We start from the raw sequence: 41,814 nt of genomic DNA on the forward strand, positions 1-41,814 counted from the left end.
GATCTCCTTGCAGGGAAGATCCTCTGGTCTGTGGCAGCAGGAGTGATGTTTGACGACTATGAGGCAATGCTGGCGCCGGGCACCCACCATATCAGCGCTATCCCCAGCACGCCGGCAGCCGTGGGGGAAGGCATCTACACATGTGAGAAAAAGCATTCTCTCACAGAGGAGGAATATGCCCTTTTCCATTCTCTTTTATCGGCCATCGGAATTGTGGCGGAGGTGGAGACGCAGAAAGTCAATATCGCCAACACCATAAGCGGATGCGGCCCTGCTTTTGCCAGCATGTTTATCGAAGCGCTGGGAGATGCAGGAGTTATGTACGGGCTTACCAGGCCCCAGGCCTATGAGCTGGCTGCAGGCATGATCGCAGGGACCGGGAAACTGATGCTCCATCAGGGCAAACATCCGGGTCAGATGAAGGACGATGTGTGCTCCCCGGGCGGCACCACTATCCGGGGTGTGGCAGCTCTTGAGAAGGCGGGCTTCCGCACAGCGATCATCCAGGCTGTGGAGGCCGCTATGAAGACTTATGAATAGAAGAGGATAGGAAGATTTCCCGGAAGCAAAATGCCTGTTATGGCTGCGTATCTGCCAGTTTTCGGAGCGCTTTTTTGTCGAGAAGAGTGACGCTTCCCCTTGAGAGAGCCACATAGCCCTCCTGGGAGAAATATTTCAGCATCCGGGTCACCACCTCCCGGGCGCTGCCCATGAGCTTTGCAATCTGCTCGTGGGTCATGGATAGGGTGTCTGTGCCAAGGGAGGCGGACTCGTCCAGCAGAAAGATGGCAAGGCGTCTGTCAAAGCTCATGAACAGGATCTGCTGCATGGCCCACATGACATCGGAGAACCGTTCGGCGGCCGCTCTGTTGGCAAAGGCTTCCACATAGATGTTGTCGTGCATCAGCAGGGAGATGACAGAGGAGCTGACCTGGAGCACCTGGCTGTCCTTCACTGCGTCAATATACACGTCAAAAGTGATGGAGGAGAGAACGCAGGAGGCGGACAGGATGCACAGCTCGCCGGGATAGATCCGGTAAAGCGTGACCTCCCGGCCGTCCTCGGACATGATGTACACCCGCAGGGACCCTGTTTTTACAAGGAGAAGTCCCAGACATTTGTAGTCTGCCCGGTGGATGGAGGCTCCCTTCCTATAGGAAACGGACGTGGTGCTCTGCAGGAGCAGAGATTTCTCCGAGGGGGAGAGCCGTGGAAAAAAGGGGAGCGCATTTTCAAGGAATGTCTGGTCTTCTTGTACTGTCATATGTGTGATACCTCCTGTGAGTTTGTGTTGGTATCATTTTAGTACATTGACGGGAAAAGAACAAGTTTCGTTTACAGTTACTGATGTCAGGCTTGATTTTCATTTTACGAAAGAGGTTTGTTATGGTTGAAAAAGGAGTTGTGAATGCGAGATTCCAGATCCCGCATCTGAAACATATTGAGTATATCCTGGCTGCGAAAATGCGGTGCCGGAGGCTGTATATCGGGATCACCAACCCGGACCCCTCCTGTGTCCGGGAGTCGGTCAACGACGAGATACGCTCCACGCCAGCGGCTAATCCGCTGACCTATCTGGAGCGCTATGAGATGATTCGGGGAGTCATGGAGGAGTTCAACGTGCCCCTGACTGCCTACGAGATCGTCCCGTTTCCCATCCACCGCCCCGAGTACATCACCCAGTACACGCCCTCCGACGGAGTCTACTATCTGGGCATCTGCGACGGCTGGGACGAGGAAAAGCTGAAGATCCTGAAGGGGCTCGACCTGAAGACGGAGGTCCTCTGGCGGCGCAGCAAGGAGGAGTGTGGCGTTACCGGCACCTGGATCCGGAGCTGTATCGCCACGGGCCAGGAGTGGGAGCATCTGGTCCCCCGGTCCGTATATCAATATATCAAAGAACACGGTATCGAGGACCGCATCCGCCGTATGTTCAACGAAGACCGATGATCAATTCGGGACGTAATACTTTTCAAAAGTATTACGTCCCGAATTGCGTTTTTTTATTAGTCTGCAAAATGAATTTTTATGGAAAATTATTAAAAAAGGATAAATATTTATCTTTGTATGTTGACTTTATATAGGCATATCTCTAAAATATCCGTTAGACAACTAACGAAAAGTGAGGTGTTGATATTTGGATGGCAGAAACATGCCTCTTCAGATGCTTATGATGAGGAGTGCGCATTTGCTGAAATACCAGACGATTTCTCTTCTGGAACGATTTGACATGAACATGGGCCAGGCGGCGATCCTGTTTATCCTGAGCCGGTACGGCAATCTGACCCAGCGTCAGCTCTCGGGACGGGCCGGCATCACGCCGCCTTCTATGAATGTGGCCCTCCGGAAGATGGAGGAGAAGGGGCTGGTCAAAAAGGAACCTGATCCGAACGACCAGAGAAAGACCCGTATCCATCTGACGGACACAGGAAGGAGCCGCATAGAAGACCTGAAGCAGCTCTTCCGCAAGACCGAGGAGATCATGCTCCAGGACTTCCGGGAGGAGGAGAAGCTTCTCCTCCGTCGGTTCCTCATGCAGATCGAGGAGAACGTCATGGAATCAAAAGAATTGAAGGATATGGACTTGAGTGAGGTCCTGCGCCGGTTACATCCGGAAAAGAATTTTTAGCCCAGAGCAGAAAAGGAGTGACAAATATTTATGGGAAAGCTAATAAAATTTCTGAAGCCCCACGCAGGCGCCGTGCTGGCTATCCTGTGTGTGCTGATCGTGCAGGCCTGGTGTGACCTGTCCCTTCCGACCTACACGTCGGATATCGTAAATGTGGGGATCCAGCAGGGAGGCGTGGATGAGAGCGTGCCGGAGCAGATTGCCTCGGATGAGTTTGAGCGTCTGCTTCTTTTTATTCCCTCCGACGACCAGGAGACCGTGAGAGAGGCCTACCAGGAGGCAGATGGGAAGGACTATGACTATAGCGGCACAGTCCTTGAACTTAAAGAAAGTATAAAAGACAGCACAGAGGAGCTGGAAGACCTGTCAGATATCATGGGAAAACCCATGCTGCTGGCTTCCGGATTCGAGAACGGCAGCGACGCCTCCAGGGCCATGGAGGAGACCATGCGCCAGCAGATGGAAGCCCAGATGCAGCAGGCGCAGCAGCAGATGGCGCCTCAGGCCACCCGGGATCAGGCCGGCGGCGCGGATGCCGGGACAATGCCGATGCCATGGCCGGTGCGGATCTGTCGGATATGACCATATTTGATATGCTGGGAATGATGGACGACAGTGCAAGGGACCAGGTGATCGCCCAGATGGATGAGGGCATGGACAGCATGCCCGACACCATGGTGGAGCAGGCGGCCACTCTGTACATCCAGTCTGCCTATGAAGAGCTGGGCATGGATATGGACGCCATGCAGACGAATTATATCCTTGTCACAGGAGGAAAAATGCTGGCGCTGGCAGCCCTCGGTATGCTGGCCAGCATCACGGTAGGCCTTATGGCATCCCGCGTGGCGGCCAGTGTGGGCCGGGAAGCCAGAGGAAAAGTATTCCAGAAAGTGGTGGGATTTTCCAATGGGGAATTCGATAAATTTTCTACAGCCTCTCTCATTACCAGGAGTACCAACGATATCCAGCAGATCCAGATGCTGATAGTTATGATCCTCAGAATGGTGCTGTACGCCCCCATCATGGCAGTGGGAGGAATTTGGAAAGTGCTGCATACAAATGTGTCCATGACCTGGATCATTGCTCTTGGAGTGGCGCTGATCCTCATGGTAGTGATCGTGCTCTTCCTTGTCGTTATGCCGAAATTCAAGATCGTTCAGAAAATGGTGGACCGTCTGAACCTTGTGTCCAGAGAGATCCTGACAGGCCTGCAGGTTATCCGGGCTTTCGGCACCGAGAAATACGAGGAGGAACGGTTTGACAAGGCCAACAAGGACCTGACCAGGCTGAACTTGTTTGTCAACCGGGCCATGACCTTTATGATGCCTGTCATGATGCTTGTGATGAACGGTATCTCCGTGCTGATCGTCTGGACAGGTGCCCACAGCGTCAATGATGGTGCCATGCAGGTTGGAGACATGATGGCCTTTATCCAGTACACGATGCAGATCATCATGGCCTTCCTTATGATCTGTATGATCTCTGTCATGCTGCCAAGAGCGGCTGTCTCTGCAGAGCGTGTAGATGAAGTGCTGCGCAGCTCCACAGCGATCAATGACCCGGAACAGCCGGAGAAGCTGGAAGACTGCAGAGGCGAGATCTGCTTTGATCACGTTTCCTTCCGGTACCCGGGAGCAGAGGAGGATGTGCTCCAGGATCTGAACTTTACCGCAAAGCCGGGTCAGACCACAGCGATCATAGGAAGCACAGGAAGCGGAAAATCCACCCTGGTGAACCTGATCCCCAGGTTCTATGACGTGACGGAGGGCAAGATCACCCTGGACGGCCATGACATCCGCAGTCTTACCCAGCATGACCTCCGGGCCCAGCTCGGCTACGTGCCCCAGAAGGGCGTGCTGTTCTCCGGCGATATAGCCTCCAACATCCTCTACGGCAATCCGGAAGGATCCAGGGAGGAAATGGAAGAGGCGGCTCAGATTGCCCAGGCTACAGTATTTATTGACAATAAGAAAAAGAGATATGAAAGTCCCATCTCCCAGGGCGGATCCAATGTGTCCGGCGGACAGAAGCAGAGGCTTTCCATTGCGAGAGCCATCGCAAAACATCCCAGAGTCTTCATTTTTGACGACAGCTTCTCCGCGCTGGACTACAAGACCGACGCGGCTGTCCGGGCGGCCCTTGCCAGGAAAACAAAAGATGCGGCGGTCATTATCGTAGCGCAGAGGATCAGCACGATCCTCCATGCGGAGCAGATCATTGTCCTGGATGACGGAAAGATCGCGGGCATAGGAACACACAGGGAGCTTCTGAAAAACTGTGAGGCGTACTACCAGATCGCGTCCTCCCAGCTTTCGGAGGAAGAACTGGAACGAGACATGAAGGAGGCGGTCTAATATGGCAGAGACAAGACAGACAAAAAGACACGGACATATGGGCGGCGGAAGACACATGATGCCGGGAGAGAAGGCAAAAGACTTTAAAGGCACTATGAAGAAGCTGATGGCGTATATGGGAAGCTACAAGATCGCGATCCTCTTTGTCATGCTCTTTGCGGTGGGAGGAACAGCCTTCAACATTATCGGACCAAAGATCCTGGGAAATGCCACTACAGAGATCTTCAACGGCCTTGTGAGCCGCGTGTCCGGCGGAGACGGCATTGATTTTGGAAAGGTGGGACGGATCCTTTTAAGCGCGCTGTCTCTCTATGTAGTCAGCGCAGCGCTCTCCTTCATACAGGGGTACATTATGACAGGGATCTCCCAGAAAATGACGTACCGGCTTCGAAAAGAGATTTCCGAGAAGATAAACCGCATGCCTGTGAAATATTTTGACACAATGACCCACGGCGAGATCCTCTCCCGCATCACCAACGATGTGGACACACTGGGACAGAGCCTGAACCAGAGCGCCACCCAGGTGATCACCTCTGTGACCACCATCATAGGCGTCCTTGTGATGATGCTCAGCATCAGCCCTCTGATGACGGTCATTGCCCTTTTGATCCTTCCTCTGTCCATGTGCCTGATCTCTGTGATCGTGAAGCATTCACAGCGGTACTTCAAAGATCAGCAGGAGTATCTGGGCCATATCAACGGCCAGGTGGAGGAAGTGTACAGCGGACACAATATTGTCAAGGCATTTAATAAAGAAGAGGACATTATCAAGACATTCAATGATACAAATGCAGTCCTCTACCAGTCAGCCTGGAAATCCCAGTTTTTCTCCGGCATGATGATGCCCATCATGCAGTTCGTGGGCAACCTGGGGTATGTGGCAGTGTCCATCCTGGGCGGATATCTGGTGATCAGAAATGCTATCCAGGTAGGAGATATCCAGTCCTTTATCCAGTATGTGCGCCAGTTTACACAGCCCATCCAGCAGGTGGCTCAGGTGGCCAACATGCTCCAGTCCACAGCGGCAGCCTCAGAGCGGGTCTTTGAGTTCCTGGATGAAGAGGAAGAAGAGCAGACCGTGGCGGATCCAGTGTCCACAGACAATCTGGAGGGGCGGGTGGAATTTGACCATGTCCACTTCGGCTACAACCCGGATCACATTATCATCAATGACTTCAACGCAAAGGTAGAGCCGGGACAGAAGATCGCCATCGTGGGACCCACTGGCGCCGGGAAGACAACTATGGTGAAGCTGCTTATGCGCTTCTATGATGTGAACAGCGGATCCATCAAGATAGACGGACACGACCTCCGGGAGTTCAACCGGGCGGATCTTCGCAGTATGTTTGGCATGGTGCTCCAGGATACCTGGCTTTTCAACGGCTCCATCGAGGAGAACATCCGTTACGGCAAACTGGACGCTACCCACGAGGAGGTGGTGGAAGCGGCGAAAGCAGCCTATGTGCACCGTTTTGTGCAGACACTTCCGGGAGGTTATGACATGGTGCTCAACGAGGAGGCGAGCAATGTGTCCCAGGGACAGAAGCAGCTCCTCACCATTGCCAGAGCCATCCTGGCTGATCCGAAGATCCTCATCCTGGATGAGGCCACGAGTTCGGTGGATACCAGGACAGAAGTGCGAATCCAGAAAGCCATGGACAATCTCATGCAGGGAAGAACCAGCTTTATCATAGCTCACAGACTGTCTACGATCCGGGACGCTGACCTGATCCTTGTTATGAAAGACGGGGATATTATTGAGCAGGGAAGTCATGAAGAACTCCTTGCCAAGAACGGTTTCTATGCGGAGCTGTACAATTCACAGTTTGAAAAAAGTGCCTAATCGACACAAAATGACGCATTTCGCGGAACCTACTTGTGCGACATAAAGCCTTATGTTAATATTTCTTATGTCGACAGCACATCTAAACGCATCTGCAGATGTCACATCTGGAAAAGAACTGAAAAAAGGACACAGCCGGCGCTGCCATATCCTGGCAGAAGCCGGCTGTGTCCTTTTTTAATATCAAAGAAGATTCTCATATAAAAAGTGAGAAAATGACGGTGATGATGCCGCAGATTCCGATGGCAAGCCCGCTCATGGCTCCTTCCGTCTCCCCTATCTCCAGAGCCTTTGATGTACCCACTGCGTGGCTGCAGGCCCCGATGGCAAGCCCTGCTTCCAGGGGATCCTTCACCCGGAAGAGACGGACAAAGAAGGGTGCCAGTATGCTTCCCAGTGTGCCGGTGATGAGAACGGCCACCACTGTAACAGGGACCACGCCAGAGAACCGCTCTGTGATGCTGACGGCAATGGGGGTGGTAACTGACTTGGACAGCAGTGACAGCGTGATCTTCTCGTCCAGGTGGAAGAGTGTGCACATCAGGTAAATGCTTCCCATGGAAGCCAGGGAGCCGCAGGTGCAGCCTACCAGGATAGGGAGCCAGTGCTTCTTCAGCAACTTGATCCTTGTGTAAATGGACACAGCCAGGCAGGCTGTGGCCGGCGCCAGAAACATGTTGATGATCTGCCCGCCCTCATTGTAGGCCTCATAGGGTATGTCAAAGAGAAGGAGAACACCGATGATCAGCACGATGGCTACAAGCAGCGGGCTGCAGGCAGTCAGCTTTGTCTTCTTCTGCAATTTTTCTCCGGCCCAGAAGGCCAGGATGCTTAAGGAAATGCCAAAAAACGGGGAGGAAAATATTTCTTTCATGATCCTTTCCTCCTGTTCATCAGCCGCATGGTCAGCCGGATGCTCCAGGCTGTCACAGCGAACGTGATAAAGGTGGACGCCACGCAGATGACAAGGATGGGCAGCAGGCTGCTCTTTAACAGATCCAGATAGTTGATGATACTGACTCCGGCAGGCACAAAGAAAAAGGCCATGTTGGACAGGAGAAAATCTGATTTTTCCTGTATATGCTCAATCTTTAAGATACCAAAGAGCAGACAGACAAAAAGGAGGATCATTCCGATGATGCTGGCAGGAAAAGAAAAAGGAAGAGCCGCCTCAATGACCAGGCCCAGCCAGCAGATCAGAAAAATGATCCCCACCTGTTTGATAATTTTCATAGAATCCCTTCTTTCGTAGTTGATCAGTTTTTTCATTATACAGGAAAGCTGCGCAGGCCGCAAGGGCGGAGAAAAAGAGATATTTTGTGGCAGATATTTTTGCGGATCTTTTGGGCATGACGGGCAGAATATGGTACAATAACCACATCGCGGCCCTTACAGATGGCCGCCAAGACAGGAAGGAGGAACGTACAGTATGCGTTTTTTTCATATATCCGATCTTCATATTGGGAAACACCTGCATTATTATGATCTGAAAGAAGACCAGAGATACATCCTCTCACGGATCGCTGACGCGGCGGAAGAACAGAGGCCGGATGCCATTGTCATTGCCGGGGACATCTATGACCGGTCTGTTCCCTCTGCTGAGGCAGTCTCCCTCTTTGACTGGTTCCTCACCAGACTGGCGGACATCCGGCCAGCCATCCCGGTGCTGGCCATTGCCGGGAACCATGACTCGGCGGAGCGCCTGGACTATGCCAGTGCCATCCTTGGAAGGCAGCACATCCACGTGGCCGGCATGCCTCCTGCCAGGGAGGAAGAACGGATGAAAAAGGTGACGCTGCAGGATGCCTACGGAGAAGTGTGCTTCTACCTTCTCCCCTTCGTAAAGCCCGGTTATGTGCGCCCTGCCTTTCCCCAGGGCCGGGCGCCGGAGGACTACGACGGGGCGGTCCGGGGACTTGTGGAGAGGGAGCAGATCGACACTTCGGTGAGAAATGTCATTGTCACCCACCAGTTCTATACAGCGGCAGGGGTTCCTCCTCTGGCTGCCGGGTCGGAGAGTGTCCGTGTGGGAGGATTGGACAATGTGGATATCTCGGCTCTGGCGGACTTTGACTACTGCGCCCTGGGGCATATCCACAGAAGGCAGCAGGTGGGGGAAGGGCCTGCCTGGTACTGCGGGACGCCTCTGAAATACTCTGTGTCTGAGAGTAGAGATCATAAGACGCTGACCATAGTGGAGCTGAAAGAGAAGGGCACGCCCCCTGTGCGCACAGAGATCCCACTCGAGCCCCTGCATGAGGTGCGGGAGATTAAGGGGACGCTTGAGGAGGTCCTTGCCGGCGCCGGGGAGGAGATCCGTCAGGACTATGTGAGCGTCACGCTGACAGATGAGAAGGCTCTCTATGAGCCGGCAGACCAGCTGGAGCGCATTTTTCCAAGGCTGCTCCAGGTGCGGCTGGAAAGTCTCCGGGCCCGGCTGAATGGGGAGGAAGGGACACAGGAGCCGGATTTAGACCTTGCGGATCCTCTGGAAGTGTTTGGACAGTTCTTTGAGGAGATGCAGGGCCGCCCTATGGACAGGGAGGAAGAATCGATTATGAGAGAGATGTTTAAGGAGGGGATAGAATGATTCCACAGCGGCTGGTTATGTCAGCCTTCGGTTCCTATGCGGGGAGAGAAGAGATTGACTTTTCACAGGCAGGGCCAGGTATCTTTCTTGTGACCGGGGACACGGGAGCTGGGAAGACCACCATTTTTGATGCCATCACCTACGCGCTCTACGACCAGACAAGCGGAGGGCGAAGGGATGGACGGATGATGCGCAGCCAGTATGCGGCGGAGGACACCCCCACTTTTGTGGAATTTTTCTTTCAGTACAAGGGGCAGGACTATAGGATCATGCGGAGTCCGGAATACGAGAGGGCAAGCAAAAGAAGGGGGAAAGATGGAGAGAGAAAACGGACTCTGGAGCGGTCAGCGGTCACCCTTTTTCTGCCTGACGGCACGGAATATCCGGGGAAAAAGGCGGAGACCAACCGGAAGATCGTGGAGATCATCGGCCTGGACGCGGGACAGTTCACCCAGACGGTTATGATCGCCCAGGGAGAGTTCCTGAAACTTCTGTCTGCCCGCTCCGATGAGAGGAAGGAGATTTTCTCCAGGATCTTTCAGACAGATCTTTACGCCCGGATGCAGCAAAGGCTCCGTGAGGAGGCCGGCGCTCTCGGGGGACAGATGAAGGATATGGAGAGGCAGGAGGATCAGGAGATGGCCCGCCTCTTCTGCCCGGAAGAAGAGAGCCTGCTTGGCAGGCTGGAGAGCGCGGCCCTGCCGGAGGAGAGACTGGAGGCGGTCCGGCTGATCCTGCAATACGGGAAATCCCGGGAGGAGGCTGCCAAGAGGCAGATCGGGGAACTTGACAAGGAGCTGGAGAAGGTGAACCGGGATCTGGCGGTGGCTCAGGAGCTGAACAAACGGTTTGACTATCTGGAGGAAGCAAGAAAAGGGCGCGCCGCTCTTTTGGAAAATGCCTCTGCCGTGGAGGAGCGGCAGCGTCGGCTGGAGCGCAGCCGGGAGGCCCGCCTGGTCTGCGAGACTTTCAAAAAGCGGGAAGAGGCAGGCCGGCAGAAAGCACTGCTGGAAAAAGAGATCCGGGAGACGGCGGAGAAGATCCGCCAGGCAGGCCAGCAGAAAAAAGAGCTGGTAAAGAGCCAGGAGACAGCCCTTTTGGAAGAGCAGCGCTGCCGGAAGGAGTACCAGGTCCTGACCGGGCAGATCACTCAGGTGACAGACCAGGCGGCCCGGCTTGCCGGAAGCCGCGCTGCACTCCAGAAGTGGGAGAGCCAGGAAGAAGCGGCAAAAGACAGAAAGAAGAGTCTGGAGGAGCTGAGGAAAAGGCTGCCGCTCCTTCGGAAGGAGGAGACAAAAAGGGATATCTGCGCACAGGCTTTTGAGAAGAGCAGGAGGGACTACCAGCAGGCTGCCGACGCCTACCTGGCCTGCAACGACGCCTTCCTTCAGGCCCAGGCAGGCATTCTGGCAAAGGACCTGCGGGAGGGTGCTCCCTGCCCTGTGTGCGGCTCTTTCAACCATCCTGCCCCCGCTCCTCTGCCGGACCGTGCACCGGATCAGGCGGAGGTGAAGGCGGCCAGAAAGCGAAGGGACGAGGCGGAAAAGGAGAAAGACAGAAGACAGCAGCTACTTCTGGAGGCGGGACAGCGCTGCGCCGCCTGCCTGCAGGGGCTCCTCACAGAAGGGAAAAATGTGGTGGGAGAGGCGTTTTCATTTGAGAGAGAGGGGCCGGAGCCCATCCTGGACAGAGAAGAAACCATAAGAGAGAGGGAGCTGCAGGAATGCCGGAGAAAAAAGGAGGAGGCCAGGGAGCAGGTCAGACAGTGGGAGGAGCTGGAAAAGAAGAGGCAGTCCCTCACTGAAGAGCAGGCCGCCTGCTACGCCCGACAGGAGGAGCAGCAAAAGAAAGCGGCCCTTTCCGGTGACAGGCTGCGCCTGCTGGACCAGGCGGTCAGCCAGGCGGAAGGAGAAAAGAAAGCCCGACAGGCACAGAAGGAACAGGCGGAAGCACAGGAGGAAGCGCTTGCCCTGGAGGCGCAGAAGGCTCTGGCAGTCTCTTCCTTTGAGACGGAAGACCAGTGCCGGGGCAGTCTTCTTGCGGAGGAAGAAAAGGAAGAGCTGGAGAAAAGTCAGGAGGCGTACCGGCAGAAATGCATAGAGGCCGATGCCCGGGTCAAGACCCTGGAAGAACAGCTGGAGGGGAAACAGCCTGTGGAGACCCAGGGACTGACAGAGCAAAAAGCTGGCCTGGATGAGAGAAGGCAGGCCGCAGAGCAGGAGCAGAGAAGATGGTACAGCAAAAATGAGAACAACAAGGATGTGCGGGAGCATCTGAAAAAAATCTACGAAAAGAACAGAAAGCTCAAAGAGCGCTGCGCAAGGCTGCGCCTCCTGGACCAGACCGCAGGGGGCTCCCTCCCCGGACGGCCCAAGATCGATTTCGAATCGTATGTACAGCGCCGCTATTTCCAGCAGATCATTACCTTTGCCAACCGGAGGCTGGAAGCCATGACAGGCGGGAACTTTATCCTGCGGTGCCGTTCCATGGAGCAGCTTGGCAACCGTGGCAGCGTGGGGCTGGATCTGGACGTGTACAGTCTGGACACAGGGAAGATCCGGGATGTGCGCACCCTCTCCGGAGGGGAGTCGTTTATGGCCGCGCTGGCCATGGCGCTTGGCATGGCGGACGTCATATCACGCAGCGCCGGGGGCATCCAGATGAAGGCCATGTTCGTGGACGAGGGCTTTGGCTCTCTGGATGATTATTCCAGGGAGCAGGCTATAGGCGTGCTCAGTGAGCTGGCAGGATCAGACCGGATGATCGGCATTATCTCCCACGTGACAGAGCTGAAAGAGAGCATTGACAGGCAGCTTGTAGTCACCAAGACAAAAAAGGGCAGTCATGTGCGCTGGAAGCACTAAAATCTTTTGCTTATCCTCTCTGTGTGAAGTATAATAAAGACAGAAGATAAAGAAAGGAGCTGATCCATATGACAGATCATACCATCATAACCATTGGACGTCAGTTTGGAAGCGGCGGCCACGAGATCGGAAACAAGCTTGCCCAGCGGCTGGACATTCCTCTCTACGATAAAAATCTGATCCATATGGCGGCCCAGGAGATCGGCATCAGCAACGAGGCTGCGGAAAATATCAACGAGACATCTCTTGGAAAATTCCTGTCCTCCTATGTGACGAGTCTGGGAGACTACACCGCTTTTATGAGCGGGGAGAGTGTAGAACCTCTCAGTGACCAGATGTACCGGGTGCAGACAGAGCTTGTCAAGAAGCTGGCGGCCCGCAGTTCCTGTGTGATCGTGGGGAGATGTGCGGACTACATTCTGGGAGATTACAGCAACTGCATTCACGTGTTTATCCATGCCTTCAAGGAGGATCGGGTCCGCCGGATTTCCCGGATCTATAAGCTGAACGAAAAGCAGGCCTGGGATAAGATCAAACGGACGGACCGGGAGAGAAGGATGTACTATGAGACCCACGCCGGAAGGCCCTGGGGAAGCATTGAGTCCCACCAGATCCTCTTTAACGCCAGCCTTCTGGGAGTGGATGGGATCGTGGATGCGCTGGAGGCGATCTATCGGTCCAGGCAGAAGTAACACATAAAACGACAAAAGGAGACAGAACATCATGCTTTTTATTGAATATCCAAAATGCAGCACCTGCAAGCGGGCAAAGAAATATCTGGAGGACAGAGGGATCGCGTTCCAGGACCGGCACATTGTGGAGGAAAATCCCACGGAGGAGGAACTGACAAAGTGGATCGGGATGAGCGGCCTGCCAGTGAAAAAATTTTTCAACACAAGCGGCATGAAGTACAAGGAGATGAGACTTAAGGATCGGCTTCCGGATATGAGCCAGGAGGAACAGATCCGTCTTCTGGCCAGTGACGGCATGCTGGTAAAGCGGCCCCTTCTCATAGACGGGGACCGGATCCTTGTGGGATTTAAGGAAAAAGACTGGACATTTTAGGAGAGGATATCCCATGAAAAGTATACTGCTTGTGGAGGACGACAAAAGCCTGAACCAGGGCATTGCACTGAAACTGAAAAAAGAAGGATACCGCGTTTCTTCTGCCTTCTCCCTGGGGGAGGCAGAAGAACTTTTTGACTCTGCGGCATGGGACCTTATCATCTGCTCCCTGGACTATATGCGCGCCTCTGTCCCTGCAGAAGACAGGGCGTACCGTGTCCTGCTCAGGCTGAAGGACACCCAAGAGAAGGGGGATGGGATCGAGACTGTGGACGCCCAGGGAGGAGAAGGCCTGCGAGATGGGAGAGGACTTTGGCGTTGACCGGGACAATGTAGTTGTCAACACCACCTATCTTCTTGCCAACTATACGGACCCGGGCCTTTACACCGGGATCGGGGCCATCATCCTGGTGGTGGTCGCGGCCGGCGTCCTCTGTATCTACAGCATCTACTATGTGTCCATGGTGCCCAAAATACAGGAGTACGGGCGGCTCAGGGCCATGGGAGCCACCAGGAGGCAGGTGCGGCAGGTCGTGTTCCGGGAAGGGCTGGCAGTGGCCTTTGCAGCCCTTCCCACCGGTCTTCTTCTTGGCAGTATCCTGGCCAGGCCGGTGCTGCTCACTATCTATAAAATGGCGGACAATGTCGAGACCGCCTACACGGAGCCGGGCATGCACCAGCTCTGCGTCGAGCTGCTGGAAAAGGGACAGGTCCCCATCCTTCGCTGGTGGATTTACCTGCTGACCATCCTGGCGGTCCTTGCCACCGTCTGGCTGTCCCTCGTAAAGCCCATGCGCCTGGCAGCCAGGGTTTCCCCTGTGGAGGCCATGCGCTATCAGGGCGGCAGCAGCCGGAAAAAGGACAGGAGGGGATATGAGAGCCTGAATATCTCCAGGCTCACAAGGACCAACCTGGGGAGAAACAAGAGGCGGACCGTTCTCACAGTCCTCACCCTGGGCTCCATCGGCATTCTTTTTATGGCTGTGGCTACAGTCCTCTCCTGCGCATCGCCGAAGGAGATTGCCCGGCAGGAGTTTGAGGGGGATTACCAGATCTACGTGGACAGCTGGGAGGGGGACAAGATGAACCCGGACCGGGCCTGGGCAAGCATTATGCAGGACAATCCTCTTTCTTCTGCTTTTATAGAGGAGGTGCGCTCTGTCCCGGGCGTGGAGGGGGTGAAGGTCCGCTCCTGGCTGCAGGGCAGCCTCTCGGATCTGGACCCGGAGAGGCAGATCACAACGGCCAATCTGGAGGGCTATGAGGACTCTTATAAAGAAGTCATTCTGTCCGGCATTACAGAGGGGACAGCAGATTGGGATGAGCTGAAAAAGGGGGAGAAGATCATCATGAACCAGCGCCTTCAGCACTGGTTCCCGGATCTGACGGCAGGCAGTCAGGTGAAGCTCCTTCTTGAGACAGAGCAGGGACCGGTGGAGAGAACCTTTGAGATCGCTGCGGTGGGAGCATATCCATCGGGGATCTGCGGAGGTAACTTCCTTCTGCCTGCAGAGTCTCTTGCCCGGTTCTCTTCGGCCAACCTGAGCCAGACTTTGGTCATCACGGTGGACAAAGAACAGAAAGAAGAGGCTTTCCAGGCGTTGGATGCTATGGCACAGATCAGCCCCTACCTGGCCACAGACACCTACGACACCCATCTTCAGACATGGGAGAGCGGCATGGGCATCATCGCCCTCCTCGGATATGCCTTCCTCATCGTCCTGGGAGCTATCGGTATCATGAACCTTGTGAACACCATGATCAACAGCATCTACACAAGGAAGAAGGAGCTGGGCATGATGCAGGCCATCGGTCTGTCAGAAAGGCAGCTCCTCGGCATGATGCAGATGGAGGGCCTGTTCTACACGGCGGGGACCCTGGCGGTGGCGCTGGGTATCGGCAGCCTTGCGGGCTACGGCGTTTTCCGGTACATGAAGGCGGAAAATATCATGAATGTGACCAGCTATCATTACCCGGCTCTTCCGGCTGTGCTCCTGGCTCTGGTTGTGGCGCTCACCCAGGTACTCCTCACCTGTGCTGTCTCCCGCAGCTTCCGGAAGATGAGCCTGATAGACCGCATACGATACTCAGAATAAAAGAAGAGAGAAGAGGGAGCTTTTGGGCTGCGGCTGGACTTTGCGGGCCTCTTCTGCTAAAATGGACTGCATATGCAGGAGTCGAGAGGATCCTGCGGGCCTATTGCGAGGAGGATGGTAGTTATGTATGAAGTGATGAGTGCTGACGAGGCGATCCGCCTGATCCGGGACGGGGACTGTATATGCGTCAATTCATTTGTGGGGATAGAGAACCCGGTAGAGCTCCACGAGGCGCTGTACAGAAGATACCAGAGGATGCAGTCCCCCAGCCATCTGACGATGATATCCAGCGCAGGCTTTGGCGTCTGGGACGAAAACAGGAATGCGGAGGGGTACATACGGGAGGGCGCGGTGGACCGCCTGATCTGCGGACATTTCGGAGCTATGTTAAGCACAAAGAAGCTGGTGCTTGAGGACCGCTTTGAGGCATATAACCTGCCCCTTGGATGTATTTCCCACGCCATCCGCGCGCAGGCGGGGGGACTGCCGGGGGCGCTCTCCAAGGTGGGGCTCGACATTTTTGTAGACCCGAGAAAGGAAGGACCTGGTATCAACCGGCTCTCGATCGACGACTCTCTTGTGAAATACGTGGAGGTGGACGGGGAGGAGTTCCTCTACTACAAGCTGCCGAAGATCACGGTGGCTCTCATAAAGGGCACTGCCGCGGACAGGAAGGGAAATATTTCCTTTGACGATATGTTCATGTCCGGCGACGCCCTGTCCATCTGTCAGGCGGTGAAGGCAAACCACGGCAGGGTGATCGTCCAGGTGGACCGGCTGGTGGACACACCCTCAAGGCCGAGAAATGCCATTATCCCGGGCTGCCTGGTTGACGCCATCGTGGTAGTGGAGCCGGAGGAGAGGAACGAGGCTTACACTGCGCTGACAGGAAGCTTTGAGATTCCCTATGCGCAGTGGAGCGCGTGGAATGAGAAGATAGATACAGTATCCGCAAAGACGCGGGGCAACAGCGCAGCCGGCAATATCATCGGCAGAAGGGCGGCCAAGGAGCTGCGGGTGGACGATATCGTCAATATCGGGATCGGGATCCCGGAGATGGTGTCCAGACACGCCCGAAAAAACGGCATGCTGGATATGGTGACTCTTACAGTTGAGTCCGGAGGCATCGGAGGCTTTCCTGTCTCGGGGGAGGCGTTCGGAGCCATGATAGGGGCGGCCTCCGTGTACGACATGGCAAACCAGTTCGATCTGTACGACAACGGAGGGCTGGACATATGCTTTATGGGAGCCCTGGAGGTGGACCGCCAGGGGAATGTCAATGCCCACCGTGGACCGGGCGCCTTTGCGGGAATCGGCGGATTTGCCAACATCACAGCCAAAACGCCCACGGTGGTGTTCTGCCTGACCTTTGATACCAAAGGGCTGGAGGTCTCTCAGAAAAAGGGGACCGTGACCATTGAAAGAGAGGGGACTGTCCCCAAATTCGTGGAAAAGGTGAAGAGTGTCAGCTTCTCGGCGGAACGGGCCATTGCAAACGGACAGAAGGTCCTGTACGTGACGGAGAGATGCGTGTTCCGGCTGACGCCCAAGGGGCTGAAGCTTATTGAGACCTACCCGGGGGTAGACGTGCAGAGAGATATCCTGGACCGCCTTCCTTTTGAGGTGGAACTCTGAGTGTATCCTCCGGACAGGAGCGGGCGCTTCACAAAAGAAAGGTTGATATTGACAGAACGAAGTGCCGGATAGTATCCTGAAATCAGAATACTTTATTCAGTGAGGAGGAAAAATTATGAGATATCAAATTCAGGGTGAGACGCTTCCGGTAGTTATCTGTGAACTGGAAGGCGGCGAGACGATGATCACGGAGGGCGGCGGCATGGCATGGATGTCTCCCAATATGAAGATGGAGACGTCCACCAATGGCGGCGTAGGAAAAGCTTTTGGCCGGATGTTTTCCGGAGAGGCAATGTTCCAGAATAACTATACGGCTGTAGGAGGAGCTGGAATGATCGCTTTTGCGTCCAGTTTTCCCGGGTCTATCCGTGCTTTCGAGATCAGTCCGGGCAATGAGATGGTCTTCCAGAAGAGTGCGTTCCTGGCAGGCGAGGCGGGAGTGGATGTGTCCATTTTCTTTAACAAGAAGGTGGGTGCCGGATTATTCGGCGGAGAGGGCTTTATCATGCAGAAATTCAGCGGGAACGGTACGGTCTTTGCGGAATTCGACGGACATGTGGTGGAGTACGAGCTCCAGGCAGGACAGCAGATCGTGGTTGATACGGGACATCTGGCCGGCATGACGGCCAGCTGCAAGATGGAGATCAGGACTGTCCCGGGTGTGAAAAATATGATCTTTGGAGGAGAGGGCTTCTTCAATACAGTCGTCACCGGACCGGGCAGGATCTGGCTTCAGACCATGCCGATCAGCAATGTGGCGGCAGTGCTCCGCAATTACATAACAACGGCCAAATAGGAAAAACGCAGGATTTTTATAGGCAGAAATGCTAAGAGCAAACAGACAATAATCTGAATATTGGGCAGTTTTCACAGCAGTAGTCAGGAGAGATTGCATTTTCTGGAGAGTGTGATATAATATTGACGACTTAAAACAGGAACGGCATAAAGAAAAAATATTGTAAGCAATAAGATCTAGGAGGAATTGAAATGGCTACAAAAAAAACAGCAGAAACAAAAGTTGATGAAAAGAAAGCAGTAAAGAAGACATCAACCAATGTTGGAACTGCTGCGACAGCTGCTGCAAAAGAGACTGTAAAAGAAGCGACAGAGAAAACATCTTCCGCACCGGTAAAGACCGCCGCTGTAAAGAAAGCCGATGAGCCGAAGACGGCAGAGAAGAAGACCGCACAGAAGAAAGCCCCGGCAAAGAAGCCTGCAGCTAAAAAAGAGATCAAGGTAAAGACCTATGTTCAGTACATGGGCAGGGAAGTGGAAGAAAAAGACATGATCGCCGCTGTTAAAAAGAGCTGGACAAAAGCATTTGGGAAAAAAGTGGCAGACATCAAGTCTATCGACCTCTATGTAAAGCCTGAAGAAGGCGCAGTTTACTATGTGGTGAACGGAACAGATACAGGTTCGGTTGCTTACTAAGAACATAACGAAGGAAGTCGGGGAGAAAACTCCGGCTTCTTTTTGACAATATGACAGGAATGTTGCGGATAAAAGTCAGAATATTTTAATACAATAAGAAAATTAAAAGAAAATAAAAAATATTACGAACTATATATTGACAAATTGAAGGGGTGGTGTTAATATTAAGTTACAAAATAATAAACGAGATAAAAAATAGAATATAAAAAGTTTTTATAGGTTTATTATTTTAACTTTGAAAGACAGATGATTTCTATAAGTTTAAAGAGACTAAATCATTAACTTATTACAGTGGATAATAAGAATTGATATCTCAGAGAAGATTTATAGACAGAAGCTGAATTTCAAAGTCAATAGTTTAAGAAAAGGAGGTACGGACCGCCAAAAAATTAAACTATCTATACTGATCATAATTAAGGAAATCCAAAAAGGCTGATATTTGAAAGCCAGAGTACTGAGAAAAGATTTTATTTCAGGATATGAAAATATCAGAGAAAAGGATTTTAGTATCAGGAAAATTATAGCAGACAGATAAAGGTCATACGATGAAATTAAAGAAGATCAGTATAAAAAAGAAATCATTTTTTACTACATGTGTAGAGAAAGGAAGAAAGATGATTGAACCAGGAAAGTAGGGACGGGTGTCAGTTTCGTATAAAATTGATGCCCGTCTCTACTGTTTACGTTGCGCTATATTGTGCGTAGGGTCTGCCGCACCGGAATGGAAAAATATGTACTTAACAGGCAAAGAAAAAGATGATATAATACTTCTGGATAATTAATAAAGGGACAAAGGAGAAAGTTATGGACGAATTAATGTCGATGATGTATCAACTGGCCGATGGGGAGACGGCGCAGGTCGTACAGAGCATACAGGAGACCATGCAGGTAAGCATAGTTCCGGCTGTTGTTGCTGCTGTTCTGGGACTTGTCATCTGTTTCTTTGGATTAAAGCTGATCCGTATACTGGCGGCCATAACAGGTGTCTGCCTTGGAGCTGGAGCGGGCCTGGCCCTGTCTTTTGCATTTGGACTGCAGGAAGCAGCAGTTCTGGCAGCAGCGGTCGTGGGGGCTGTATTGTTTGCCTGCCTTGGAGCAATCCTTCGGAGAGTGGGAGGGTTCCTTTTCATATGGGTTCTCACAGCAGGTGCGCTGGAATGGATCCTGATGCCGGGCACACTATCCTTCCATCTTATATGCTTGGGCGTGGGACTGGTACTTGCAGTGATCGCGGCTATACTGATGGATCCCATCATCATTGTATTTTCTTCCATTGGAGGCGGCATTATGTCCGGTGTGGCGGTGTCGGCCCTCACTGGACTTGACCTGAATATCCTCATTACATACGGGGCATGTGCAGCTCTCGCCATACTGGGAATGGTTGTTCAGTTTATGATGAAGTCCAGAGAAGTTGGAAAGAAGGAAAAGCGTTTTTCTGAAGCCGTGAAAGAGGAAAAGTCAGTGGAGACGGAAGTTGAGAAGGCCAGGATGCTGCTTGACGATGATCTCACAGATCTTGATGCCGGGGAAGAGACAGAAAATAACACGGAAGAAAAATAACGAGTCGTATTTATAGGACACCTCATCTGCTATGGTATACCCATAGGAAGAGAGGTGTTCTTTTATGTACAGAATAAGTCGGATTTTATTGATGACAGCAGGTTTTGTTTTGGCGGCAGGGGCATCACTGATATTTGGTTTCGGAAATTCGGGAATACATGGATCCGTGTATATGGCGGCCTGCCTCCTTGGACTGGCGATGATCTACTGCTCAAGCAGAGGACTGTCAGAGCAGCAGTAAATGGCCGTCTGGTTCCAGTAAGGAGCGGTGCATTGGTTTTTTTCCTTCTTTGTGCTATAATAAAATCATGTTAAAGGGACATATTAAAGTGCAAAGGAGGCTTACTGATGAAACTTGATATGCATTGTCATGTGAGAGAAGGTTCACTTGACAGTAAAGTAAGCTTGGATGACTATATTACAAAGCTGAAAGAGAATGGCTTTGACGGGATGCTTATCACAGACCACGACACATACAAAGGGTACAGGCACTGGAAATATGAGCTGAAGGGAAAAGTGCACGAGGACTTTGTTGTGCTGAAAGGGATTGAGTACGATACCTGTGATGCGGGACATATTATCTGTATCATGCCTGAGGGAGTGAAGATGCGTCTTTTGGAGCTGAAGGGGATGCCTGTGCAGATGCTGATTGATTTTGTGCACCGGCACGGCGGTATACTGGGACCGGCTCATCCCTGCGGGGAGAAGTATCTGAGTTTTACAAACACGAAGAAATATTATAAATCTCCTGAGACGATCAAGCGGTTTGACTTTATCGAGGTGTTCAATTCCTGCGAGTCGGAGGAGTCCAACACCAGGGCGGCCAGGCTGGCACAGAAATACCAGAAAGTGGGGATTGGAGGCAGTGATTCACACAAGATTGAATGTGTGGGAAAAGGATACACGATCCTGCCCCAGATGGTGACATGTGAGACGGAGCTGATTACTTTGATAAGGGAGAAGGCCAATATAGAGGCGGGAGGCACTCTGTACGGTAAGACCACAAAGGAGAAGCTTGGGAAAATGAATAAGATCCTGCCCTATTCATTCTGGTTTTACAATAAGGGGGGAGCCCTCCTGAAAAAGTGGAAGAGAACGCAGAAGGGCAGGATCGAGAATCCGGTAGATCCCATTGATCCTATCGAAATCCCCTATCTGGACGGGATGAACAAAAAGTAGGGAACGTATCTGCGGGAGAATGAAAGGCCGAGAAGGGACAGGCTGTGTAAAGCCTGTCCCTGAACTGTGTTCCGGCCAGGCCGGACTTCAGAAAAGAGAAATGACAAAGGAGAAGAGAGAAGATGTATGTTTTATGGTGCAGACTTTTTCAGAAGGTGATGAAATTTTTTATGGATATTGTCCCTTTCTGGCGCAAGCCAAAGATGATCACAGGGAGAGACAGCCTGAAAAAACTCCCCGGCATGCTGCGGCACAAGGGGATTAAAAATGTGATGCTGGTGACAGACCCCGGGATCGCGGCGCTGGGTCTCCATCACCAGCTCCTGGAGTGGATCCGGGAGGAAGGGATCGAGTGCGTGGTGTACGACAAGACAACAGCCAACCCCACGATCGCCAATGTGGAGGAGGCTCTGGAGCTCTACAGGGAGCACAGCTGCCATGCACTGATTGCTTTCGGGGGAGGGTCTCCTATGGACTGTGCCAAAGGAGTGGGCGCCAGAGTGGCTCGGCCCCGCAAGAAGATATCCTCTATGCGGGGGGAGCTGAAGATATTAAAACCCATCCCTCTGCTCATAGCTGTGCCCACGACAGCGGGAACAGGAAGTGAGACGACGCTGGCGGCAGTGCTGACAGACGAGAAGACCCACGAGAAATACGCACTCAACGATTTTGTGCTGATCCCCAAATATGCGGTCCTTGACCCGGTGCTGACCAGAGGGCTGCCGCCCTTTATCACAGCCACTACTGGAATGGATGCGCTGACGCATGCGGTGGAGGCATACATAGGAAAGAGCAATACGGCCCAGACCATAGAGGACAGTGTGACGGCTGTGAAACTGATCTTTAAGAATCTGGAGCGGGCTTACCGTGAGGGAACGGACATGGAGGCAAGAGAGAATATGCAGAAAGCCTCCTTCCTGGCAGGTGCCGCATTTACAAGGGCTTACGTGGGATATGTCCATGCCATTGCCCACAGCCTTGGAGGGGAGTACGGGATTCCCCACGGACTGGCAAACGCAGTGATCCTGCCCTATGTGTTGGAGGCCTACGGAAGTGCGGTACACATGTCTTTGGCCGAGCTGGCTGACATTGTGAAGATCGGACAGGATCTGGAGAGCGATCAGGAGAAGGCCAATGCGTTCATTGCCGAGATCAGGGCCATGAATAGGCGGATGGGCATTCCTGACAAGCTGGAGGGTATCAAAGAGGATGACATTGACATGCTGGCCAAGAGGGCGGCAAAGGAGGCTAATCCTTTGTATCCGGTTCCACGGATCATGAAGAAAGCCCAGCTGAAAGAAATATATTATCAGATACGCGCTTAGGAGGAGAGAGAAGATGGCAGAGTACAGGGAAATGATGCAGAAGCAGAGAGAATATTTCCGCACCGGAGAGACAAAAAACGTGGCTTTCCGGATCAGGCAGCTTGAGCGGATGGAAAAGTGGATCATCCAGAATGAGGAGGACATCATGGAGGCTTTGAAGCAGGACCTCCATAAGTCCCCCTTTGAGGCCTACGCCACAGAGATAGGGATTGTCAAGGAGGAGATCCGGTACACCCTGAAACATCTCAGGAGCTGGGCAAAGCCAAAGCGGGTGCCAACCCCCATCACACAGTTCCCCTCCAGATCCTTCATCTACCCGGAGCCCTACGGGGTGGTGCTGATCATGTCGCCCTGGAATTATCCCTTCCAGCTGACGATTGCTCCTTTAGTGGGAGCCATCTGCGCCGGTAACTGTGCGGTGGTGAAACCTTCCGCCTACTCCGCCGCCACTTCGGCCCTCATAGGCCGGATGATCCGGGAGCTGTTTCCGGCGAAGTATGTCCATGTGATCGAGGGAGGAAGAAAAGAAAACGAAGCCCTCTTGAATGAGAAGTTTGACTATATTTTCTTTACGGGAAGCGTGAATGTAGGGCGCTATGTGATGGAGAAAGCGTCCGCCTACCTGACGCCTGTCAGCCTGGAGCTGGGCGGAAAGAGCCCCTGCATTGTAGACGAGACAGCGGACATTGCTCTGGCAGCGAAGCGGATCGTCTGGGGAAAATTCCTGAACAGCGGTCAGACCTGCGTGGCGCCGGATTACCTTTTTGTCCACAAAAATGTAAAAGAGAAACTTCTGAAGCAGATGGCAAAGCAGATACGGAAAATGTATGGAAATGACCCCTGCAGAAATGAAGAATATCCGAAAATGATCAACCAAAAGCACTTTGACAGGGTGCTCGGCCTGATCCATGATACCCATGTGGTGTGCGGCGGGGGAAGCAGGCAGGACACCCTCCAGATCGAGCCCACCATCCTGGACCAGATCACCTGGGAGCATCCGGCTATGCAGGAGGAAATCTTTGGCCCGGTACTACCGGTCCTGACCTTTTATGACCTGAAGGAAGCGGTGGAGCAGGTGAACGCAAGGCCAAGACCTCTGGCCCTCTACCTGTTTACAAAGAAAAAGGAGAGGGAGGCTTACGTGCTGAAGCATGTCTCCTACGGCGGCGGCTGCATCAATGACACGGTGGTGCATCTGGCCACCTCCTATATGCCTTTTGGGGGTGTGGGAGACAGCGGTATGGGCGGATATCACGGGAAGGCAAGCTTTGATACGTTTACCCACCAGAAGAGTATCATGAAGAAGTCCTGCCTTATCGATATACCTGTCAGATATGCTCCCTTTAAGAAAAAACTGGACCTCCTCAAGAAGATCCAGTAAAAGATGCTGAAAATGGGGATTACAGCAGCAGACCGATGTGGTAGACGAGAAAGCTCATCACCCAGGCCACGGCAAACTGAAAGCACACGAAGCAGGCGGTAAGACGCCTGCTTTCTGTTTCCCTGCGGATGGTGGCGATGGTGGCTGTGCAGGGTATGTAGAGCAGGCAGAAGACCATCAGGGCATAGGCGTTTGTCGCGCCAAATCCCATGCTCCCCAGCGTGGCTGCCATGGCGGTCATACCGTGGGATGTGGTAATGTTCTGAATGCCAAAAAGTACGCTGCAGCTTGAGACGACCACCTCTTTTGCGGCGATCCCGGCGATGAGTGCCACCACGATCTGCCAGTAGCCAAGTCCCAGAGGCGTAAATACCGGGACGATGGCTTTTCCGATCCAGGCGCCAAAGCTTGCGCCTATGTCTGTCACGTAGCCTGTGGGACCGAAATTGAGCAGCACCCACATGATGACAGATGCCACGAAGATGACAGTCCCTGCCTTTGTCAGGTAGTCTTTGATCTTCTCCCACACATAGATGGCAATGGTACGGGCGTTGGGAGATTTGTACTCCGGAAGCTCGATGAGAAGGGTCTGCTCTGCCTTGCTGCCGTCAAATTTTGAGATGACAAAAGCACAGACGATCGCCACCAGGATGCCCAGCAGGTACATAGAATAGCACACCAGCATGGCGTTCTTTCCAAAGAACATGGAAGAGAACAGCACGTAGATGGGAAGCCTGGCACTGCAGGACATAAAGGGAGTAATGAGGATCGTCTTCAGCCGGTCTTTGCGGTGCTCCAAAGCTCTCGAGGCCATGACTGCGGGAACGGAGCATCCAAACCCCAGAAGCAGGGGGATGAAGGCTCTGCCTGAAAGGCCCAGGTGGCCCATGATATCATCCATGACAAAGGCCACGCGGGACATGTAGCCGCTGTCCTCCAGAATGGCCAGAGCCAGGAACAGGATAAAGATGTTGGGAAGGAATGTCAGTATACCGCCCACGCCTGAGATGATTCCGTCCACGATCAGGGATGTGACCATGGGCCCTGTGCCTGCGGCGGCAAGGCCGTTTGACACAAGGGAGGAGAAAGCATCCAGCCCAATCTCAAAATAGCCCTTCAGGAAATCGCCCACGGTGAAAGTAAGGAAAAATACAAGGGCCATGATGGCCAGAAAAATGGGAAGTCCCAGCCATCTGCTTGTGAGATACCTGTCGATGCGGTCTGTACGTGCCTCGTTTTTAGACTTGTTGACAAGAACTTCCTGGATGATCTCCTCGATAAAATTGTATTTCTGGTTAATAATATCCTTCTCGTAGTCCCGGTCAATGAGATCGGACAGATCCAGAGGATACTGGTCGCTGACATTTTTGTCCTTTTCCAGGTATTTGATGGCATGCCATCTCTTGTTGCTCATATCCGGATAGGATCTGTTCAGACGGTCCATGACCTGGTCGATCTTGTCCTCTATGTAATCTTCATAAACCATGGCATATTCCTGATGATGGTCATGCTTGTGGGCAGAGTGCTCTCCGTGATGATGGTGGATAAAGGGACTCTGCTTTGCCTGGTCCTTGTGATGGGCCACTGCGTGGAGCAGGATGGACAGCCCGGATTTTTTCCTGGCGGAGACAGGGATGGCCGGAATGCCCAGCATCTCCGGAAGACGGTGCAGGTCGATCTCCATGCCCCGCTCCTCCACGATATCCATCATGTTCAGCGCCAGCACAACGGGTTTTCCCAGCTCAATGAGCTGGAGAGTCAGGTACAGGTTTCTCTCCAGACAGGAGGCGTCCACCACATCCACGATGACATCCACCTCGTCGCTTAAGATACATTCCCTGGACACGGTCTCTTCCATTGTATAGGAAGTGAGACTGTAGATGCCGGGCAGATCGATGAGGCGAAAATCCTGCCCTTCGTAGGAGGCCCGTCCTTCTTTCTTTTCCACCGTGACCCCGGGCCAGTTGGCCACTTTCAGGTTGGCGCCTGTGAAGGCGTTGAAAAGAGTGGTCTTTCCGCAGTTAGGGTTGCCGATAAAGGCTACATTAATCGTTTCTGCCATCTTCCGGCACCTCCTTCACATCGATATTGTCAGCAATCTGCCGCCCCAGTGCAAAGCGGGTGCCACGGAATCTGGCCGTCAGCGCGCCCTTCTTGTCGTTGTTTAAAATGGTGATCAGAGCGCCTTCCGTGAGACCCAGGGCCTCCAGACGGCGCTCCAGCTTCTTCTCGGTATGTAGTTTGCACACCTGGTATGTATGGTTATTTTTCCCCTGTTTCAGTATCATTTGTAAGTCTCCTTTAATTGAGAAAAATTATCTTCTAGGGTACAATTATAGCATTATTTGACGGGACTGACAACGTAGAGTATAATTTTCCTGTCAGCCTCCCCGAAAGGGAGGGGAGACTTTTCATGAGAATAGCAGTGTGGAAAGGCCATGCTTTGCGAAAGGAGATTTCTATGAAGATATATGAATTGCTGCTTTATTTTTTTATATACAGTTTCCTGGGGTGGTGTACGGAGGTGGCTTTTGCCACAGTCAAGGAGAGGAGATTTGTCAACAGGGGTTTTCTCAATGGCCCCCTGTGTCCCATATACGGAGTGGGCGTGTCCTCTGTAGTCACGCTGCTGGCAGGCTTTCAGGATAATCTTTTGCTTCTGTATCTGTCCTCCCTTGTACTTGTGACGGTGATCGAGGGTGTGACCGGATATATCATGGACAGGATCTTTCACCATCAGTGGTGGGATTACACAGGCCTTCCGCTTAATATCGGCGGGTATGTGTGTCTGCCCTTTTCCATTGCCTGGGGAGCAGCCTGTGTGGTGATCGTAAAAGGGATCCATCCGCTTATTGCAAAGCTGGTCAATGTCATTCCCGTTCCGGCTGGGATCACTCTGATCTGTGCTCTTCTGGCCGGGCTGGCCGCAGACCTGGCTGTGACCTCGGCAAGTATACTGAAGCTGAACCGGCGGCTGGATATGCTGGAGAAGATCGGCCTGGAGCTTCATGAGCTTTCGGATAAAATGGGAACAAATATCCACGAAAATGTCATGGATGCCATGGAAAAAGCGGAAATGCTGGGCGATGCTGCTCAGGAGAAGAAAGAGCAGCTGGATGCTCTCTCCGGGGAGGCTAAGGAGAGGCTGGATGTCCTGTCGGAAGAGGCGAAAGAGCGTGCTGAACAGCTTAGGGTGCATTATGATGAACTGAAGCAGCGCTACGCAGAATTGACAGGAGCTACCCTGCAGTCCAGCCGGCGTTTTGTGAAGGCGTTCCCGAGGATGGAGTCCAGAAAGCACAAAGAGCTCCTGGATGATATGAAGCGGAGATTGGAAGAGTTGAGTCGCAGAAAATAAGCGGGCGATCCCGGGTCTTGCAAAGGCCCGGGCGCCCGCTTTGTTATTTTTCTATTTATATATGCCGGTGTGCTCAGATGTGAAAGAGTGCCTTCAGACCGCACAGGATCATGGCGCCATGGTCAAAAGCCAGCCCTTCACTGTTTCTGGCAATGCAGGAATCCTCGTCAAATACCGTGGGACAAAAGAGAGAGGAAGAAAGAACCGTGTCTCCATCTTCAAGACGAAGTTCATACAGCAGATCTTTCTGGCAGTCTTCACCTTTCCGGTTCAGTGTGACGGTGAACCAGCGGGTCTCGCTGGCGTCATCCCCGGCTTCTGTGGGGATCTGGCCTGTATCCAGAACGGCAAGGTGCGCGCAGCTCATGACCCAGGTGCGGGGATCTCGTCCCGGTTTTGAAAAGGTGTAGAGCTGGCGCAGAGGGATGCCTTTCACATGTGTTTCCTCCATAAGCTCCCTGGCAGCCGCCTGCATGACCGTTTCGCCGGGACTTACAAAGCCGCCGGGCAGAGCATAGCAGCCAAGGCAAGGATGCCCCCCTCTTTTCACCATAAGAAGTTTAAGCGTGCCATCAGTCAGAAAATGTTCTGATGCGGGCGGAATTTTACCGTCTGCGCCACAGGAAGAAGCAAGTCCCGGGGCAGCGAAGATAAGCATGTCCACTGTCACGGAGGGCCGGGGATAGTTGCCGGGCTGGTACCGTGACAGGAATTCTTCCTCTGTCAGACCGTTTTTGTCTCGAAACTTTTCTGGCATAAAGTACCTCCTGTCAGGACTGGAGCTGCCGGTAGGCAATCAGTTTGTCCAGATTATTCAGAAACAGAGCGTTCTGGCTGGTGATCTTTTTCTTTTCCAGCGCAGATTTGCACTGTTCCAGATAGCTGTCATACATGGAGTAGAGCAGAGGATAGGGAAGATCCCTGTTCTGACTCCACTGGAACAGAAGCCAGTTCATGGCGTGGGCAAACCAGTAGCGCCGCGGTATTTCCCCGTCTTTTAATACAAGAATGTGGGGATGAGCTTCCTCGGCCATGGCGGCCAGTCTTTCGGCGTCCGGCTCCTGCCTGCTGAATTTTCTGGGCTTCAGAAGGACAGCGCTTTCACTGACCAGGCCGTTCAGTTTGTTGGCAGCCTCCCAGTAGGGGGCAAAATTCGGTGAGAGAGGACCGGTGCGCTTCATTTCCCGTTCCCTTTCCCGCTCAGCCCTGGTTTCTCTGCGGATAGGATTGCGTATCCTTCTGTCGTAGACCCTGCGGCTGTCCGGATCGCTTAGGATCCGGTAGGCGGTCAGTACATTCTGAATATAGGATGTAGTGTCAAAACTACTGTTTATATTTTCGTCCGGATGCATTTTTTTCACTAAAAAATTCTTGGCGTCTGCAATCTCTTTCTCATCTGCATCCATGGAAACGCCAAGAAGATCATAGTAAGTACAATCTTTCATATACATCTCCCCTTACAAATTCTGTTTATAAACTCCCACTTATTATAATACTTCAGCAGAACCGGGAAATCAACCGGAAATCCATCGGACAACTGTATTGGAATTTATCAGATATCTGCTTCAGAGAGGATATTGCATGATGTGTCCCTTTGCGGTATTCTTATGTCCGGAAGGAGTGAAATGGATCATGAAACGTGTGGAAAAGAAGAATTTGTCCCGGATCACTGACTGGTGCCAGGCGGTGATGGAGTCCCGTGCTCCCCGGGGAGGACTGTATATAGATGCCACCATGGGAAATGGCAACGATACGCTTTTTCTCTGTCAGATGGCAGGAAATGAAGGGCAGGTGCTTGCCTTTGATATTCAGAAAGAAGCCCTGGAGACGACAAGGGAACTGCTGGAAAAACATGGAGTACACAGCCGGGCCAGACTGATCCTGGACGGCCATCAGCATATGGAACGGTATGCCGGGCCGGAGAGTGCGGATGTGATCTGCTTTAATTTCGGCTATCTTCCGGGAGGAGATCACCGCATTGCAACCAGCCCCTCGACCAGTGTGGAAGCTGTGGAGCAGGGCCTGCGTATTCTGAAAAAAGGCGGGATGATGAGCCTTTGTATCTATAGCGGGGGCGACACAGGTTTTGAAGAAAAAGAGGCGCTTCTTGCTTTTCTTGGAACTCTGCCGCCCCGCAGATATACCGTTATTGTGAACGCTTATTATAACAGAGGAAATCATCCTCCTGTCCCGGTGTTTATCTTCAAGGAGTAGTTACCCGGGAGCCCGGGGAAGCCCTGTACGTCAGAAAGTGATGTGAGGGGTATTGACATGTCGGAAGACACTCCTCGAAATAAAAAGATTTTATAAGATAGTGTAAGAAAAAATCCCCGCCCGGAGATTTTTACATAATGAAGCATATAAAGATTAACATATGTCTCCTGGAAAGTCAATTGTGTAAGGTGACATTTTTGGTAATATAAAATGCAGATTGTTCCTGAATATGACAGCAGAGACTTGTTGTACAGGAGAAAGAGTGGTAAACTGGCCATAAATACGCAGCCTGGCTGTGGGAGGGCGGGACTGCCGGTTAAAGGTTATGCAGAAGGGAAAGGAAGAGACGGATATGAGAAGGCCAAAGAGAAAGATGACAGATATGGGTGAGATTACCCGGATGATCGATGAATGCATGGTGTGCCGGATCGGCATGGGAAGCCAGGGGAAAATTTATGTAGTGCCCATGAACTTTGGATACAGCTGCCAGGAAGAGAAGCTTACATTCTATCTCCACAGTGCAAAGGTTGGTCGAAAGATCGAAGCGCTTAAGGAGGAACCGGAGGTGTGCGTAGAGCTGGACTGCCGCCACGGACTGATGGAAGCGGAGGAACCCTGCAGTCACAGCTATTACTACGCCAGTCTGATCGGCACCGGAAAGGTGCAGGTTTTAAAAACCTTCGAGGAAAAGCTGGATGGCTTGAAGAAAGTGATGCGCCACCAGACCGGAAAAGACTTTGATAATTTTGATGAAAAATGGGTCAATGCCGTGGAGGTACTGAAGGTGGAACTGGAAGAGTACACCTGCAAATACCACGACGGGACAAATTAAGAAGCGAAGAATGAAAAAGAGACAGAGGCATCCCTGCGGGGGTGCCTTTTTGGCATCTGCCCGGTGGGAGATAAAAATAAAAAGATTGTGAATTCTATTAACTTTTTGGCGGTTTTATTGAAACGCCGGGAGAAATGTGCTAAGTAATCTTTGGAAAAACAACAGTGTTACGGCAGGGGAACGGCTGTCAGCGGAGGAGATCGGAGGCGTCTATGTTCGGATATATCGGATGTGCAAAAGAGCAGCTGAGTGAAGAGGAACAGAAGAGATATCAGAGTATCTACTGCGGGCTGTGCAGAAATCTGAAGGAGAGGTACGGGCAGGTGGAGAGACTGTGCCTCTCCTACGATATGGCTTTTCTGATCCTGCTTCTGTCATCCCTCTATGAACCGGAGGAAAAGAGTGGCAGATTCCGCTGCAGTGTCCATCCTCTCAGCGGGAAGGAGGAGACTGGGAACAGGTTTACAGACTACGCGGCAGATATGACCATCATTCTGTCCTACTATAAATGCCGGGATGACTGGAAGGATGAGGGAAAGCATCTGCAGCGGTGGTATGCGGGAATGCTGGAGAAAAAATGCGGGGAGCTGAAAAAACAATATCCCAGGCAGTGGAAGGATGTGGCGGAAGGGACCGCCGGACTGGAGGAAGTGGAGAAAAAAGCAGCCCGGGATTTTGACAGGGCCATCAACTGCTCAGGGAAAATGCTGTCAGAACTGTTTGTCTGTGAGGAAGATTTCTGGAGCGACAGTCTGCGTACACTTGCATATGAGATCGGCAGATTTATCTATCTGATGGATGCGGCCATGGACTATGAGAAAGACGGGAAGAAGGGCAGCTACAATCCTTTGTTTTACATGGGTAAGAAGCCGGAAGAGATGAAGGAGATCATGGAAATACCGCTGGGAAATGCCATGCGGATCTTCGAGAAGCTGCCTCTTGTGCAGGATGTTTCCCTGATGCGGCATATCCTGTACGGAGGTGTGTGGCAGCAGTATTACGCAAAGTTTCCAGGAAAGGAGCAGAAAAGATAATGGTGGACGATCCATACAAGGTGCTGGGCGTATCCCGGGACGCGACAAAAGAGGAGATTAAAAAGGCATACAGGGCCAGAGCCAAGGAGTACCACCCGGATCTGCACCCCGACGATCCCCAGGCTGCAGAGAAAATGAATGAGATAAATGAAGCCTATGATATGCTGAATAATCCGGAAAAATATAAGAAGAGAGCCCGGGAGGAACAGACGCAGGGAGCCGGAGCGTCCCCAGCCCCGCCCGGGAGACAGCAGCGATATCCGGCAGGCCATTGATTTTATCAATATGGGTCAGTACCAGTATGCCAGCAACACTTTAAACAGCATCCTGAGTATGTACAGGGATGCCAGATGGTTCTATCTGAGCGCCCTTGCCAATTACGGTCTGAACAACCGGGTGCTGGCGGTGGAGCAGATCCAGAAAGCCATAGAGAAAGATCCGTCAGAACCTCTCTACAGGCGTACGCTTGACATTATGCGCCAGTCGGGTACGGAGTACAGGCAGAACAGTGAAGAATTTCAGAATTACGCGGAGAGTATGGGCAGGTTCTGCCAGGGAATGTGTCTGGCTCAGCTGTTCTGCATGTTCTGCAGGTGCTGACGGGACAGGATAAGATAGATGTATTATTTCTGTATGCGTACAGGTTGAAAGGAGATAGATAATATGGGAAAAGTAATCGGGATTGATCTGGGGACCACCAACAGTTGTGTGTCTGTCGTGGAAAATGGGGAGCCTGTCATCATTCCGGGAGCCTCCGGCAGTATGACCACTCCCAGCGTGGTGGCTTTCACCAAAAAGGGAGAGAGACTGGTGGGGGAGGCTGCCAGACGCCAGGCGGCCACCAATCCGGAGAGGACCATCAGTTCCGTGAAACGGCATATGGGCACAGAGTGGAGCACCCGTATTGACGGGACAGACTATAAGGCGCAGACCATCAGCGCCATGGTACTGATGCAGCTTAAGAAAGACGCGGAGGATTTCCTGGGGACGCCGGTGACAGAGGCGGTCATCACAGTGCCTGCCTACTTTAACAACATCCAGCGGCAGGCCACCAAGGATGCAGGGCGGATTGCGGGCCTTAACGTAAAGCGTATTATCAACGAGCCCACAAGCGCAGCCCTGTCTTACGGGCTGAACCACGGGGAACCCCAGAAGGTTATGGTGTACGATCTGGGCGGAGGCACCTTTGATGTTTCCATCATCGAGATTGGGGAGGGAGTCATTGAAGTTCTGGCCACCGCAGGGGACAATCACCTGGGCGGGGATGATTTTGACGAGCGGATCACCCAGTGGCTGGTACGCCGTTTTAAAGAGGAAAATGGAGCGGATCTCACCCGGGACTTTGCTGCCATGCAGCGGGTGAGGGAGGCGGCCGAGCAGGCCAAGAAGGAGCTGTCCGCATCTGAGAACGCCCATGTCATGCTGCCTTATCTGACTCAGCACAGGGGAGAGATGCTGCATATGGATCTGACCCTTACAAGAGGGCAGTTCCAGGATCTCATAGGGGATCTCATTGAGCGCACCGCCCAGCCGGTGCACAGTGCCCTCAGCGACGCGGGCATCGACCCTGCGGAGCTTGGACGAGTGCTTCTTGTGGGAGGCTCTACCAGGATCCCGGCTGTCCAGGAGAAAGTGCGGGCGCTGACAGGTAAGGAGCCCTCCAGAAATATCAATCCGGACGAATGTGTGGCCAAGGGAGCGGCTATTCTTGGAAGTACGCTGGAAGGCAACAGCCTTGTGGCGGCAGGTACGGACAAGAACCTGCTCCTTCTGGATGTGACGCCGCTGAGTCTGTCCATTGAGACGGTGGGAGGAGTGGCCACCCGCCTCATTGAGCGCAACAGTACCCTTCCTACCCGGTATTCCAGGATTTTCTCCACAGCAGCCCCCTACCAGCGGTCTGTGGATATCCACGTGCTCCAGGGCGAACGCCCCATGGCCAGGGACAACAAGACCATCGGAAAATTTAAGCTGAAAGGCATCAAGGCAGCGCCGGCAGGGGTTCCCCAGATCGAGGTTACCTTTGATATAGACGCCAACGGCATTCTGAAGGTTTCTGCCCGGGATCTGGACACAGGAAAGCAGCAGTCCATCACCATTACTTCTAATGACAGTATGTCTGAGGATGAGATCCAGCAGGCCATCCGGGACGCGCAGGTTTACGCCGGACAGGACCAGACAAGGAAAGACGCGGTGGAGGTGCTGGGAGACGCCCAGCGTCTGATGGCAGAGACAGAGCAGAAGCTGAAGGAGAAGAAAAAAGAGCTGGACAGAGGGACAAAGAAGCAGGTGAAGGCGGATGTGAACAGGCTGAACAAACTGACCATGAAGTGCCGCCTGGACAAAGTGACAGAAACGCAGCTTGCGGAGATCAAGGAGGCCATGCGCCAGCTTGAGGAGAGTGCCCGGAGCCTGTAGAAAGAGCGATGGAAAAACTGTAGATGGCATAAATCGCATAATAAGGATGTAAAAAGAATACTCCGGAGAGTCAGTTGTATTTCAGCACTCTTTGGAGTATTATTTTTTTAAGTAATAAGATGAACGGGCAGGCGTTTTCTGAAAGATAAATTTTGAAATTTTTCGCAAATTAATGCTTTAACTTGCGAAAGTAATGTGCTATACTAAGGGAAGCACGACGCGAAAGCGTGAAAAAGGAGGAAAAGTCATGATCTGGTCGAAGGAAGAGACCCTGTCAAGGAGCGAAATAGAAGCGATTCAGCTTAAGAAACTGAAGGAGACCGTGCGATATATCTATGAGAAGGTTGCTCCGTACCGTCAGAAGATGGATGAGGCAGGGGTGAAGCCGGAGGACATTCAGTCGCTGGAGGATCTGACAAAGCTGCCCTTTACCTATAAAGCGGATTTCAGAGATAATTATCCCATGGGCCTGTTTGCCGTGGACAGAAAGGATCTGGTGCGGTTTCACGCCAGTTCGGGAACCACGGGAAAGCCTACAGTGGTGGGCTATACAAGGAACGACCTGGAGATGTGGCTGAACAATGTGGCCCGGGTTGCCTGCATGGGCGGCGCCACGGCTGACGATGTGGCCCAGATCTCTTTCGGGTACGGCACATTTACCGGGGCCCTTGGCCTTCACGGAGGCCTGGAGAAGATCGGCGCTTCCGTGATCCCCATGTCGTCGGGAAATACGAAGAAGCAGATCATGTTCCTTAAGGATATGGGGGTGACCCTTCTGGTGGCGACGCCCTCCTACGCTCTTCATCTGGGAGAGGAGATCCGGGCAAAGGGAATGGATCCGGAGAAGGATTTAAACGTACATATCGGCCTTTTTGGCGGCGAGGGCATGACAGAGCCCATGCGGGAGGAGATGCACAAAGTGTGGGGCGAGGGCTTCCTCTGCACCCAGAACTACGGCATGAGCGAGCTGTGCGGGCCAGGCGTGGCAGGAGAGTGCCAGGAACTTGCGGGCATGCATATCAATGAGGACTGGTTTATACCGGAGATCATTGACCCGGAGACGGAGGAAGTACTTCCGCCCGGCGAGAAGGGGGAACTGGTCATTACCTGTCTTGGAAAAGAAGCCCTTCCCCTTGTGCGCTACCGCACCGGGGACATCACAAGGCTGATGTATGAGCCCTGCAGGTGCGGCAGAACGACCGTGCGGATGGAGAATATCTCGGGGCGTGCCGACGACATGCTTGTCATCCGGGGCGTCAATGTGTTCCCCACCCAGATCGAGGAAGTGCTGCTGCAGATCCCGGAGATCGGTCCTCACTACGAGATCCTTGTGGAGAGGAAGAACCGGCTGGATGTTATGACCATCACAGTGGAACTGGTAGACGACAGGCTGCTTGACAGCTACTCCCAGCTCAGCGAGCTGGAGATGAAGATAAGGAAGGGACTGAAGTCCCAGCTCGGCCTTGCCACCCAGATCAGACTGGTGGCGCCCTACTCTCTGAAACGGTTTGAGGGGAAGGCAAAGAGAGTGACAGATTTAAGAAAGGATGGACTGTAAAATGTCAGAGTCAGAGAAAGTAATCATGCTCGGCAACGAGGCCATCGCCAGAGGAGCATACGAGGCAGGAGTGAAAGTATCCGCCGCTTATCCCGGTACGCCGAGCACAGAGATCAGTGAGTATCTTGTGCAGTACAAAGACGATCTGTACTGCGAGTGGTCGCCCAATGAGAAGGTGGCCACGGAAGTGGCGATCGGTGCTTCCATAGCGGGGACGAGAGCCATGTCCTGCATGAAGCACGTAGGATTTAACGTGGCGGCAGACCCGGCCTACACTGTCTCCTACATGGGTGTGAACGGGGGACTTGTCATTGTGGTGGCAGATGATCCGGGACTTTACAGCTCCCAGAATGAGCAGGATACAAGGATGGTGGCAAGAGCTGCCCACCTTCCGGTTCTGGAGCCCTCGGACAGCATGGAGGCCAAAGAGTTCATGAAGCTGGCCTTTGAGCTGAGCGAGCAGTATGACCGGCCTTTTGTGTACAGGACCACCACCCGGCTGGCGCATTCCCAGGGACTGGTGGAGCTTGGCAGCCGGAAGGAAGTGCCGGATAAGCCCTACGAGCGGGATCCGGCCAAGAACGTCATGATGCCTGGCAACGCCAAGGGACGCCATGTGGTCATTGAGAAGCGGATGGAGGAGCTGGCTGAGGCAGCCAACACACTTTCCATCAACACGGTGGAGATGAAAGATACAAAGATCGGCGTCATCACAAGCGGTATTCCCTACCAGTATGTAAAAGAAGTACTGCCGGAGGCGTCCGTGCTGAAACTTGGCATGGTCAATCCGCTGCCGAAGAAGCTGATCCAGGATTTCGCGTCAAAGGTTGAGACGCTCTATATTGTGGAGGAGCTGGATCCTGTGATCGAGGAGCAGGTGAAGTCCTGGGGCATTAAAGCCATCGGCAAGGAGATCTTTACCGTGCAGGGCGAGTACAGCGCCAATATGCTGCGGGAAGCCATTCTCCATGAGGAGCTTCAGATCGAAAAACCGGCCCAGGTGCCGGGCCGTCCGCCTATTCTCTGCCCGGGATGTCCGCACCGCAGTGTCTACTATGTGCTGAACAAGCTGAAGATCCACGGAGCAGGCGACATCGGATGCTATACGCTGGGGGCGGTGGCGCCGCTGAGCGTGGTGGACACCACCGTCTGTATGGGCGCCAGCATTTCCACTCTTCACGGAATGGAAAAGGCGAAGGGCAAAGATTATATTAAAAACTGGGTAGCCGTCATTGGCGACTCCACATTTTTACATACAGGTGTCAATTCCCTGATGAACATGATGTACAATAAAGCGACAGGAACCGTGATCATCCTGGATAATTCCACCACGGGAATGACCGGACACCAGGATCACGCGGCCACAGGAAAGACGCTCCAGGGCGATCCCACCTACGCCATTGATATCCCGGGACTGTGCCGGGCGCTGGGCGTGAAACACGTGCAGGAGATCAATGCGCTGGATATCGATACGCTGGAGAATGCCATCAAGGAAGAGGTGGCAAGAGACGAGGTGTCTGTCATTATCACAAAGACGCCCTGCGTGCTTCTGTCCAAGGCGAAGAAGCCTCTCTACGTGGCTCATGCGGACAAATGTAAGAAGTGCGGCATGTGCATGAAACCGGGATGTCCGGCCATGACGAGAAATGCAGATGGAACCATCCATATTGACGATACCATGTGCACCGGATGCGGACTGTGTGAGTCACTGTGCAAATTCGATGCCATTGAACTGGTGAAGGAGGGCGACAGATAATGGCTGTGAAAAATATTATGATCGTCGGCGTGGGCGGGCAGGGAACACTGCTCACCAGCCGCGTGCTGGGAGGGCTTGCCATTGCCGGAGGCTATGATGTGAAGCTGTCGGAGGTACACGGCATGGCCCAGAGGGGCGGAAGCGTGGTTACCTTTGTGCGCTACGGAGACAAGGTGGCGGAGCCCATCGTGGAGGAAGGACAGGCGGACGTCATCATTGCCTTTGAGAGGCTGGAGGCCCTGCGGTATGCCCACTTCCTCAAAAAGGACGGCGTCCTTGTGGTCAACGACTGGCGCATTGATCCCATGCCTGTGGTGATCGGCAATGCGTCCTACCCGGAGAGCATTCTGGAGGATCTCGGAAAGGACCACAAAGTGTATGCGGTCAACGCCACGGAGGAGTCCAGAAAGCTGGGCAATCCGAAGGTGTTCAATCTGATCGTGCTGGGCGTGGCCGCGCAGCACATGGATTTCAGCAAAGAGGACTGGTACAGCGTCATTGAGAAGACTGTGCCGCCAAAGACAATAGAGATCAATAAGAAAGCATTTGACACAGGATATCACCTTACTGCAAGATGATATAGAAACAGGAACCAGAAAAAAGGAGGTGTCGCATGATCAAGCAGCTATCAGTTTTCGTGGAGAATAAGCCGGGCAGCCTGATGGAAGTTACGTCAAAACTTACAGAAGCGCATATCAACATCCGGGCCGTCGCGTCTTTTGATACTCCGGAGTTTGGTATCCTTCGTCTCGTAGTCGATAAGCCAGCAGAGGCGAAGGGTTATCTTACTGAGAAGGGATTTGTCGTACGGGTTACCGATGTCATCGGCGTGGAGCTTGAGGACAAAAAAGGCAATCTCAATCAGATGTTGGCAATACTCGCGCAGAACGGTATAAATGTGCGCTACATTTATTCATTTGTCATCCGCGAAGGACGCGCTCCGGTTCTGGTTTTCAGCACCGACGATTATGAGAAAGCAGCTTCCATTCTTAAGGATGCAGATGTGAAGATGGTAGATGAGTCAGACCTGTAGGCCTGGCTGTACCGGAAGAATTAAGAATAGGAGTATAGAAAAAATGGCAGGAGTATCATTAGAAAATTGGCAGGAAAGGATCAGAGATCCGAAGATCGAATGTATGAGCAGGGATGAGATGAGCGCCCTGCAGAGCGAGAAACTTGTAAAACAGGTAAAGAGAGTGTATGAGAACGTACCTTTCTACCGGAAGAAAATGCAGCAGAAGGGTGTGGAGCCCGGCGATATTAGAGGAATTGAGGATATCGGAAAGCTGCCTTTCACCACAAAGGAGGACCTGCGGGACAATTATCCCTTTGGTCTTCTGGCAGTGCCTCAGGAGAAGATCGCCCGGGTGCAGGGTACATCCGGCACAACAGGCAAGCTGACCCTGGCCTCCTACACAAAGTATGACGTGGAGGTGTGGGGCGAGTGCGTGGCCAGAGCCCTGACCATGGCCGGCATCACCAGTGAGGACCGCATTCATATCTGTTACGGGTACGGGCTGTTCACGGGAGGACTGGGGCTGGATTACGGCGCCATGCAGCTTGGAGCCATGGCAATTCCTATGTCCGCAGGCAATACCCAGAGACAGATGATGTGCATGGAGGATTTCGGCGCAACTGCTTTCGCGTGCACACCTTCCTACGCCCTTTACCTGGCGGAGTCCATCCAGGAGGCGGGACTTGTGGATCACATGCAGCTCAAAGCAGGTATCCACGGCGCAGAGCCCTGGACGGAGGAGATGAGAAAGAAGATTGAGAATATCCTCCATATCAACTGCTTTGATATTTACGGTCTCTGTGAGATCACAGGACCCGGCGTGGCCCTGGACTGTATCCATCACGAGGGACTTCACGTATATGAGGACCATTTCTATCCTGAGCTGATCAACCCTGCAACTTATGAGCCCTGCGCGGACGGCGAGACAGGCGAGCTGGTGTTCACAACTCTCTCCAAAGAGGGAATGCCGCTGATCCGCTACCGCACAAAGGACCTTACAAGCATTAACCACGGAAAGTGCAAATGTGGAAGAACGCTGGCAAGGATCAACAAGTTCACAGGCCGTACCGACGATATGAAAGTCATCCGCGGCGTCAACGTATTCCCAACCCAGGTAGAGTCAGCCCTTCTGTCCATGGGCGGCGGCGTGGCTCCGCACTATCTGATGATCGTGGACAGGGAGAACAACATGGATGTGCTCACGGTCATGGTGGAAGTGGACGAGAGATATTTCTCCGACGAGATCCGCAAGCTGGACGAACTGAAGAACAAAGTGGCAGCCGTGCTGAAGCAGGCCCTTGGCGTATCTGTCCGGGTGAAGTTGGTGGAGCCCAGGACGATCCAGAGAAGCGAAGGCAAAGCAAAACGCGTCATCGACAACAGGCAGATGTAAAAAGGAGGGGAATATCATGGGAATTAGTAATACAGTACAGCAGTTATCCGTATTTCTGGAGAACAGGGAAGGACGTCTGGACGAGGTGCTGGCAGCGCTGGCAGGGGGCGGCGTAAACATTGTGGCCCTCAGCCTGGCAGACACGTCCGAATATGGTATGCTCCGCATGATCGTCTCTGACCCCCACAAGGGAAGAATGGTCCTTAAGGAGGCGGGGATCACAGCCATGTTGACGGATGTGGTGGCTCTTCGTGTGCCCCACGCCACAGGCTCTCTCTCAAAGGCCATGCATCAGCTTGTGGAGGGCGAGGTCAACATTGAGTACATGTACGCCTTTGCCAACGGAAGCGACGCCGCGGCAGTGCTCAAGAGCGATGAGCCGGGAAGAGTGATCGATATCCTGAAGGGAAGCGGCTTTGACGTGTACACTGCTGACGAGGCATACCGGGCAAATGTATAAAAACTGTATAGTTGTGAAAAAATAAACAATTGCACGAAATGTCAAATAAAAAACAATTATTGACAGAAAATTCCGGGGCGTTTATAATAGAGCCAGATTTAATGAGACAGGTGTTACGATCTGGACGAGGCTCTGGATGAACGGACAGGGAGAGACTGGTTTCAAGGGAAGAAGACGGTCTCTCCCTTTTTATTTTCATTTGTCTCATCAATAAAAAAGTCTGGCAAAGGAGGAAAAGGAGAAATGGAACGGAAAACACCGCTCTACGAGGCACATGTGGAGGCGGGCGGGAAGATCGTGCCCTTTGGGGGCTATCTTCTCCCGGTACAGTACAAAGAGGGCGTGATCAAAGAGCACATGGCAGTGCGCACCCGGGCGGGGCTTTTTGATGTGTCCCACATGGGGGAGATCCTCTGCCAGGGTAAGGACGCCCTGGCCAACCTGCAGATGATGCTGACCAACAATTTTGACGATCTGACAGACGGTCAGGCCAGATACAGCCCCATGTGCAATGAGCAGGGGGGCACGGTGGACGATCTGATCGTGTACAAAAAGGCCGATGAGGACTATTTTATCGTGGTCAACGCGGCCAACAGGGACAAGGACTACCAGTGGATGCTGGACCATCAGTTCGGCGAGGTGACATTTACCGATGTGTCGGACCAGTATGCCCAGCTGGCCCTCCAGGGGCCGAAGGCCATGGAGATCCTGAGGAAGGTCACAGCAGAGGAAAATATCCCGAAGAAGTACTATCACGCCGTGTTTGACACGGAGGCGGCGGGGATTCACTGCGTTATCTCAAAGACCGGATACACCGGCGAGGACGGAGTGGAACTTTATCTGGACAGCAAAAGGGCGGAGGAGATGTGGGATGCTCTCCTTGCGGCCGGGGAGGAGGAGGGACTGATCCCCTGCGGCCTGGGAGCAAGAGACACTCTCCGGATGGAGGCGGCCATGCCTCTCTACGGACATGAGATGGACGACCAGGTGACACCCCTTGAGGCAGGTCTGGGATTTGCGGTGAAGATGGGAAAAGAGGACTTCATCGGAAAGAGGGCCCTTGAGGAGAAGGGGGGACCGGCAAGAAAGCGCATCGGACTGAGAGTGACCGGCCGGGGCATCATAAGAGAGCATCAGGACGTATACCTGGGTGACCGGCTCATCGGCCGCACCACCTCCGGCACCCACTGCCCCTATCTTGGCTGCCCGGTGGCCATGGCCCTGGTGGATGCGGACTGCACAGAGCCGGGGACAAAGGTGGAGGCGGACGTGAGAGGACGTCGGGTGGAAGCCGAGATCGTGTCCCTTCCGTTTTACAAGAGGAGCAAATAGAAAACAGAGAGTGAAAGGAGAAGATCATGGAATTAAGAGAAGGACTGCTGTATTCAAGATCACACGAGTGGGTAAAAGAGGAGGGCGAGGAGGTCCTCATAGGACTGACAGACTACGCCCAGTCTGAGCTGGGTGACCTTGTGTTCGTCAATCTCCCGGAGGAGGGAGACGAGGTGACCACAGGCGAGAGCTTTGCGGACGTGGAGTCTGTCAAGGCTGTGTCGGATGTGTACTCCCCGGTGACCGGCGTGGTGAGCGCGGTGAACGAGGAGCTCCTGGACGCGCCCGAGTCCATCAACGAGGCGCCCTACGACGCCTGGTTTGTCAGAGTTAAAGACATCTCTGACCGGGAGGAGCTGCTGACAGCGGCGGAGTATGAGGCGTTTGTGGAGAGTGAGAAGGACGCGTAAGAGCAGAGGAGGAAAGCAGAAGGAGAGAAGGTAGTGTCAAATAAGTTATGAAAAAGCGAAGCCTAAAAAATAGGCTCCGATT

The 41,814-nt window shown here is 53.0% G+C and carries 40 protein-coding genes and 1 pseudogene; 34 read left to right on the plus strand and 7 right to left on the minus strand.

The window, feature by feature from the left end:
• Window positions 1-540, plus strand: a 540-nt coding sequence (locus tag Q5911_RS10815) for a pyrroline-5-carboxylate reductase dimerization domain-containing protein (protein ID WP_303182706.1), incomplete at its 5' end; no start/stop codon positions are given.
• A gap of 37 nt (window positions 541-577) precedes the next feature.
• Here the strand turns inward: Q5911_RS10815 and Q5911_RS10820 are convergent.
• Complete coding sequence (locus tag Q5911_RS10820; protein WP_303182707.1) at window positions 578-1,264, minus strand: Crp/Fnr family transcriptional regulator; 687 nt, start codon at window positions 1,262-1,264, stop codon at window positions 578-580.
• Window positions 1,265-1,386: 122 nt separating this feature from the next.
• Here Q5911_RS10820 and Q5911_RS10825 point away from each other — a divergent pair, with 122 nt between their 5' ends.
• The 4 genes and pseudogenes from Q5911_RS10825 (at window position 1,387) to Q5911_RS10845 (ending at window position 6,826) form a co-directional block, all read left to right on the plus strand.
• Complete coding sequence (locus Q5911_RS10825; protein ID WP_303182708.1) at window positions 1,387-1,950, plus strand: nicotinate-nucleotide adenylyltransferase; 564 nt, start codon at window positions 1,387-1,389, stop codon at window positions 1,948-1,950.
• A 238-nt stretch (window positions 1,951-2,188) separates the two neighbouring features.
• Window positions 2,189-2,629 carry a MarR family winged helix-turn-helix transcriptional regulator gene (locus Q5911_RS10830; RefSeq protein ID WP_157888390.1) on the plus strand — a complete coding sequence of 147 codons (441 nt, stop codon included), beginning with the start codon at window positions 2,189-2,191 and terminating at the stop codon, window positions 2,627-2,629.
• A 30-nt stretch (window positions 2,630-2,659) separates the two neighbouring features.
• Window positions 2,660-4,983 (plus strand): annotated as a pseudogene (locus tag Q5911_RS10840) (ABC transporter ATP-binding protein).
• A gap of 1 nt (window position 4,984) precedes the next feature.
• Entirely contained in the window at window positions 4,985-6,826 is a 1,842-nt protein-coding gene (locus Q5911_RS10845; protein ID WP_303182711.1) for an ABC transporter ATP-binding protein, read from the plus strand.
• A 196-nt stretch (window positions 6,827-7,022) separates the two neighbouring features.
• Here the strand turns inward: Q5911_RS10845 and Q5911_RS10850 are convergent, their stop codons facing one another.
• A complete protein-coding gene (locus Q5911_RS10850) occupies window positions 7,023-7,700 on the minus strand; it encodes an LrgB family protein (protein ID WP_226394572.1) in 678 nt (225 codons plus the stop codon).
• Window positions 7,697-8,059: a CidA/LrgA family protein gene (locus Q5911_RS10855; RefSeq protein WP_076776714.1), complete on the minus strand. Its 363-nt coding sequence runs from the start codon at window positions 8,057-8,059 to the stop codon at window positions 7,697-7,699. The genes Q5911_RS10850 and Q5911_RS10855 overlap by 4 nt, the downstream gene beginning before the upstream one ends.
• Before the next feature lie 196 nt (window positions 8,060-8,255).
• Here Q5911_RS10855 and Q5911_RS10860 point away from each other — a divergent pair, with 196 nt between their 5' ends.
• The 14 genes from Q5911_RS10860 to Q5911_RS10925 all read left to right on the plus strand — a co-directional run bounded on the left by Q5911_RS10860 (window position 8,256) and on the right by Q5911_RS10925 (window position 23,952).
• Complete coding sequence (locus tag Q5911_RS10860) at window positions 8,256-9,416, plus strand: exonuclease SbcCD subunit D (RefSeq protein WP_303182712.1); 1,161 nt, start codon at window positions 8,256-8,258, stop codon at window positions 9,414-9,416.
• Window positions 9,413-12,280 (plus strand): AAA family ATPase, encoded by a 2,868-nt coding sequence (locus Q5911_RS10865; protein ID WP_303182714.1) that lies wholly within the window; start codon window positions 9,413-9,415, stop codon window positions 12,278-12,280. Before Q5911_RS10860 ends, Q5911_RS10865 begins: the two co-directional genes overlap by 4 nt.
• Before the next feature lie 68 nt (window positions 12,281-12,348).
• Entirely contained in the window at window positions 12,349-12,972 is a 624-nt protein-coding gene (locus Q5911_RS10870; protein ID WP_076776719.1) for a cytidylate kinase-like family protein, read from the plus strand.
• Window positions 12,973-13,003: 31 nt separating this feature from the next.
• Window positions 13,004-13,345 carry an arsenate reductase family protein gene (locus Q5911_RS10875; protein WP_303182716.1) on the plus strand — a complete coding sequence of 114 codons (342 nt, stop codon included), beginning with the start codon at window positions 13,004-13,006 and terminating at the stop codon, window positions 13,343-13,345.
• A gap of 13 nt (window positions 13,346-13,358) precedes the next feature.
• On the plus strand, window positions 13,359-13,667 hold the full coding sequence (locus Q5911_RS14850) for a hypothetical protein (RefSeq protein ID WP_331592422.1): 309 nt from the start codon (window positions 13,359-13,361) through the stop codon (window positions 13,665-13,667).
• Window positions 13,600-15,441 carry an ABC transporter permease gene (locus Q5911_RS10885; protein ID WP_303182718.1) on the plus strand — a complete coding sequence of 614 codons (1,842 nt, stop codon included), beginning with the start codon at window positions 13,600-13,602 and terminating at the stop codon, window positions 15,439-15,441. Before Q5911_RS14850 ends, Q5911_RS10885 begins: the two co-directional genes overlap by 68 nt.
• A 123-nt stretch (window positions 15,442-15,564) precedes the next feature.
• A complete protein-coding gene (locus Q5911_RS10890) occupies window positions 15,565-17,076 on the plus strand; it encodes a CoA-transferase (protein WP_226394580.1) in 1,512 nt (503 codons plus the stop codon).
• 115 nt (window positions 17,077-17,191) lie between these two features.
• Window positions 17,192-17,872 carry a TIGR00266 family protein gene (locus Q5911_RS10895; protein ID WP_076776733.1) on the plus strand — a complete coding sequence of 227 codons (681 nt, stop codon included), beginning with the start codon at window positions 17,192-17,194 and terminating at the stop codon, window positions 17,870-17,872.
• 191 nt (window positions 17,873-18,063) lie between these two features.
• Window positions 18,064-18,507, plus strand: coding sequence for a DUF6465 family protein (locus Q5911_RS10900; RefSeq protein ID WP_076776735.1), 444 nt, complete (start codon window positions 18,064-18,066; stop codon window positions 18,505-18,507).
• Between the two features lie 804 nt (window positions 18,508-19,311).
• Window positions 19,312-20,067, plus strand: coding sequence for a hypothetical protein (locus Q5911_RS10905; protein WP_303182721.1), 756 nt, complete (start codon window positions 19,312-19,314; stop codon window positions 20,065-20,067).
• Window positions 20,068-20,131: 64 nt separating this feature from the next.
• Window positions 20,132-20,308, plus strand: coding sequence for a hypothetical protein (locus Q5911_RS10910; RefSeq protein WP_303182723.1), 177 nt, complete (start codon window positions 20,132-20,134; stop codon window positions 20,306-20,308).
• A gap of 107 nt (window positions 20,309-20,415) precedes the next feature.
• Window positions 20,416-21,246, plus strand: coding sequence for a PHP domain-containing protein (locus Q5911_RS10915; protein ID WP_076776739.1), 831 nt, complete (start codon window positions 20,416-20,418; stop codon window positions 21,244-21,246).
• A 122-nt stretch (window positions 21,247-21,368) separates the two neighbouring features.
• Window positions 21,369-22,571: an iron-containing alcohol dehydrogenase gene (locus tag Q5911_RS10920; RefSeq protein WP_303182725.1), complete on the plus strand. Its 1,203-nt coding sequence runs from the start codon at window positions 21,369-21,371 to the stop codon at window positions 22,569-22,571.
• A 13-nt stretch (window positions 22,572-22,584) separates the two neighbouring features.
• Window positions 22,585-23,952: an aldehyde dehydrogenase gene (locus Q5911_RS10925; RefSeq protein WP_076776744.1), complete on the plus strand. Its 1,368-nt coding sequence runs from the start codon at window positions 22,585-22,587 to the stop codon at window positions 23,950-23,952.
• Window positions 23,953-23,971: 19 nt separating this feature from the next.
• Here the strand turns inward: Q5911_RS10925 and feoB are convergent, their stop codons facing one another.
• Window positions 23,972-26,014 carry a ferrous iron transport protein B gene (gene feoB, locus Q5911_RS10930; protein WP_303182727.1) on the minus strand — a complete coding sequence of 681 codons (2,043 nt, stop codon included), beginning with the start codon at window positions 26,012-26,014 and terminating at the stop codon, window positions 23,972-23,974.
• Window positions 25,998-26,240 (minus strand): FeoA family protein, encoded by a 243-nt coding sequence (locus Q5911_RS10935; RefSeq protein WP_303182729.1) that lies wholly within the window; start codon window positions 26,238-26,240, stop codon window positions 25,998-26,000. The genes feoB and Q5911_RS10935 overlap by 17 nt, the downstream gene beginning before the upstream one ends.
• 173 nt (window positions 26,241-26,413) lie before the next feature.
• Between Q5911_RS10935 and Q5911_RS10940 the strand changes: the two genes are divergently transcribed.
• Window positions 26,414-27,310, plus strand: coding sequence for a putative ABC transporter permease (locus Q5911_RS10940; protein ID WP_303182731.1), 897 nt, complete (start codon window positions 26,414-26,416; stop codon window positions 27,308-27,310).
• A gap of 73 nt (window positions 27,311-27,383) precedes the next feature.
• On the opposite strand, the gene Q5911_RS10945 is transcribed toward Q5911_RS10940, so the two are convergent.
• Together Q5911_RS10945 and Q5911_RS10950 are read right to left on the minus strand one after the other, a co-directional pair.
• Window positions 27,384-28,067, minus strand: a complete 684-nt coding sequence (locus Q5911_RS10945; protein ID WP_303182733.1) for an NUDIX hydrolase — start codon at window positions 28,065-28,067, stop codon at window positions 27,384-27,386.
• Window positions 28,068-28,080: 13 nt separating this feature from the next.
• A complete protein-coding gene (locus Q5911_RS10950) occupies window positions 28,081-28,755 on the minus strand; it encodes a J domain-containing protein (protein ID WP_303182735.1) in 675 nt (224 codons plus the stop codon).
• A 187-nt stretch (window positions 28,756-28,942) separates the two neighbouring features.
• On the opposite strand from Q5911_RS10950, the gene Q5911_RS10955 reads away from it, so the two are divergent.
• From Q5911_RS10955 to gcvH, 14 genes are all read left to right on the plus strand, one after another.
• Window positions 28,943-29,524, plus strand: coding sequence for a tRNA (mnm(5)s(2)U34)-methyltransferase (locus Q5911_RS10955; protein ID WP_303182736.1), 582 nt, complete (start codon window positions 28,943-28,945; stop codon window positions 29,522-29,524).
• Window positions 29,525-29,876: 352 nt separating this feature from the next.
• On the plus strand, window positions 29,877-30,356 hold the full coding sequence (locus tag Q5911_RS10960) for a pyridoxamine 5'-phosphate oxidase family protein (RefSeq protein WP_226394590.1): 480 nt from the start codon (window positions 29,877-29,879) through the stop codon (window positions 30,354-30,356).
• 212 nt (window positions 30,357-30,568) lie between these two features.
• Entirely contained in the window at window positions 30,569-31,390 is an 822-nt protein-coding gene (locus Q5911_RS10965; protein ID WP_303182739.1) for a DUF5685 family protein, read from the plus strand.
• The gene (locus Q5911_RS10970; RefSeq protein ID WP_303182742.1) at window positions 31,390-31,665 is read left to right on the plus strand and encodes a DnaJ domain-containing protein; all 276 of its coding nucleotides are present in this window, start codon (window positions 31,390-31,392) and stop codon (window positions 31,663-31,665) included. The genes Q5911_RS10965 and Q5911_RS10970 overlap by 1 nt, the downstream gene beginning before the upstream one ends.
• 10 nt (window positions 31,666-31,675) lie before the next feature.
• A complete protein-coding gene (locus Q5911_RS10975) occupies window positions 31,676-31,990 on the plus strand; it encodes a hypothetical protein (RefSeq protein WP_303182744.1) in 315 nt (104 codons plus the stop codon).
• 63 nt (window positions 31,991-32,053) lie between these two features.
• Window positions 32,054-33,808 (plus strand): molecular chaperone DnaK, encoded by a 1,755-nt coding sequence (gene dnaK, locus Q5911_RS10980; RefSeq protein WP_303182746.1) that lies wholly within the window; start codon window positions 32,054-32,056, stop codon window positions 33,806-33,808.
• Between the two features lie 247 nt (window positions 33,809-34,055).
• On the plus strand, window positions 34,056-35,366 hold the full coding sequence (locus tag Q5911_RS10985) for a phenylacetate--CoA ligase family protein (protein WP_303182747.1): 1,311 nt from the start codon (window positions 34,056-34,058) through the stop codon (window positions 35,364-35,366).
• A gap of 1 nt (window position 35,367) precedes the next feature.
• A complete protein-coding gene (gene iorA / locus Q5911_RS10990) occupies window positions 35,368-37,122 on the plus strand; it encodes an indolepyruvate ferredoxin oxidoreductase subunit alpha (protein ID WP_303182748.1) in 1,755 nt (584 codons plus the stop codon).
• Window positions 37,122-37,700, plus strand: a complete 579-nt coding sequence (locus tag Q5911_RS10995; RefSeq protein ID WP_303182750.1) for an indolepyruvate oxidoreductase subunit beta — start codon at window positions 37,122-37,124, stop codon at window positions 37,698-37,700. Before iorA ends, Q5911_RS10995 begins: the two co-directional genes overlap by 1 nt.
• Before the next feature lie 35 nt (window positions 37,701-37,735).
• Window positions 37,736-38,155 (plus strand): ACT domain-containing protein, encoded by a 420-nt coding sequence (locus tag Q5911_RS11000; RefSeq protein WP_076776770.1) that lies wholly within the window; start codon window positions 37,736-37,738, stop codon window positions 38,153-38,155.
• 43 nt (window positions 38,156-38,198) lie between these two features.
• On the plus strand, window positions 38,199-39,530 hold the full coding sequence (locus Q5911_RS11005; RefSeq protein WP_226394597.1) for a phenylacetate--CoA ligase family protein: 1,332 nt from the start codon (window positions 38,199-38,201) through the stop codon (window positions 39,528-39,530).
• A gap of 16 nt (window positions 39,531-39,546) precedes the next feature.
• Complete coding sequence (locus tag Q5911_RS11010) at window positions 39,547-39,990, plus strand: amino acid-binding protein (protein WP_076776775.1); 444 nt, start codon at window positions 39,547-39,549, stop codon at window positions 39,988-39,990.
• Window positions 39,991-40,233: 243 nt separating this feature from the next.
• The gene (gene gcvT / locus Q5911_RS11015; protein WP_281725391.1) at window positions 40,234-41,322 is read left to right on the plus strand and encodes a glycine cleavage system aminomethyltransferase GcvT; all 1,089 of its coding nucleotides are present in this window, start codon (window positions 40,234-40,236) and stop codon (window positions 41,320-41,322) included.
• Window positions 41,323-41,348: 26 nt separating this feature from the next.
• Window positions 41,349-41,732 (plus strand): glycine cleavage system protein GcvH, encoded by a 384-nt coding sequence (gene gcvH, locus Q5911_RS11020; protein WP_281725390.1) that lies wholly within the window; start codon window positions 41,349-41,351, stop codon window positions 41,730-41,732.
• The last annotated feature ends 82 nt before the right edge of the window (window positions 41,733-41,814 follow it).

Source organism: Lachnoclostridium phocaeense, assembly GCF_959599685.1.
In the GTDB taxonomy this organism is placed as follows: Bacteria; Bacillota; Clostridia; order Lachnospirales; family Lachnospiraceae; genus Claveliimonas; species Claveliimonas monacensis.

What these genes read in the sequence shown, in the direction of transcription:
- Q5911_RS10820 (WP_303182707.1), bottom strand. Translation starts at nt 1,264, where the DNA reads ATGACAGTACAAGAAGACCAGACATTCCTTGAAAATGCGCTCCCCTTT.
- Q5911_RS10825 (WP_303182708.1), top strand. Translation starts at nt 1,387, where the DNA reads ATGGTTGAAAAAGGAGTTGTGAATGCGAGATTCCAGATCCCGCATCTG.
- Q5911_RS10845 (WP_303182711.1), top strand. Translation starts at nt 4,985, where the DNA reads ATGGCAGAGACAAGACAGACAAAAAGACACGGACATATGGGCGGCGGA.
- Q5911_RS10850 (WP_226394572.1), bottom strand. Translation starts at nt 7,700, where the DNA reads ATGAAAGAAATATTTTCCTCCCCGTTTTTTGGCATTTCCTTAAGCATC.
- Q5911_RS10855 (WP_076776714.1), bottom strand. Translation starts at nt 8,059, where the DNA reads ATGAAAATTATCAAACAGGTGGGGATCATTTTTCTGATCTGCTGGCTG.
- Q5911_RS10860 (WP_303182712.1), top strand. Translation starts at nt 8,256, where the DNA reads ATGCGTTTTTTTCATATATCCGATCTTCATATTGGGAAACACCTGCAT.
- Q5911_RS10865 (WP_303182714.1), top strand. Translation starts at nt 9,413, where the DNA reads ATGATTCCACAGCGGCTGGTTATGTCAGCCTTCGGTTCCTATGCGGGG.
- Q5911_RS10870 (WP_076776719.1), top strand. Translation starts at nt 12,349, where the DNA reads ATGACAGATCATACCATCATAACCATTGGACGTCAGTTTGGAAGCGGC.
- Q5911_RS10875 (WP_303182716.1), top strand. Translation starts at nt 13,004, where the DNA reads ATGCTTTTTATTGAATATCCAAAATGCAGCACCTGCAAGCGGGCAAAG.
- Q5911_RS14850 (WP_331592422.1), top strand. Translation starts at nt 13,359, where the DNA reads ATGAAAAGTATACTGCTTGTGGAGGACGACAAAAGCCTGAACCAGGGC.
- Q5911_RS10885 (WP_303182718.1), top strand. Translation starts at nt 13,600, where the DNA reads ATGGGATCGAGACTGTGGACGCCCAGGGAGGAGAAGGCCTGCGAGATG.
- Q5911_RS10890 (WP_226394580.1), top strand. Translation starts at nt 15,565, where the DNA reads ATGTATGAAGTGATGAGTGCTGACGAGGCGATCCGCCTGATCCGGGAC.
- Q5911_RS10895 (WP_076776733.1), top strand. Translation starts at nt 17,192, where the DNA reads ATGAGATATCAAATTCAGGGTGAGACGCTTCCGGTAGTTATCTGTGAA.
- Q5911_RS10900 (WP_076776735.1), top strand. Translation starts at nt 18,064, where the DNA reads ATGGCTACAAAAAAAACAGCAGAAACAAAAGTTGATGAAAAGAAAGCA.
- Q5911_RS10905 (WP_303182721.1), top strand. Translation starts at nt 19,312, where the DNA reads ATGGACGAATTAATGTCGATGATGTATCAACTGGCCGATGGGGAGACG.
- Q5911_RS10910 (WP_303182723.1), top strand. Translation starts at nt 20,132, where the DNA reads ATGTACAGAATAAGTCGGATTTTATTGATGACAGCAGGTTTTGTTTTG.
- Q5911_RS10915 (WP_076776739.1), top strand. Translation starts at nt 20,416, where the DNA reads ATGAAACTTGATATGCATTGTCATGTGAGAGAAGGTTCACTTGACAGT.
- Q5911_RS10920 (WP_303182725.1), top strand. Translation starts at nt 21,369, where the DNA reads ATGTATGTTTTATGGTGCAGACTTTTTCAGAAGGTGATGAAATTTTTT.
- Q5911_RS10925 (WP_076776744.1), top strand. Translation starts at nt 22,585, where the DNA reads ATGGCAGAGTACAGGGAAATGATGCAGAAGCAGAGAGAATATTTCCGC.
- feoB (WP_303182727.1), bottom strand. Translation starts at nt 26,014, where the DNA reads ATGGCAGAAACGATTAATGTAGCCTTTATCGGCAACCCTAACTGCGGA.
- Q5911_RS10935 (WP_303182729.1), bottom strand. Translation starts at nt 26,240, where the DNA reads ATGATACTGAAACAGGGGAAAAATAACCATACATACCAGGTGTGCAAA.
- Q5911_RS10940 (WP_303182731.1), top strand. Translation starts at nt 26,414, where the DNA reads ATGAAGATATATGAATTGCTGCTTTATTTTTTTATATACAGTTTCCTG.
- Q5911_RS10945 (WP_303182733.1), bottom strand. Translation starts at nt 28,067, where the DNA reads ATGCCAGAAAAGTTTCGAGACAAAAACGGTCTGACAGAGGAAGAATTC.
- Q5911_RS10950 (WP_303182735.1), bottom strand. Translation starts at nt 28,755, where the DNA reads ATGAAAGATTGTACTTACTATGATCTTCTTGGCGTTTCCATGGATGCA.
- Q5911_RS10955 (WP_303182736.1), top strand. Translation starts at nt 28,943, where the DNA reads ATGAAACGTGTGGAAAAGAAGAATTTGTCCCGGATCACTGACTGGTGC.
- Q5911_RS10960 (WP_226394590.1), top strand. Translation starts at nt 29,877, where the DNA reads ATGAGAAGGCCAAAGAGAAAGATGACAGATATGGGTGAGATTACCCGG.
- Q5911_RS10965 (WP_303182739.1), top strand. Translation starts at nt 30,569, where the DNA reads ATGTTCGGATATATCGGATGTGCAAAAGAGCAGCTGAGTGAAGAGGAA.
- Q5911_RS10970 (WP_303182742.1), top strand. Translation starts at nt 31,390, where the DNA reads ATGGTGGACGATCCATACAAGGTGCTGGGCGTATCCCGGGACGCGACA.
- Q5911_RS10975 (WP_303182744.1), top strand. Translation starts at nt 31,676, where the DNA reads ATGGGTCAGTACCAGTATGCCAGCAACACTTTAAACAGCATCCTGAGT.
- dnaK (WP_303182746.1), top strand. Translation starts at nt 32,054, where the DNA reads ATGGGAAAAGTAATCGGGATTGATCTGGGGACCACCAACAGTTGTGTG.
- Q5911_RS10985 (WP_303182747.1), top strand. Translation starts at nt 34,056, where the DNA reads ATGATCTGGTCGAAGGAAGAGACCCTGTCAAGGAGCGAAATAGAAGCG.
- iorA (WP_303182748.1), top strand. Translation starts at nt 35,368, where the DNA reads ATGTCAGAGTCAGAGAAAGTAATCATGCTCGGCAACGAGGCCATCGCC.
- Q5911_RS10995 (WP_303182750.1), top strand. Translation starts at nt 37,122, where the DNA reads ATGGCTGTGAAAAATATTATGATCGTCGGCGTGGGCGGGCAGGGAACA.
- Q5911_RS11000 (WP_076776770.1), top strand. Translation starts at nt 37,736, where the DNA reads ATGATCAAGCAGCTATCAGTTTTCGTGGAGAATAAGCCGGGCAGCCTG.
- Q5911_RS11005 (WP_226394597.1), top strand. Translation starts at nt 38,199, where the DNA reads ATGGCAGGAGTATCATTAGAAAATTGGCAGGAAAGGATCAGAGATCCG.
- Q5911_RS11010 (WP_076776775.1), top strand. Translation starts at nt 39,547, where the DNA reads ATGGGAATTAGTAATACAGTACAGCAGTTATCCGTATTTCTGGAGAAC.
- gcvT (WP_281725391.1), top strand. Translation starts at nt 40,234, where the DNA reads ATGGAACGGAAAACACCGCTCTACGAGGCACATGTGGAGGCGGGCGGG.
- gcvH (WP_281725390.1), top strand. Translation starts at nt 41,349, where the DNA reads ATGGAATTAAGAGAAGGACTGCTGTATTCAAGATCACACGAGTGGGTA.